Raw genomic sequence first — 56,867 nt, 5'->3', positions numbered from 1 at the left:
GGCCACCGAGCGCGTGATGAACGACCTCGCGATGGTGCTGCAACGCCACGCTGGTGAAACCGAGGTGCTGCTGCGCGTGCACCGGGGCGGTACTGCGAAGGTGTTCGAGGTGCCGATGCCCGTGAAGATCTCGGCCGACCTGTTCGGCGATCTCAAGTCGTTGCTCGGACCGACCTGTCTGGGATGAACGACATCGCGCAGCACACCGCCAGTCGGGGTCGATAGGATCGTTTCTCGCGTGCGAACCGACCACGACGCCTGCAGCGACGAAAGGACCTGTTCGATGAGCCACGACACCACGAGTCTCCCGCCCAGCGACGGGCCGCTCGCGGGCGTGCCCGCGGCACTCGGCGACTCCGAGCGTGTCGAGCACGTCGACGGAGCCGTGCTGTACGAGGACCAGGTGCAGCCCGAGACGGGCATCTTCGGGTTCACGTTGCGTGAGCTTCTGATTGTCGGCACCTGGTTTGTCGCCTTCGTCGTGTCGTTCTTTCCCGTCGGAATGGTCGGTGGCTCGATCTGGACCACGGGTATCGGGTGGATCCTGACGATCGGTGTGCCGACGGTCGCCGTCTTCCTGGTCGTGCTGCGCAGGCTCTCGCCCGACGGCATCCGCCGCGTGGGTTCGCTCGGGATTGACCAGTTCGCCTCGGTCGCCGCATCCGTGGCCGCGGTCTCGTGGGCCCAGTTGCTCTGGTCTCAGGTGGCCGTCACGATCGGCACGGGCGTGTACGCCGTCGGCTGGGTCGTGATTGTGGCGCAGCTGGCGCTGGCCGGGATGGTCGTCGTGACCGTGTTCGCTCCGCTGATTCCCGGACTGCGCGAGGACTTCGAGGGACGGATGGAGACGCTCGCCCACCGCAATGCGAACCCTGTTCGTCCAGTGGTCGCCCGCGCGCCGCGCGTGCGTTCCATGAACACCGCGGATGCTGCGGATGCCGGTGAACCCGCCGTCGAGAACGCCGCCGTCGAGGACGAAGCCATCGCGGAGCCTGAGGCCACGGCCGGCGAGGTCGATGCTGCCGACACTCCGGTTCGGGAAGCCGAATCACTCGATGCGACGCGATCCCTCCACATCGATGGCTCGGATCAGCTCGCGGTATCCGACGAGACGCCGACGACGGCATCCGACGGCACTGAGGTTCCCTTCGACGAGGTGCCTCAGGCGGACCACCAGAAGGACCACCACACCGATCCGGTCGGCGTGCTCGAGCAGATCTTCGCTGATGACGTCGAGACGACGAACGAGCGGCCGTTCACGGGCGCGGCCGGCGCCGGCACCACCGCCGGGCCTGCTCCCGGACCCGTGGGAGCCGAGCCGTTCTGGGTTCTCGCAGCAACGGAGCGGGACGTTCTCGATGAACGCGGTCACACGCTGTTCCGGGTGGGCCCGCACGCGTGGACGCTCGTCATCGAGGACCGCGGGGGCGCCTACGTCGTCCGCCATGAGGACGGGCGGATCGGCTACCTGCACGACATCACCGACATCACAAGAGGCTGAGCACATGCGCACCATCGATCTTCGCGGGCAGCAGCTCGCACCCGCCGACCTGCTCGCCGCTGTGCCGCGAGCGACTCAGGCGCGCAGCGAGGCGCTCGAGACCGCGGCGCGCATCGTCGAGGACGTCCGCGTGCGCGGCGAGGAAGCGCTGCGCGAGCAGGCCGAGCGCTTCGACCGTGTCACCGGACACGCCATCCGTGTGCCGGCCGAGCACCTCGCCGAGGCTGCTGAATCCGTCGACCCGGCCGTGCGGGAAGCCCTGACCAAGGCCATCTCGCGTGTGCGCAGGGCGTCGGCCGCACAGGTACCGGAGCCGCGGGTCACCGAGATCGGGCCGGGAGCACGCATCGCGCAGCGCTGGCAACCCATCAACCGGGCGGGCGTCTACATTCCCGGCGGCAAGGCGCCGCTGGCGTCCAGCGTGATCATGAACGTCGTCCCCGCGCAGGTTGCGGGTGTGCGCTCGATCGCGCTCGCCTCGCCGCCACAGGCCGGTCACGAGGGACGTGTACACCCGACGATCCTCGCCGCCGCCGCGCTGCTGGGCATCGACGAGGTCTACGCCGTCGGGGGAGCCGGAGCCATCGGCGCGCTCGCCCACGGCGTCGCCGACCTCGGTCTCGATCCCGTCGACGTCGTCACCGGCCCCGGCAATAACTACGTGGCCTCGGCCAAACGTGCCGTCGCCGGTGTCGTCGGCACCGATTCCGAGGCGGGCGCCACCGAAATCCTCATCGTCGCCGACGCCGCCGCCGACCCGCGCCTCATCGCCGCCGACCTCATCAGTCAGGCCGAGCACGATGAGCAGGCCTCGGCCGTGCTGGTCACCGACTCGTCCGAGCTCGCGCAGCGCGTCGCCGACGAGGTCACCCGGCAGGCAGCATCCACCACCCACGCCGCGCGCGTCGCGGAAGCACTGGCGGGCCCGCAGTCGGCGATCGTCCTCGTCGACGACCGCGCGATGGCCGAGGCCTTCAGCAACGCCTATGCGCCCGAACACCTCGAACTGCACCTGAGTGACGCCGCCGCAGTCGCCGAGCGCTTCACCAGCGCCGGTGCCGTCTTCGTCGGCGACCAGACCCCGGTCAGCCTCGGCGACTACCTCGCCGGCAGCAACCATGTGCTGCCAACCGGGGGACAGGCGCGCTACGCCCCGGGCCTGGGCGCGTACACGTTCCTGCGTCCGCAGCAGGTGATCGAGTACGACCACGCCGCGCTCTCCGAGGTACGTGCCGGTGTTGTCGCCTTGGCCGCGGCCGAACTGCTGCCCGGCCACGGCGACGCCGTCGAAGCGCGGTTCGCCGAGCCCGCCGGCGGCCACGAGGTACGCTGAGGGATCATGCACTGCCCGTTCTGCCGTCACCCGGACTCCCGTGTCATCGATTCGCGCACCAGCGACGACGGGCTCTCCATCCGCCGTCGGCGGCAGTGCCCGGAATGCGGGGGGCGTTTCTCGACGACCGAAACGGCGAGCCTGGTCGTCATGAAGCGCTCGGGGGTCATGGAGCCCTTCAGCCGCGACAAGGTCATCACGGGTGTGCGCAAAGCGTGCCAGGGACGCCCGGTCACCGAGGCCGACCTCGCCGTGCTCGCCCAGCGCGTCGAGGAGGCCGTGCGGCAGACGGGTGTGTCGCAGCTCGATCCCAATGAGATCGGTCTCGCGATCCTCGGGCCGCTACGCGAGCTCGATGAGGTCGCGTACCTGCGATTTGCCAGCGTGTACCAGCAGTTCGATTCGTTGGAGGACTTCGAATCGGCGATCGGCTCGCTCCGGGCCGACCGTGCCGCGGCAGAGCAGGAGTCGACCGGGCGGTAGCCTTGGCAGTGATGTATTCACTGTTCTTCCGCCACGTCCTCACGCGCTTCGACCCGGAGTTCGCTCACCATGCCGCCATGGCGGTCATCCGCGTGGTCGGCGCGCGCCCGTTCTCGTGGGCGGCCCGTGCGATCACCGCTCCGACGCCTGAGCAGCAGGTGCACGCACTCGGTCTGACCTTCCCGTCTGCGTTCGGTGTCGCCGCGGGCTTCGACAAGGACGCCGTGGGTGTGCGCGGCCTGGACGCGCTCGGGTTCGGTCACGTCGAGATCGGCACCGTGACGGCCATTCCGCAGGACGGCAACCCCAAGCCGCGGCTGTTCCGTCTGGTGCCCGACCGTGCCGTGATCAACCGGATGGGCTTCAACAACGAGGGAGCGGATGCTGCCGCACGGCGCCTTCGGAAGCTGCGCCGCCGCGCACCCCGTGCGGTCATCGGCGTCAACATCGGCAAGAGCCGCGTGGTCGAGGTCGAGGATGCTGTCGCCGATTACGTCGCCTCGGCATCGAAGCTGGCACCACTGGCGGACTATCTCGCCGTGAACGTGTCGTCGCCGAACACCCCCGGTCTGCGCGGTCTGCAGGCCGTCGAGACGCTGGCGCCGCTGCTGCGCGCCGTGCGGGAGGCCGCCGGGTCGACCCCGTTGCTGGTCAAGATCGCACCGGACCTGCCGGATGATGAGATCGAGGCCATCGCACGTCTGGCCGTCGATGAGGGTCTGGCGGGCATCATCGCGCACAACACCACGATCGCCCGTGACGGCCTGCGCACAGACGCTGCCGTCGTCGAGGCGGCGGGTGCGGGCGGGCTGTCTGGCGCACCGCTGAAGGAACGCTCACTTGAGGTGCTTGCGGTCGTCAAGGCCGCCGTTCCGGCTGATTTCTGCGTGATCGCCGTCGGGGGAGTGGAGACGGCCGAAGACGTGCAGCGCCGACTGGACGCCGGCGCGACCCTGGTGCAGGGCTATACGGCGTTTCTGTACCAGGGGCCGCTGTGGGCGCGGCAGATCAACCGCGGCCTCCGCGCGATCACGCCGGGCGCTGGCCGCGCTTGACCTGAGGCTTCGGCAGACGCATGAAGCGCATCTGCAGGGCGCGCATCGCCGCGTACCAGCCCAGGCCCTTCTCGCGACGGTCGGCGCCGAACTTGGCGTCGATCTTGCGCTTGACGCGGAAGTTCAGCAGCACCATGTCGCCGATCGCCAGCAGCATGTACGCCCAGAGAGCGACCATGGCGTAGATCTGCACGGCAGGGATCGGCACCAGGTTGAGGATGATCACGACAAGCATCGCGGCCATCAGCCACTCCGACACGTGCCAGCCGGAATCCACGTAGTCGCGCACCCAGCGGCGCTGTTCACCCTTGTCGCGCGCCGGAAGATAGCGGTCCTCGCCGTTCTCCATGCCAATGCGCGCGCGTTCGCGTCGCGCCTGCAGGTCGGCCTTCGCCGCCGCACGGGCCTCCTTGGTGTTCGCGACGAGCGGGCGCCGGTTGGCGGCTTCGCGCTCGGCGCGCGTCGGAGTGGCGCGCCCCTTGCCGACGGCGGGCGTCTCGGGGGCGTCGTCGTTTGCTGCGGGCATGGGCTTGGACACGTTCGACCTCAGTTCGGTATCGGGTTCGTCTTAAGATTACTCGCATGACCTCGTCCTCATCGCAGGCTCTGCCAGCATCCGAATCCGCTGTCCTCGACGCCGTCGCTCTCGGCGTCCCCGCCGCGCTGTCTGACCTCGGCGCTCTGGTGCGCATTCCCGGCGTCGCGTGGCCGGCATTCGATCAGACCCAGCTCGAGCGCAGCGCGGATGCTGTCGCGGAGCTCGCCCGAGGCACCGGCGTCTTCGACGACGTGCGGGTGCTGCGCGCACACGTCGACGACACCGAAGAGCTAGGCCAGCCCGCCGTGCTGGCCACCCGGGCCGCGCGAAACGGAAAGCCGACGATCCTGTTGTATGCCCACCACGACGTGCAGCCCCCGGGGGATGACGAGCTGTGGGAGACGCCGCCGTTCGAGCCGACGGTACGCGACGGTCGGCTGTACGGTCGCGGAGCCGCGGACGACAAAGCGGGCATCATGGCGCATATCGCCGCGCTGCGCGCGGTCAGCGAAACCCTGGGCGACGACTTCGATCTCGGGGTGAACCTGTTCATCGAGGGCGAGGAGGAATACGGCTCCCGTTCGTTTGCCCGGTTCCTGCGCGACAACGCCGATGCCCTGCGGGCGGATGCCATCGTCGTCGCCGACTCCGGCAACCTCGACTCGCACACGCCAGGCCTGACCGTCTCATTGCGGGGCAACGCCCGCTTCACCCTGACAGTGCGCACGCTCGAGCACGCCTCGCACTCGGGGATGTTCGGTGGAGCCGTACCCGACGCGATGATGGCGGCGGTCACGCTGCTGGCGACGCTCTGGGACGCCGACGGGGCGGTCGCGGTCTCCGGGATGGGCGCGCGGGATGCCACCACACCGCCGTACACGGAGCAGACGCTGCGCGAGGAGACCGGGCTGCTGCCCGACGCCACCCCTGTGGGGCGCGACGACATCTTCGGTCGCATCTGGAACAAGCCGTCCATCACGATCACCGGAATCGACGCGACCAGCGTCGCGCAAGCATCGAACACGCTCCTTCCCGAGGTGAGCGTCGTCATCAGCGCGCGCGTTGCGCCGGGACAGGACGCGGCCGAGGCGTACGCCGCGATCGAGTCGCACCTGCGTGCCCACGCGCCGTTCGGCGCAGAGCTGACGTTCTCGGACGTCGACCTGGGCGACGGATTCCTGGTCGATACCTCCGGCTGGGCGGTGGAGCTCACACGCGGCGCCATGGCAGACGGTTATGGGGCGGAACCGGTCGATCTCGGAATCGGAGGATCTATCCCGTTCATCGCCGACCTCGTGCGCGAGTTCCCGGCCGCCCAGATCCTCGTCACCGGTGTGGAAGACCCGCACTCCCGGGCGCACAGCCCGAACGAGTCCTTGCATCTGGAGACGTTCCGCAACGCCATCCGCACCGAGGCACTGATGCTGACGCGGATGAACGACCGCGACGCGGCATCCTGACGCGACCGGAGCGGGCGGGCTGGGCCCGCCCGCCCCACAGGCACCGGCGGTAGGATCGAGCATGTGCAGCAGGCCGTGCTGCCGATTGCAAGGAGTTGAGATGACCGACACCACCCTGACCTCGGAGAGCACCGCTGCGCACGGTGTCTCCCTCACGTCCGCGGCAGCTCAGAAGGTGAAGAGCCTTCTCGAGCAGGAAGGGCGCGACGACCTGCGACTGCGCGTCGCCGTCCAGCCCGGTGGATGCTCCGGACTGATCTACCAGCTCTATTTCGACGAGCGTTACCTCGAAGGCGACGAGACGGTCGACTTCGACGGCGTCGAGGTGATCATCGACAACATGAGCATTCCGTACCTGGACGGCGCGTCGATCGACTTCAAGGACACGATCTCGGAGCAGGGCTTCACGATCGACAATCCCCAGGCCGCAGGCAGTTGCGCGTGCGGTGACAGCTTCCACTGAGCCCGGCCAACCTGCGTGGTTGGCATGAATAGGGTGTGAGATTGCCCTAGACTTGAATTCGCTCCTGTCCGAGATCTGAAAGGTGCATCGTGCCCTCGAAACGCCGCCTTCGTTGGGCTGCTATCCCGCTGGGAGTAGCAGCAGCTGTGGTTCTGGCGGGATGTACTCCCACCGAACTGCATGGGTTCCTCCCGGGCTTCGTAGAAGACGGCACTGCCGCAACGAACCAGACCGAGCGCGTCGCGGGTCTGTGGGTCACCTCGTGGATCGTTCTGCTCATCGTCGGCCTCATCACGTGGGGTCTGATGGGGTGGGCGGTCGTCATGTACCGCCGTCGCAAGGGCCAGACCGGTCTGCCCGTGCAGCTGCGCTACAACATGCCGATCGAGATCCTCTACACGGTGATCCCGCTGATCCTCGTGCTGGCGATGTTCTTCTTCACCGCGCGCGACCAGACCGCGATCGAGACCCAGTGGTCCGATGACGAGGTCGACGTCGAGGTCACGGCGATCGCCAAGCAGTGGGCTTGGGACTTCCAGTACGACGGTGAGGCAGAGGACAACTCCGACGCCGTTTGGACCATGGGTACGCAGGCGCACCCGGACGAGGCGGGCGACTTCGACCGCGAGCAGCTCCCGACGCTGGTGCTGCCGGTCGACAAGAAGGTCAAGATCGACCTCCAGTCGCGCGATGTCGTGCACTCCTTCTGGATCATCGACTTCCTGTACAAGAAGGACATGTACATCGGGAAGGACAACTCCTGGTCGTTCATCCCGACCCGTGTCGGCGAGTTCGACGGCAAGTGCGCCGAGCTCTGCGGCGAGTACCACTCGATGATGCTCTTCAACGTGAAGGTCGTGGAGCAGGACGAGTACGACGCCTACCTCGAGACGCTGCGCGCCGAGGGCAACACCGGCGACATCACAGACTCCTACGATCGACTCAGCAATCTCCCGGGCACCGGCGCGAGCACGGACGCCGAGGAAGAGGAGTAAGCCATGACCACCACAGCTGAACCCAACACGGCGCAGGGCGCTCGTCCGAGCACCCTGCCGCCTCGGCAGGCCGCGCTTCTGTCCTCCACGCGTGTGGAGCAGAAGGGCAACGTCCTCGTCAAGTGGATCACGTCCACCGACCACAAGACGATCGGGTACATGTACCTGATCTCTTCGGTGCTGTTCTTCCTGCTGGGCGGTGTGATGGCGCTGATCATCCGCGCCGAGCTGTTCGCTCCCGGCATGCAGCTCGTGCCGACGAAGGAGCAGTACAACCAGCTGTTCACGATGCACGGCACGATCATGCTGCTGATGTTCGCGACGCCGCTGTTCGCAGGCTTCGCGAACGCCATTCTGCCGCTGCAGATCGGTGCACCCGATGTCGCGTTCCCGCGTCTGAACGCCTTCGCGTTCTGGCTCTTCAGCTTCGGCTCGATCATGGCGGTCGCCGGCTTCCTCACCCCGCAGGGTGCGGCGTCGTTCGGTTGGTTCGCATATCAGCCGCTGGCCAACGCCTCCTTCTCACCGGGTGTTGGTGGCAATCTCTGGATGCTCGGGCTCGGTATGTCCGGTTTCGGTACGATCCTCGGTGCGGTGAACTTCATCACCACGATCATCACGATGCGTGCCCCGGGTATGACCATGTGGCGCATGCCGATCTTCTCGTGGAACACGCTGGTGACGAGCCTGCTGATCCTGATGGCGTTCCCCGTCCTTGCAGCGGCGATGTTCGCGGCTGCTGCCGACCGCATCCTGGGCGCACACACCTATGACGTCGCGAACGGCGGTGTGCTTCTTTGGCAGCACCTGTTCTGGTTCTTTGGACACCCTGAGGTGTACATCATCGCGCTGCCGTTCTTCGGCATCGTCTCCGAGATCTTCCCGGTCTTCAGCCGCAAGCCGATCTTCGGTTACAAGACGCTCGTGTACGCGACCATCGCGATCGCCGCGCTGTCCGTGTCGGTGTGGGCGCACCACATGTACGTCACCGGTGGTGTACTGCTGCCGTTCTTCGCACTGATGACGATGCTCATCGCCGTGCCGACGGGTGTGAAGATCTTCAACTGGATCGGAACCATGTGGCGAGGGTCGCTGACCTTCGAGACCCCGATGGTGTTCTCGCTCGGGTTCCTGGTGTCGTTCGTCTTCGGTGGTCTCACCGGTGTCATCCTGGCCGCGCCCCCGCTGGACTTCCACCTCAGTGACTCGTACTTCGTCGTCGCGCACTTCCACTACGTCGTGTTCGGTACGGTCGTGTTCGCCATGTTCGCCGGCTTCTACTTCTGGTGGCCGAAGTGGACCGGACGCATGCTCAACGAGCGCCTCGGCTACATCCACTTCTGGATGCTGTTCATCGGCTTCCACATGACGTTCCTCATCCAGCACTGGCTGGGCGTCGACGGCATGCCGCGTCGTTACGCCGACTACTCGACGTACGACAACTGGGAGTGGGGCAACCAGGTCTCCACGATCGGTGCCATCATCCTCGGCGCCTCGATGCTGCCGTTCTTCCTGAACGTCTGGATCACGGCTCGCAAGGCGCCCAAGGTGACGGTCGATGACCCGTGGGGTTACGGCGCATCGCTCGAGTGGGCCACGTCGTGCCCGCCGCCGCGACACAACTTCACGTCGATCCCGCGCATCCGAAGCGAGCGCCCCGCGTTCGACCTGAACCACCCCGAGGCAGCCGAGCACCCCGTCGCGGCGCCGGCCGCCGCAGCAGGAGAGGCCAAGTAGCACATGCGTAGCAATATCGTCCTCTGGTGGATCATCACCGTGTTCTTCGTGATCGCGGCAGCGGTCTACACCGCGTGGAGCCTGTTGGACCCGTTCCACGGCTACATCGAGTGGGTCGGCACCGTCGCCCTGCTGTTCGTGGCCTTCATGGGCGCCATGATCGCGATCTACCTTCGCAAGACCTATCGTGCACAGGGCGGCGAGCTGCCCGAGGATGTGCTGACCTCGGACATCGACGACGGTGACCCCGAAGTCGGCGAGTTCGCACCGTGGTCCTGGTGGCCCCTGGTGCTCGCCGGTTCTGCGACCGTCTTCCTGACGGGGCTCGCGGTCGGTCACTTCCTGCTCCCGATCGGTGTTGCGCTCTTCCTCATCGCGATCGTCGGCTGGGTGTACGAGTTCTACCGCGGCAACTTCGCCCGCTGACACCACAGCGCGTCGAGATCTGACAGAAGGCCCCCTGGTTCGCCAGGGGGCCTTCTGCGTGCTCAGGTGCTCACTCGTCGCCGACTGGCTCGAACACGGTCAGTCCGTCCGTCATGTAGATCGCTACCGCGCGGGAGATGGTTCACAGTAGTAGCAGCAGCAGCTGCTTCTGGATCACGCGGTCGGTGGCACCAGAGACGACGTCGACGAGCATGGTCTGTCCCGCTCCGTCGGGCACGACACGCTTCGCGCTACGCCTGCGGACGGCACGAGATCCACGTACTCGGCGCGCACAACCTTCGTGCCGTCCCCGTGCAGCGTTCGGGTGTCGTCACGGAACTGGCACACCGTCGCGACGCCTTCGTGCTTCTGGAACCCGAAGTCGGCCACGAACGTACAGGAATCCGCACTGAGCGACCACTCCGTGGCGCCGGAAGTGCGGTCAAGCCTGGCGACGCTTGCTGTGGTCAGATCGCGTACGATCTCTTGGCTGACAGTCCAATCGACATCCGGCGAGGCCTCGAAGACCAAAGCGAGCAGGGGAGCGTCGTCCGCTGACGGGTCAGACCAGTACCATCCACCGCTGGGCGCCGTGCCCTCTCCGAAGACGTCGGCGTAAGCGCGTTCCCAGAGCAGATCGCCGTGTTCGCCGTACCGCAGCACGTCCTGGTCGGTGTACGACACACGGCTGCTGAAGGCGGTTCCGCCTTCGAAGAAGCCGGCATCCGCCTCCTTGTGCGCGCGGAACGCCTGATCTGCCACGGAGTACTCATGGACGCGATCGTGCTCCGTGTCGGTTTCGGGCTCAAGTGCGCCCGCGATGCAGGGGACCAGGGTAGACCCCTGCCAGCCGTCCTCGGTCGCCAGAGTCGCGACCTGATGCTCCTGGCCACGCAGATTGCGTCCCGGCAACGTGATGCGCTCCCACAGGAGTGTTCCGTCGCTGAGGTCCCAGGCATTGAGCGTCTGCGTACCGGCGTCAGTCGCGGGATAGGCGAGGACGACGTCTCCGGCGATCACAGGGGCGCTGAGCAGTGTGGCATCCATCCGCCACCGGACATCGTGACTGTGCGCCCAGTCGTCTAGAGGCACTGAGGCGAAAGCACTGACGAGGCTGAGCGCGGAGCACAATGCAATGACGGGCAGAAACGCAGAAGGTCCCGTCCAAAACTGGACGGGACCTTCTGCGTGGGGGAGGGGAGCGTTACTCGCCGTCCTCCGACTTCTTCTTGCGCGGCTTCTTGACCGGATCGGTCGCAATCACCGAGCTGGGGGTGTTCGGCGTCTCACCGATCGAGGTGTCGGCCGGAGCGATCTGGTCCTCGGAGACACCGGCACGTTCGTGTGCACCGGCGATCTCTTCGGCTTCGAGCTCTTCGTTGTGTGCCAGCGTGTGGTGCTGGTGCGCGTCGGCCTCTTCGATCTGTGCCTGCGTGAGCGGCATCAGACGGTCCTCGAAGAACCAGCGCGAAAGCGCCGAACGCAGGTTCTGCGTCCACGGGATGCGGCCCTTCTCGTTGGGGCGAACCACGAGCGGTTCGTACACCTCGTAGTCGATGAGCTTCCAGCGGTCGTACACGTCGACGGGCTGGTGCACCTCGACGTACTCGCCACCGGGGAGGCGGACGATACGACCCGACTCATAGCCGTGCAGGACGATCTCACGGTCCTTCTTCTGCAGCGCGATGCAGATGCGCTTGGTGATGAAGTACCCGAGCACCGGACCGACGAACAGCATCGCCTGGAGCGAGTGGATGACACCCTCCATGGTGAGCATGAAGTGCGTGGCGATGAGGTCGGACGAAGCCGCTGCCCACATGACCGCGTAGAAGATGACGCCGGCGGCGCCGATAGCAGTGCGGGTGGGGGCGTTGCGGGGACGGTCTGCGATGTGGTGCTCGCGCTTGTCGCCCGTGACCCACGCCTCGATGAAGGGGTAGATCGCGACGAGCACGATGAACAGACCGAGGACTGCGACCGGCACCAGGATTCCGAACGACCAGGTGCGGTCGAGGAACACGACGTCCATGTTCGGCGGGGCGAGGCGGAGGGCACCGTCGGCGAAGCCGATGTACCAGTCCGGCTGCGTACCTGCCGAGATCGGGGAGGGGTCGTAGGGGCCGTAATCCCAGAACGGGAGGATCTGGAAGAACGAAGCGATCAGCACGATCACACCGAAGACGATGAAGAAGAAGCCACCCATCTTCGACATGTAGACGGGCATCATCGGGTAGCCGACGACGTTGTCGTTCGTGCGGCCGGGGCCCGCAAACTGGGTGTGCTTGTTGATCACCATGAGCATCAGGTGGACGACGAGCAGACCGATCAGCAGCAGCGGCAGCAGCAGGATGTGCAGCGTGTAGAGGCGTCCGACGATGTCGTGACCCGGGAACTCACCACCGAAGAGCAGGAACGAGGTCCAGGTTCCGATGAGCGGGATGCCCTTGATCATGCCGTCGATGATCCGCAGACCGTTGCCCGAGAGCAGGTCGTCGGGCAGCGAGTAGCCGGTGAAGCCCTCGGCGAGAGCGAGGATGAACAGCACGAAGCCGATCACCCAGTTGAGCTCGCGGGGCTTGCGGAACGCACCCGTGAAGAACACGCGGAGCATGTGGATACCGATGCCGGCGATGAAGACCAGTGCTGCCCAGTGGTGGATCTGGCGCACCAGAAGGCCACCGCGGACGTCCCAGGAGATGTGCAGCGCGGATTCGAACGCCGCCGACATCTCCAGACCGCGCATCGGCACGTACGCACCGGTGTAGTGCGTGGGCACCATGGATGCCTGGAAGAAGAACGTCAGGAACGTTCCCGACAGGAACACGGCCACGAACGCCCACAGAGCGATCTCGCCGAGCATGAATGACCAGTGGTCGGGGAAGATCTTGCGACCGAGCTCCTTGACCATGCCCGAAAGGCTGGTGCGCTCGTCGATGTAGTTCGCCGTCGCGCCGACGAAGCGGCCACCGAGCGGCTTCTTCTGCTGCGTGGTGTCCTCTTTATTCAGAGTTGCGGTACTCAATGACGCTCCCAGAAGCTCGGGCCGACGGGTTCGGTGAAGTCGCGCTGAGCGATGAGGTAGCCCTCATCGTCGACGGCGATGGGCAGCTGCGGCAGCGGTCGAGCAGCAGGTCCGAAGATGACCTTGGCCTGATCGGTGACGTCGAACTGCGACTGGTGGCAGGGGCACAGCAGGTGGTGCGTCTGCTGCTCGTAGAGAGCGACGGGGCAACCGACGTGCGTGCAGACCTTGGAGTACGCGACGATGCCGTCGTACGACCAGTCCTTGCGCTCTTCGGTCTCGATGAGCTGCTCGGGGCGCAGACGCATCAGCAGGACGATCGCCTTCGCCTTCTCTTCGAGGTAGCCGCTGCTGTGGTCGAGCTGCTTGAGCGGCTCGGGGATGACGTGGAACGCCGAGCCGACGGTGACGTCAGCAGCGCGGATGGGGGTGCCCTCAGGATCGCGGGCAAGGCGCATACCGGACTCCCACATGGTGTGGCTGAGCAGGTAGACCGGGTCTCCGGCGTGCGGCTTCTCGGGGGTGTTGTGCGGCGCGAGTCCACGGAAGAGGGTGATGCCCGGGACGACAGATGCGACCACGGCGACGATCAGCGAGTTGCGGATCATCTTGCGGCGGCCGAAACCGGAGTCCTGGTCGGCCTCGGCGAACACCTGAACCGCAGCCTCACGCGTCGTGTCGCGACCGCGGGTCGGGTGGCGGTGCTCGATGTACTCCTTGTCGGACATCAGCGCCTTCGACCAGTGGATCGCGCCGATACCGATGGCCAGCAGCGCCAGCGCGATGCCGATGCCGATGTACATGTTGTTCTGCCGGATGTCGATCGGCATGCCGCTCTCGATCGGGAACAGCATGTACGCGGCGACAGCCCAGATGCTGCCGGCGAGCGACAGGTAGAAGAGCGTGTAGACCGTACGCTCCGCCGTCTTCTCGATCCGCGGGTCCTTGTCGGTCATCCGCTCACGGTGTGGTGGCAGCCCCGGGTTCTCCGCAGGATCGCTGACTGCGACGCCCAGCCCCGGTGAGGGCTGGTAGGCCCTGTCCAGAGCCTGCGTGTCGTCGTCGTTTGCCATGGTGCTCCTCGTACGTAGCTGTTCTATGAAAGTGCGTCAGTTGGACTTCGCCGTGATCCACACGGTGAGGGCGACGAGCGCGCCGATGCCGAAGATCCAGATGAACAGACCCTCGGAGACCGGACCCAGCGAGCCCAGCGTGAAGCCGCCGATCTGCACTGCTTCCTGCTGCCACACGAGGGCGGCGATGATGTCGCGCTTGTCCTCGGAGCTGAGGTTCATGTCTCCGAAGACCGGCATGTTCTGCGGGCCGGTGACCATCGCCGCGTAGACGTGCAGCGCACTGGTCGAGGTCAGGGCCGGGGCGTACTTGCCCTCGGTGAGTGCGCCACCGGCGGCGGCGACGTTGTGGCACATCGCGCAGTTGATGCGGAACAGCTCAGCACCGTGCGTGATGTCGACCTCGTCCTGGGCGTTGGCGGGGTTCGCCTCACCGCTGGTCACCCAGTCCTCGGGGTAGCCGGGGCCGGGGGCAACCGACTGCACGTAGGCGGCCATTGCGCGGATCTGCGCGTCAGTGAACTGCGCGGGCTTCTGCGGGGCCTGCGGTCCCTGCATCTGCAGGGGCATACGGCCCGTCGCGACCTGGAACTCAACGGAGAGCTCGCCGACGCCGACCAGGCTCGGCCCCTCGGGCGTACCCTCCAGGTCCATGCCGTGGCAGGTGGCGCAGTTGGCCGTGAACAGCTTCTCGCCGTCCTCGACGGTGAGCTCGGTTGCGACGCTGCTGTGCGCGTCGGCCGGGGCGGCCATCGCTGCGGACGCGCCTGCGTAAGCGCCTCCGGTCAGCAACAGGCCGGCGCCGATGAGCGCGGCTGCTGCGAGGGGGCTACGACGACCGCGGGAGCGGTGCTTCTTCTCTCGTGCCATTTCGAAAAATCGCTCCGCTCTTATTTCAGGAAGTAGATGACGAAGAACAGGGCCACCCAGACGACGTCGACGAAGTGCCAGTAGTACGACACGACGATCGAGGAGGTCGCCTCCTTGTGGCCGAAGTTCTTGACGGCGTAGGCGCGTCCGATGACGAGGACGAAGGCAACGAGGCCACCCGTGACGTGGAGAGCGTGGAAGCCGGTGGTGAGGTAGAAGGCCGCGGCGTAGGAGTCAGCCGAGATCGGCAGGCCGTGGGCGACGAGCTGGGCGTACTCCCAGACCTGGCCGCTCACGAAGATCGCGCCGAGAGCGAAGGTGAGCCAGAACCACTCGACCATTCCCCAGCCGAAGAGGCGGCGGCGGCCAGCCGCGTTGAGCTGTCCCTTGCCGATGCGGTACGGCTGCAGGTCCTCGGCCGCGAACACGCCCATCTGGCAGGTGAACGACGACGCGACGAGGATCGCGGTGTTCACTGCTGCGAAGGTCACGTTCAACAGACCGGTCTGCTCCGCCCACAGATCGGGGGAGGTGCTACGGAGGGTGAAGTAGATCGCGAAAAGTCCCGCGAAGAACATCACCTCGCTGCCGAGCCACACGATGGTGCCGACAGCGACCGGATTGGGGCGCTTGATGGTTCTTGCCGCCGGGGCATACGTCGCTGAGGTGGTCACCCGTCCATTATGGCCGATTCTTCGTCGTGATTCTTGCACCACACTTGCCGGAGTCGCTGGCGGGACACTTAGGGGAACCTAAGAACAACCTGCGAATCTTCCTCGGAACCCTGGGAATCTCCCAGGTGGCGCGCTAGTCCCCGGCGCGGGAAGGTTCGCACATCGTTGTCATCTCGAATCGGCATCTTTCCGCACCCCGTAGGATCGCTGGCATGGTTGATTCCCTCACCTGGCCTGATCTGCTCACTGCGCTCCTGGAACGGCGGGATCTGAGTGTATGGGAGTCGACCTGGGCGATGCGCCAGGTGATGCGCGGCGACGTGTCCGACGCGCAGCTCGCGGGCTTCCTGATCGCCCTTCGCGCGAAGGGCGAGACGATCGACGAGGTCGTCGGGTTCCGCGACGCGATCCTCGAGGCAGCTGTGCCGCTGCCGGTGTCGTCAGACGTCCTCGACATCGTCGGTACCGGAGGCGACCGGTTCGGAACAGTCAACGTCTCCACGACCGCGGCGATCATCATCGGCGCTATGGGGATTCCCGTGGTCAAGCACGGCAATCGCGCTGCCAGCTCGTCGTCGGGTTCATCCGATGTGCTGTCGGCACTCGGTCTGGACATCTCGCTCGACCCGCAGCGCGTCGCTCGGGTGCTCGACAGCACCGGGATCACCTTCGCGTGGGCCGCCGCGTTCCACCCGGGGTTCAAGCATGCGGCGAGTGCGCGATCCGAGCTCGCGGTTCCCACGGTGTTCAACATGCTCGGCCCGCTCTGCAATCCCGCCCGAGCCGAGGCCAACGCGGTCGGCGTCGCGCAATTGGATCGGGTTCCGCTCATCACGGGCGTCTTCCGCACACGCGGCGCCACGGCACTGGTGTTCCGTGGTGATGACGGGCTCGATGAATTGACCACGACGGGTCACAGCCGTATCTGGGAGGTCGCTCGCGGCGACACGCACGAGCATGATCTCGACCCTCGCGATCTCGGCATCCCGCTGGCCGATATCGCCGATCTGCTTGGCGGCACGCCCGAGCACAACGCGCAGGTGCTGCGGCGCACGCTGGCCGGTGAACCGGGCGCGGTGCGTGACATCGTGCTGCTGAACGCGGCGGCCGGTGTCGTCGCGTACGAGCTCTCCCACGACTCGACGCTCACCCAGGTTCCGATCGTCGAGCGTCTGCGTGATGCGTATGCCAGGGTGGCGGACGCTGTTGACGACGGACGCGCGGCTGCGAAGCTGGAAGACTGGGTGCGCGCGACGAACGAGCCGATCGCCTCCTGATGTAGTGCGCCATGGACGCCGTCGACGCGCTGATCGAGATCGCCGCTCTGCTGGAACGGGAGCGCGCGTCGCGGTACCGCGCGAAAGCCTTTCGGCAGGCGGCGGCCGTTCTCGCTGCGTTGCCCGAGCAGACGCGGTGGGATGCGGATGCGTTACGTGCGCAGAGGGGGATCGGCGCGTCGACCTTCGAGGTGATTCAGCAGGCGCAGCGGGGCGGCGTCCCCGACTACCTGATCCAGTTGCGTGCTTCCGTGAGCCCCGAACGTGAATCCGAGCTGCGCGGACGGCTACGCGGTGATCTGCATAGTCACACCGAGTGGTCTGACGGGACGACGCCGATCGAGTCGATGGTCTCCGCGGCCGCAGCGCTGGGACATCGCTATCTGGCGATCACGGACCATTCACCTCGGCTGCGGGTCGCTCGTGGCCTGTCGGCGGAGCGCCTTCGCGAGCAGATTCCGCTGGTGCGGGAGCAGTCGACGCCCGACCTCACGGTGCTCGCGGGCATCGAGGTCGACATTCTTGACGACGGCTCGCTCGATCAGAACCCGTCGCTGCTCGCCGAGCTGGACATCGTCGTGGCCTCCGCGCACTCGAAGCTGCGGATGCCCGCGGACGCGATGACGCGTCGGCTGGTGGCGGCGGTGGGTGATTCGGTGGTGAACGTGCTGGGGCACTGCACCGGGCGTCTTGTTCAGGGGGAGCGGGGCACGCGTCCGCCGTCGTCCTTCGATGCCAGAGCGGTTTTCGCTGCGTGTGCCGAGAACGGTGTGGCTGTCGAGATCAATTCGCGTCCCGAGCGCCAGGACCCGCCGGATGAGCTGATCGGTGTGGCGATGGCGGAGGGATGCCTGTTCGCGATCGATTCGGACGCGCACGCGCCGGGCCAGCTCTCGCTGCTGGACCATGGGGCGCAAAGAGCCGAGGCGGCAGGCGTGCCTGCAGAGCGGATCGTGACGACCTGGGGTGTCGAGCGCCTGCGCGCCTGGGCGCGCGGCTGACGGTGGGGCGGGCGGCCCCGATCAGGCGGTGGCGATCGCAGCCAGAGCGCGTTCCATCGACCCGCCGAGGTTCCACTGCTCGGCGAAGGCGCGGGCAGCATCCGCCCTCGCATCATCCAACGCGCGCAACGGGACATCGGGGGCAGCGATGTCGAGGTCGGTGGCGACGCGCACGACGTCCGCGGCGACGTCGAGATACGCGGCCGCCGCCGCGAAGCGAGCGGATGCCGCCGCGCTGAGCTTGCCATCGGCAACAGCGGCGCGGATGCCGGCCAGGTCGGAGTGCGCCTGCAGCAGTGACGCCGCGGTCTTCTCTCCGACGCCCTTCACGCCCGGGAGCCCGTCGGAGGCATCGCCGCGCAGAGTGGCGAAGTCCGCGTACTGACTCGGAAGCACGCCGTACTTGGCGACGACGGTCGCATCGGTCACGACCTCGAGATTGCTCATGCCGCGAGCTGTGTAGATCACGCGCACGTCTCGTGCGTCGTCGACGAGCTGGAACAGGTCGCGATCGCCGGTGACGATGTCGACGGGCATGGTCGCGCGGCTCGTGAGCGTACCGATCACGTCGTCCGCCTCGTGCTCTGCTGCGCCGATGATCGGAATTCCCAGTGCGCTGAGCGCCTCGCGGATGAGGGGGATCTGCTGCTCGAGGGGATCGGGAACCTCTTCGACATCCGTGCCGGACGATACGGCCTCGACCACGCGGTGCGCCTTATAGCTCGGGATCAGGTCGACGCGCCATTGCGGGCGCCAGTCGTCATCCCAGCAGGCGATGACCTGTGCGGGGTGGTAGAGCGTGACGAGTTTGGCGACGATGTCGAGCAATCCTCGCGTCGCGTTCACGGAGGTGCCGTCCGGAGCCTTGACCTTGTCGGGGACTCCGAAGAACGCCCGGAAGTACAGCGAGGCCGTGTCGAGAAGCATCAGTCGCTGGGTCACCGCTCCAGCCTAGAACAGGGGGAGCGCGGCGCGCCCGGCTTCTGATAATCTGAAGTGTCACTCGTGGGGTGCGCCTGCGTGCCCGCGTGACATCGCAATCCACATCCAACCGCATCGTGAGCATATCGGCTTGCCGGCTCCCGACGCCCGATCTTCCATTCACAAGGACAACCCACTACATGACTAGCGCAACGACCGCCCCGGCCACCAAGCAGGTCGCGATCAACGACATCGGATCTGCCGAGGACTTCCTGGCCGCGGTCGAGAAGACCATCAAGTCTTTCAACGACGGCGACATCATCGAGGGCACGATCGTCAAGATCGACCGCGATGAGGTTCTGCTCGACGTCGGCTTCAAGACCGAGGGTGTCATCCCCTCCCGCGAGCTCTCCATCAAGCACGACGTCGACCCCAACGAGGTCGTCGCCGTCGGCGACCAGGTCGAGGCCCTCGTTCTCCAGAAAGAGGACAAGGAAGGCCGTCTGATCCTCTCCAAGAAGCGTGCGCAGTACGAGCGCGCCTGGGGCGACGTCGAGAAGATCAAGGAGAACGACGGCGTCGTCACCGGCACCGTCATCGAGGTCGTCAAGGGCGGCCTCATCGTCGACATCGGCCTCCGTGGCTTCCTCCCGGCATCGCTCATCGAGCTGCGCCGCGTCCGCGACCTCACGCCGTACCTGGGTCAGGAGATCGAGGCCAAGATCCTCGAGCTCGACAAGAACCGCAACAACGTGGTGCTGAGCCGCCGCGCTCTGCTGGAGCAGACGCAGTCGGAGTCGCGCACGACGTTCCTCAACAACCTGCACAAGGGTCAGGTTCGCAAGGGTGTCGTCTCGTCGATCGTCAACTTCGGTGCGTTCGTCGACCTCGGCGGCGTCGACGGTCTGGTGCACGTCTCGGAGCTGTCCTGGAAGCACATCGAGCACGCTTCCGAGGTTGTCGAGGTCGGCCAGGAGGTCACCGTCGAGATCCTCGAGGTCGACCTGGACCGCGAGCGCGTCTCGCTGTCGCTGAAGGCGACGCAGGAGGACCCGTGGCAGGTCTTCGCCCGCACGCACGCGATCGGTCAGATCGCACCGGGCAAGGTCACCAAGCTGGTTCCGTTCGGTGCGTTCGTCCGCGTCGCAGACGGCATCGAGGGCCTCGTGCACATCTCGGAGCTCTCCAGCAAGCACGTCGAGCTGGCTGAGCAGGTCGTGTCGGTCGGCGAAGAGGTCTTCGTCAAGGTCATCGACATCGACCTCGAGCGTCGCCGCATCTCGCTGTCGCTCAAGCAGGCGAACGAATCGGTCGACCCGCACGGCACCGAGTTCGACCCGGCTCTGTACGGCATGCTCGCCGAGTACGACGAGAACGGCGAGTACAAGTACCCGGAGGGCTTCGACGCCGAGACCGGTGCATGGAAGGACGGCTTCGACGCCCAGCGCGAGGCATGGGAGCAGGAGTACGCTGCAGCCCAGGCTCGCTGGGAGGCGCACAAGGCCGCCGTCCTCAAGGCTGCCGAAGAAGAGGCCGCTGCAGGCGACGACTTCGGTGCTGCGCAGTCGTTCACGAGCGACTCCGGCGCCGGCACCCTCGCCGACGACGAGGCTCTCGCCGCTCTGCGCGAGAAGCTCTCGGGTGGCAACAGCTGAGCATCCGCTCCGTGAGCAACGGGCCGTCACCTCGCCTTCGGGCGGGTGGCGGCCCGTTCCGCGTTCCGGGACGCGCGTCCCGCCACCGGCGTGGGACACTGGGCGGATGCCACTCATCGCCCTGACCGGAGGCATCGCCTCAGGCAAGTCGACCATCGCCCGCCGTTTGGCCGAGCACGGTGCCGTCATCGTCGACGCAGACCAGATCGTGCGCGACGTGCAGACACCCGGTTCCCCGGTGCTTGCCGCCATCGTCGCGGAGTTCGGGTCGGGGGTCATCGCGCACGATGGCGCGCTGGATCGCGCGGCGCTGGGCGAGCGCGTCTTCGGCGATGACGAGGCGCTGGCTCGGTTGAACAGCATCGTGCACCCCGCGGTGCGTGAAGAGTCCGCGCGTCGCTTCGCCGCCGCTCTTGCTGCCGATCCGGAGTCTGTCGTGGTCTACGACGTGCCTCTGCTGGTCGAGGCCCGTGTCGATGACCCGTGGGACCTGATCGTGCTGGCGGACGCGCCCGCCGAGCTGCGGATCCGGCGTCTGATCGAGTTGCGCGGAATGGCTGAGGAAGCGGCCCGCGCTCGTGTCGCAGCACAGGTGCCGGATGCCGCCAGGCGCGCGATCGCGGACGTCATGGTTAATACCTCGTTGGATGAGGGGCACACTATCGCGCAGACTGATGCTCTGTGGGAAAGACTGCGCGGACGAGAATAGTCGCTCGTCGCCCTCGCCAGATAAGTTTGAACCCTTAACTTATCTGGTAGCATATGAGGGCTGGGGAGCGCGGATTACGTGGTGCCCCGCGCGTCCGCCCGCGTCGGAGCCTCATCGTTGATGGGAACCTCTTGCGCGCCTGCCAAGGAGTACCCATGAGTGAGAATCCTGCGCTCTCGCGCCGCACTATCGTAAAGGGTGCCGCATGGTCGGTGCCCGTCATCGCCGCAGCCGTTGCCGTGCCGATGTCCGCAGCCTCTGGAGTGGTGCCGCGGGCGATCGGCCCGCTTGTCGAGTCGTCTGACAACATCAAGGATGGCAGCGCTGCGATGTCCGCGGTCTGGATGGAGACCAAAGACTGCGCGACAGAGCCGAACGGTCAGTACTACCCCTGGAATCTGAAAGCGAATTTCACGGCGACGTTGACATACAACGGCGCCAACCCTGACTTCACACTTGCGGGCTCGACGGTGCTGGGGGGCGTCTGGAGCATCTCATCCGCCACGAAGAATCAGCTCACCTTGGTGAGCACACAGAACATCACGTGCCAGGTGGGTATTCAGGGGTTCAACGTCGACTACAACCTGCCCCCGGAGGTGAAGCCCGAGCTGAGGTCGCTGACGCTCAACGTCACGGGTTCGGGTGATGACGGAAAGCTTCAGATCACTGGCCTGATCTCTGTGCGCCCGGACAACTACCGCCAACCCGTAGTCGGCCCGATTACTCACAACGCGTAACGGCGCGGTCTGCTCGCACCGCAACGTCGGAGGGGCGGCCTACGCTGGGTATTATGCAACCCACGCGTAGTGTCCGCCCCTTCGAGGTCGTCAGCGAGTACATGCCGGCCGGCGATCAGCCGCAGGCCATCGCTGACCTCGCCGCGCGCATCAATGCCGGCGAGACCGACGTGGTCCTGCTCGGCGCGACGGGAACGGGAAAGTCGGCGACGACCGCCTGGCTCATCGAACAGGTGCAGCGGCCGACGCTGGTGATGGCGCACAACAAGACGCTCGCCGCGCAGTTGGCCAACGAGTTCCGAGAACTCATGCCGCACAACGCCATCGAGTACTTCGTCAGCTACTACGACTACTACCAGCCCGAGGCCTACGTGCCGCAGACCGACACCTTCATCGAAAAGGACTCGTCGATCAACGCGGAGGTCGAGCGGCTGCGGCACTCGACGACGAACTCACTGCTCAGCCGCCGAGACGTCGTGGTCGTGTCGACGGTGTCGTGCATCTATGGCCTCGGTGCGCCCGAGGAGTATCTGCGAGCCATGGTGGCGCTGCAAGTAGGGGAGCGCTACGACCGTGACGCGCTGATCCGTCAGTTCATCTCGATGCAGTACAACCGCAACGACGTCGACTTCTCGCGAGGCAACTTCCGGGTACGCGGCGACACGATCGAGATCATCCCGGTGTACGAAGAGCACGCGATCCGCATCGAGTTGTTCGGAGACGAGATCGAGGCGCTCTACTCGTTGCATCCGCTCACCGGCGATGTCATCGCCAAGCTCGACGCCGTGCCGATCTTCCCCGCTTCGCACTACGTAGCCGGTACGGATGTCGTTCAGCGTGCCATCGGCACGATCGAGGCCGAACTCGAGCAGCGGCTGGCCGAGCTCGAGCGGCAGGGCAAGTTGCTCGAAGCCCAGCGACTGCGCATGCGCACCACCTTCGACATTGAGATGCTGCAGCAGCTGGGATTCTGCAGCGGGATCGAGAACTACTCCCGGCATCTCGATGGACGGGAGGCGGGGGAGCCCCCGCACACGCTGCTCGACTTCTTCCCCGATGACTTCCTGCTCGTCATCGACGAGTCGCACGTGACCGTGCCGCAGATCGGAGCGATGTACGAGGGAGACGCCTCGCGCAAGCGCACGCTCGTCGAGCACGGGTTCCGGTTGCCCAGTGCCATGGACAACCGCCCATTGCGCTTCGACGAGTTCAAGAACCGGGTCGGGCAGACCGTGTACCTGTCGGCTACGCCGGGCAAGTACGAGATGGGGATCGCCGACGGTGTGGTCGAGCAGATCATCCGACCCACCGGACTGGTCGATCCCGAGATCATCGTCAAGCCCTCCAAGGGGCAGATCGATGATCTTCTCGAAGAGATCCGGACGCGTGTCGAGCGGGATGAACGCGTACTCGTCACCACGCTGACGAAGAAGATGGCCGAGGAACTGACGGACTTCCTCGGTGAGCACGGTGTCCGCGTGCGCTACCTGCACTCGGACGTCGACACGTTGCGCAGAGTCGAACTGCTCACCGAGCTGCGGGCCGGCGTCTACGATGTGCTCGTCGGGATCAACCTGTTGCGCGAGGGCCTCGACCTGCCCGAGGTGTCGTTGGTGGCGATCCTGGACGCCGACAAAGAGGGCTTCCTGCGGTCGGGCACGTCACTCATCCAGACCATCGGGCGCGCGGCGCGCAACGTGTCGGGTCAGGTGCACATGTACGCCGACAACATGACCGACTCGATGCGCAACGCCATCGACGAGACCGAGCGCCGTCGCGAGAAGCAGATCGCCTACAACAAGGCCAACGGAATCGACCCGCAGCCGCTGCGCAAGCGCATCGCCGACATCACCGAAGTGCTCGCGCGTGAGGCCGCCGATACGGCGGACATGCGCGCGGGGCGGGGCAAGGGCAACAAGAGCGGCAAGGGCAAGTCGCCCACACCGAACCTGCGCCGCGAGGGGATCGCGGCCGAGGGCGCGATGCAGCTCGAGGAGACGATCGCCGATCTCTCGGAACAGATGCTCGCCGCTGCCGCAGAACTCAAGTTCGAGCTCGCAGCACGGCTCCGCGACGAAGTGCAGGACCTCAAGAAGGAGCTACGGGCCATGGAGCGCGCGGGCCACGCGTAGTCGTCCCCGTCAGGGGCAGTGCATCAGAGGCTTGGGCCCGCTGCGGTCGATCTCGTGCTTGTTCATCGGGTTGCCGCACAGCGGGCATCCGCGCTCTGCGCGTTCCTCTGCACTGGGCGGCGGGGTCGCCTCATACGGGCCGACCGACGCGGGGCCCGCGAAGCGGATCAGGTTCGTGTTGAACCATGCGTAAAGACCGCCCGCCTCGCGGATGCGGGTGCGCAACGGGACGTGGGTGGGATCCTCAGCCATGTTCCTTAGTGTACTAATGATTAGGGTTCCTCGTATCATCGGAGAATGACCAGCGATGATGAACTGCTGCGGCTGGAGAACCAGCTGTGCTTCGCGATGGTGACGGCGGCGCGCAACGTCGTGGCGATCTACCGTCCGATTCTTGAGCCGCTCGGGCTTACGCACCCGCAGTACCTCGTGATGCTCGCGCTGTGGGAGAGCTCGCCGCGCTCGCTCAACGAGCTCGCCCATGCGCTGGCACTGGAGCCCGCCAGCGCGTCGCCGCTCGTCAAGCGCTTGGAGAAGGACGGGCTCGTGCAGCGAACGCGCAGTGCGGCGGACGAGCGTCGCCTCGACATCGGCCTGACCGAGGAGGGGCGCGCTCTGCGCGAGCGTGCGGTGGAGGTTCCGCGCGCCGTCATGGCGCAGGTCGGCGCCGATATCCCGACGGTCACCGCTCTGCGGGACGCGCTGCGCCCGTTCGCCGGTCCGGCCCCGACCAGCCGCTGATCCGCACCCGAGCGCCGCCATGTCGGTGGCCGCTCCTAGACTTGTCTGGTGCCCATCGTTCCAGTCGTCCCATCCACGAAGCTCAGCGTCCGCGGTGCCCGCGTGCACAACCTCAAGGACGTCGATCTCGACATCCCGCGCGACGCACTCGTCGTCTTCACCGGGCTGTCCGGCTCCGGCAAGTCGAGCCTTGCGTTCGACACGATCTTCGCCGAGGGACAGCGCCGCTACGTCGAGTCGCTGAGCGCGTACGCGCGTCAGTTCCTCGGTCAGGTGGATCGCCCGGACGTCGACTTCATCGAGGGGCTCAGCCCGGCAGTGTCGATCGACCAGAAGTCGACGAACCGCAACCCGCGTTCGACGGTCGGCACGATCACCGAGATTCACGACTACATGCGCCTGCTGTGGGCGCGCATCGGCATCCCGCACTGCCCCGAGTGCGGGGAGCGCATCCAGCGGCAGACGGTGCAGCAGATCGCCGATCAGCTCATGGCTCTGCCCGAGCGCACGCGATACCAGATCGTCGCGCCCGTCGTCACGCAGAAGAAGGGGGAGTTCGTCGACCTCTTCAAAGAGCTCGGTGCCAAGGGGTACTCCCGCGCGATCGTGGACGGCGAACTGATCCAGCTCGCCGAGCCGCCCAAACTCAAGAAGAGCTACAAGCACGACATCGCTGTGGTCGTGGACCGGCTGGTGGCATCCGTCGACATCCTGGGGCGGGTCACCGACTCGGTCGAGACGGCGCTCGGTCTGGCCGGCGGTATCGTGCGGATCAACTTCGTCGATGAGGAGGGCGATGCCGCGTGGCAGTCCTTCTCTGAGAAGCTGGCCTGTCCGAACGCGCACCCGATCACCCTGACCGAGATCGAGCCGCGCACGTTCTCGTTCAACGCGCCGTTCGGTGCCTGCCCGGCCTGCACCGGACTCGGCACCCGAATGTCGGTCGACGTCGACCTGATGCTCGGTGACGAGGAGCTGTCGATCCGTGAGGGCGTGATCCTGCCGTGGACGACGCAGGGCAAGGGGCTGTTCCAGTACTACGAGCGTCTGCTCGACGGACTCGCTGCCGACCTCGATTTCTCGCTCGACACCCCGTGGAACCAACTGCACTCCGAGGTGCGTGAAGCCGTGCTGCGCGGCGACAACTACAAGGTGAGCGTCAAGTGGAAGAACCGCTACGGCCGTGAGATGCGGTACACCTCGGGATTCGAAGGCGTCGTGCCGTACATCGAACGGCAGTACATGCAGGCGGAGTCCGACACGCAGCGCGCACGGTGGGGGGAATACCTGCGCGAGGTGCCGTGCCCGGTCTGTGACGGGGCGCGTCTGAAGCCCGAGGTGCTCGCAGTCAAGGTGCACGGGCACTCGATCGCCGAGGTGTCGTCGCTGAGCCTGGCCGATGCCAGCACGTTCATGCACACCCTGGAGCTCACCGACCGTGAGGCACGGATCGCCGCGCAGGTGCTGCGTGAGATCCGACTCCGACTGGACTTCCTGCTGCAGGTGGGTCTCGCGTATCTCAACCTCGGGCGCTCTGCCGGCTCGCTGTCGGGTGGCGAAGCGCAGCGCATCCGCCTTGCCACTCAGATCGGCTCCGGACTCACCGGCGTGCTCTACGTGCTCGATGAGCCCTCGATCGGCCTGCATCAGCGTGACAATCGTCGGCTGATCGAGACGCTCCTCAAACTGCGTGATCTGGGCAACACCCTGATCGTCGTCGAGCACGACGAAGAGACGATCGAAGCCGCCGACTGGGTCGTCGACATCGGACCAGGGGCCGGCGTCAACGGGGGAGCGGTCGTCCACTCCGGCCCGTACTCGTCGCTGCTCGAAGAGGGCGAGTCGATGACGGGTGACTACCTCGCAGGTCGTCGCGAGATCGCCGTGCCCTCGAAGCGTCGCAAGATCGACAAGAAGCGGATGCTGAGTGTCGTCGGCGCGAGGGCGAACAACCTCAAGAACGTCACCGCCGACTTCCCGCTCGGCGTGCTCACGGCGGTGACCGGTGTGAGCGGGTCGGGCAAGTCCTCGCTGGTCAACGACATCCTCTACCAGGTGCTTGCCGGGCGGCTGAACGGTGCACGCACCGTACCGGGCAAGCACACCCGGGTCACGGGCCTCGACAACCTCGACAAGGTCGTGCACGTCGATCAAGCACCGATCGGACGCACTCCGCGATCGAACCCGGCGACATACACCGGCGTGTTCGACCGCATCCGCACGCTGTTCAGCGAGACCCCCGAGGCCAAGGTGCGCGGATACCTGCCCGGCAGGTTCAGCTTCAACGTCAAGGGCGGGCGCTGCGATGCCTGCTCGGGTGACGGCACGATCAAGATCGAGATGAACTTCCTGCCCGACGTGTACGTCGACTGCGAGGTGTGTCACGGCAAGCGCTACAACCGCGACACGTTGGCCGTTCACTACAAGGGCAAGAACATCGCCGAGGTGCTCGAGATGCCGATCGCTGAGGCGGCCGAGTTCTTCGAGCCGATCCAGGCGATCCACCGCTACATGAAGACGCTTGTCGATGTCGGTCTCGGGTACGTGCGGCTCGGGCAGGCGGCAACGACCCTGTCCGGCGGCGAGGCGCAGCGCGTCAAGCTCGCCACCGAGCTTCAGCGACGCAGCAACGGCCGCAGCATCTACGTGCTCGACGAGCCGACCACCGGTCTGCACTTCGAAGACGTGCGCAAGTTGCTCGAGGTGTTGGGTGGACTGGTCGACAAGGGCAATACCGTGATCGTGATCGAGCACAATCTCGATGTCATCAAGTCGGCTGACTGGGTGATCGACCTCGGGCCGGAGGGCGGCTCGGGTGGCGGCCAGATCATCGCCACCGGAACCCCTGAACAGGTCGCGCGGGTCGACGAGAGCCACACCGGCCAGTTCCTCGCCGAGATCCTCACCCCGGGGGCGAGTGGATCCGGCGTGCGCAAGGCGGGCTGATGGCCGACGTCCTGCCCTACAAGCCGCGGGCGGGCGAGATCCCGACCGATCCCGGGGTCTACCGATTCCGCGATGCGGAGGGGCGTGTGCTCTACGTCGGCAAGGCGAAGAACCTGCGCCAGCGCCTGTCGAACTACTTCGCGCCGCTGCACACGTTGCATGAGCGCACTCGGCGGATGGTGACGACGGCCGCATCGGTCGAGTGGACGGTCGTCGCGACCGACGTCGACTCGCTGCAGCTGGAGTACATGTGGATCAAAGAGTTCGATCCGCCGTTCAACGTGCGGTACCGGGATGACAAGTCGTACCCGTTCATGGCGGTGACGCTCGCCGATGAGGCGCCGCGCGTGATGGTCACGCGCAACCGACGCATCCCCGGGGCTCGCTACTTCGGCCCCTACCCGAAGGTGTGGGCGGTGCACGAGACCATCGATCTGATGGTCAAGGTGTTCCCGATCCGTACATGCAGCGATGCGAGCTACCGGCGCGCCATGCAGACCGGCCGCCCGTGCTTTCCCGGGCAGATCGGCAAGTGCGGCGGCCCCTGCTCGATGACGGTGACGATCGACGAGCACCGCGCCATGGTCGACGACTTCGTCGCCTTCATGGCGGGTGGCGACGAGCGCTTCACGCGCGATCTGACCAAGCGGATGCTGGCGGCCTCGGCCGCGATGGACTACGAGGCGGCCGCGAAGTACCGTGACAAGCTCTCGGCCATCGAGGCTGTACTCAGCAAGAGCGCGCTGGTGCTGCCCAGCGATGAGGACGCTGATCTGCTCGGCATCGCCGAGGACGAGCTCTCGGCGGCCGTGCATCACTTCGTCATCCGTGGCGGACGCGTGCGCGGCGTGCATTCGCTCACGGTCGACAAGGAACTCGACATCGGCGGAGGCGAACTGGTCGACCAGGTGCTGCAACGGGTCTACGGCGAGTCGAGCGACATCCCGCGTCGTGTTCTCGTCCCGGAGCTGCCCGACGATGCCGCTGAGCTTGAGCAGTGGCTGCGTCAGCGGCGCGGTCGTCGGGTGGAGTTGGCAGTTGCCCGGCGAGGACAGCGAGCCGATCTCATGCGTACCGCAACGCTCAACGCCCAGCAGGCGCTGTTGCGCCACAAGACGCGCCGCACCAGCGATTACGTCGCGCGCACGCAGGCGCTCACCGACTTGCAGGAAGCCCTCGGCATGGACGAGGCGCCGCTGCGCATCGAGTGCTTCGACATCTCGCATCTGGGCGGAACCAATGTCGTCGCCTCGATGGTGGTCTTCGAGGACGGGTTGCCGCGCAAGGACCAGTACCGGTCTTTCAACATCGCTGAAACCACCGACGACACGGATTCGATGTACCAGGTGCTCATGCGACGTCTGGCCCGCGTCGAGAACGGTGCTCCCGCCGACGACGCAGGCATAGACGATCCGCCGGCCGCCGGGGAACGCCCTAAGCCGCGCTTCGCCTACCGGCCGCAGCTGCTCGTCGTGGATGGCGGCAAGCCACAGGTGCAGGCCGCGGCGCGCGCACTGCGCGACAGCGGGCGCGCCGAGATCGCGGTGTGCGGCATCGCCAAGCGTCTGGAGGAGATCTGGATCCCCGACGATGACTTCCCCGTCATCCTGCCGCGCACGAGCGAGGCACTGTACCTGATCCAACGGTTGCGTGACGAGGCGCATCGATTCGCGATCACGCACCAGCGGCGTCGGCGCCGGCGCGACATCCAATCGGTGCTGAGCGAGGTCCCCGGTCTCGGTGCGGCGCGGATCAAGGCGCTGCTCACTCATTTCGGATCGGTCGCGAAGCTAAAGGGTGCCGCACCCGAGCAGATCCAGGAGGTGTCGGGGATCGGGCCTTCGCTCGCGGCAGCCATCCACGCGCACCTCGGCGGCGAAGCCGGCGCCGGAGTGGATAGGCTGGAATCCAGCGATAAGGAAACCGGAGCATGATGGCCGAACCAGCCGACCAGGCCCAGCAGGAGGGCGAGTTCCTCATCGTCACCGGCATGTCCGGTGCGGGGCGCACGACCGCAGCCAACGCACTCGAGGATCTCGGCTGGTACGTCGTGGACAACCTCCCGCCGCAGATCCTGCGGCCCTTGCTCGAGCTCACAGACATGGGCGCGGGGAACCTGCCCAAGATCGCCGCTGTCGTGGACGTGCGCGGGCCTGGGCTCTTCGATGATTTCCCCGACGTCGCTCGTGCGCTGCAGGGGCGCGGCAGCGTGAAGGTGCTGTATCTGGATGCGTCCGACGACGTCCTGGTGCGCCGATTCGAGTCGGTGCGCCGTCCGCACCCGTTGCAGAGCGACGGCACGCTGCTCGATGGCATCCGCGCCGAGCGTGCACGACTCGCGCCCATCCGTGAGTCGGCCGACCTGCTGATCGACACCTCGGCGCTCAACATCCACCAGCTCGCCACCCAGGTCTCGGAGATGTTCTCGGAGGAGGGCGCTGCGCGCCACCGCGTCACTCTGCTGAGCTTCGGGTTCAAGTACGGACTGCCCACCGACGTCGACCATGTCGCCGACATGCGTTTTCTGCCCAATCCCTTCTGGCAGGAGGAATTGCGCGCGTTCACGGGCAAGGACGCCGACGTGCGCGACTACGTGCTGTCCCGGCCAGGCGCCGCGGAGTTCCTCGACGCCTATACGCAGACGCTCCGGCCGGTGCTCGAGGGGTACCAGCGTGAGAACAAGAGCCATTCGACGATCGCGATCGGCTGCACGGGCGGAAAGCACCGGTCCGTGGCGATGGCCGAGGAACTCGCACGTCGGCTCGCGGATACGCCTGGCGTCGCCGTGAACGTGCGACACCGCGATCTTGGTCGGGAGTAGCGAGTCTCCGGCTGAAGGTCGCACAGTGTTCGGACGCGCGGCCTTGTAAGCTTGTCCTTTGCGTCGGCGATCCGACGCATTGGATCGTTAAGGAGTCCCGTGGCCCTCACCACCGACGTCAAGGCTGAGCTTGTCAGCATCCGCAATGCACCCCCGACGGTGCGGGTCGCGGAGGTGACAACCATTCTGCGCTTCGCCGGTGGGCTGCACTCGATCGCAGGTCGCGTCGCTGTCGAGGCGGAAGTGGATGCTGAGACGTTGGCCAAGCGCGTCACCCGCGACCTCGCCGAGATCTACGGTGTGCGTCCGGAGGTTGCCCAGGTCAAGGCGAGCTCCTCGGGTGGTGACGGTGCGCGCTGGGCCGTGCGTGTGATCGGCGCGGGGGAGACGCTGGCGCGCCAGACCGGTCTGCTCGACGCGCGACGCCGCCCGGTGCGCGGCCTTCCCAATCGCCTCACCACGGGATCCCCGGAAGAGCTCGGGGGCATCCTGCGCGGCGCCTTCCTCGCCGCGGGAACGCTCAGCGAGCCGGGCCGTTCGGCGATGCTGGAATTCTCGTGCCCCTCGGGTGAGGCCGCCATGGCTCTGGTCGGTGCCGCACATCGGCTGGGCATCGCCGCCAAGGCCCGCGAGGTGCGCGGCCTTCCGCGCGTCGTCGTGCGCGAGGGGGAGTCCATCCAGAAGATCCTCACCGTCATGGGTGCGCGCCGCACCGCCGTCTCCTGGGAAGAGATGCGTCAGCGCCGCGAGGTGCGCGCCGGTGTGAACCGCCTGGTCAACTTCGATGACGCCAACCTGCGCCGCTCGGCGCAGGCTGCCGTCGCCGCATGCGCACGCGTCGAGCGTGCGCTGCAGATCCTCGGCGACGAGGTTCCCGATCATCTGCGCATGGCGGGCAACCTGCGCCTGGCGCACCGGGATGCGAGCCTCGACGAGCTCGGCCACCACGCCGAACCGCCCCTCACGAAGGACGCGGTCGCCGGTCGGATCCGACGCCTGCTCGCAATGGCCGACAAGCGCGCCCAGCAGGAGGGCATCCCCGGTACCGAGGCCGCGGTTCCCGTCGGCATCGACGACTGACTCCCGCTCGGGCAACGGGAAGGAACCGGCCTGGGGCGCTGTTGCCGTCAGTAGGATGAGAGACGTCCGCCCCTGCGGCGCACTTCGGCATCGCAGGTAATCGGTAAGCGCCGCGGCGCGGCGCGGATTGGATGAAATCGACATGGCGATCTACACGCTTCCCGACCTCCCCTACGACTTCGCGGCCCTCGAACCGCACATCAGCGGCAAGATCATGGAGCTGCACCACGACAAGCACCACGCGGCCTACGTCGCAGGTGCGAACGCGGCGCTCGAAGGCCTCGCCGAGGCACGCGAGAGCGGCAACCTCGCGAACGTCAACAAGCTCGAGAAGGACCTGGCCTTCAACCTCGGTGGCCACGTCAACCACTCGATCTTCTGGACCAACCTCTCGCCCGAGGGCGGCGGGCAGCCCGAGGGTGAGCTGAAGGCAGCCATCGACGAGTTCTTCGGCTCGTTCGAGAAGTTCCAGGCGCACTTCGCAGCGGCAGCAGCCGGCATCCAGGGGTCGGGCTGGGCCGTGCTCAGCTGGGACCCGATCGGTGCCCGCCTGATCATCCAGCAGCTGTTCGACCAGCAGGCCAACACCGCTCAGGGTACGGTCCCGCTGTTCCAGCTCGACATGTGGGAGCACGCCTTCTACCTGGACTACCTGAACGTCAAGGCCGACTACATCAAGGCCGCGTGGAACATCGCGAACTGGCAGAACGTTGCGCAGCGCTTTGAAACAGCGCGTGAGAAGACCTCCGGACTGCTGGTACTGTCGTAAAACATGGGCGTCCTGATGGGCGAAAAGCCCATCAGGACGCCGTTGTCCGCGTTATCGGCGAGATTCTCGCATTTCCTTGATTAAGAACCAGGAGACTTTCGTGTCTGTCAAGATCGGTATCAACGGCTTCGGTCGTATTGGAAGAAACTTCCTCCGCGCAGCGCTCGCACAGAACGCGGACATCGAGATCGTCGCGGTCAACGACCTCACCGACAACGCCGCGCTCGCGCACCTGCTGAAGTACGACTCGGTCGGCGGCCCCCTGGGCGTCGAGGTCTCGCACGAGGGTGACGTCATCACCGTCGGTGGCAAGGCCATCAAGGTCTTCGAAGAGCGCGACCCCGCCAACCTCCCCTGGGGCGAGCTCGGCGTCGACATCGTCATCGAGTCGACCGGTCGCTTCACCAAGGCAGCCGACGCGGGCAAGCACATTGCCGGCGGTGCGAAGAAGGTCATCATCTCGGCACCGGGTACCGATGTCGACGGCACCTTCGTCGTGGGTGTGAACGAGGACTCGTACGACCCGGCCGCGCACAACATCATTTCGAACGCTTCGTGCACCACGAACTGCCTCGCCCCGCTGGCGAAGGTCTTCAACGACAAGTTCGGCATCCAGCGCGGCTTCATGATGACCGCCCACGCGTACACCGCCGACCAGAACCTGCAGGACGGCCCGCACAGCGACCTGCGTCGCGCCCGCGCCGCCGCCGTCAACATCGTTCCGGCATCGACCGGCGCAGCCAAGGCCATCGGCCTGGTTCTGCCCGAGCTCAACGGCAAGCTGAGCGGCTCGTCCTACCGCGTGCCGGTGCCCACCGGCTCGATCGTCGACCTCACGATCGTCTCCGATCGTGACGACCTCACCGTCGAAGAGATCAACGCCGCGTACCGTGAGGCCGCCGCCGACGGACGCCTCGAGGGCATCCTGCAGTACACCGAGGACCCCATCGTCTCCAGCGACATCCAGCTCAATCCGCACTCGTCGATCTTCGACGCCGAGCTGACCAACGTCAGCGGCAACCTCGTCAAGGTCTCGAGCTGGTACGACAACGAGTGGGGCTACTCGAACCGTCTGGTCGACCTCACCGAGTACGTCGCAGAGCGTCTCTGAATCCGATGACTCTGCGCACCCTCGACTCGCTGGGCCCGCTGGAGGGCCGACGCGTCATCGTCCGCTGTGATCTCAACGTTCCCCTGCGGGACGGAGAGATCACCGATGACGGTCGCGTCCGCGCCTCCCTCCCGACGCTGAAGACGCTCATCGAAGCGGGAGCACGTGTGATCGTGTGCTCGCACCTCGGGCGTCCCGCCGGAGCACCCGACCCGCAGTACAGCCTGGCCCCCGTCGCAGAGCGACTGGGCGAGCTGCTCGACGCGTCGGTCGCGTTCGCCACCGACACCGTCGGACCTGCGGCACAGCAGGCAGTCGCGGAGCTGCAGAACGGTTCGGTCGTCGTGCTGGAGAACCTGCGGTTCAACGCGGGGGAGACGGCCAAGGACGACGAGACGCGTCGCGGCTTCGCGACGGAGCTCGCATCGCTGGGCGATGCGATGGTCTCGGACGGCTTCGGCGTCGTGCACCGCAAGCAGGCCAGCGTCTACGACCTGGCCGAGTTGCTGCCCTCGGCGGCGGGGCTGTTGATCGCGGCTGAGCTCGATGTGCTCGACCGCCTCACCGAGACCCCCGAGCGGCCCTACACGGTCGTGCTGGGCGGATCGAAGGTCAGCGACAAGCTCGGGGTCATCTCGCACCTGCTCCCGCGGGTGGATCGACTGCTGATCGGCGGGGGGATGCTGTTCACCTTCCTCGCCGCTCAGGGGCATGCCGTGGCATCGAGCCTGCTCGAGAGCGACCAGCTCGACACGGTGCGCGCATACATCGCCGAGGCCGCGGAACGCGGCGTCGAACTCGTGCTGCCGACCGACGTCGTCGTGGCGTCGGGGTTCGCGGCTGATGCCGCTCACGAGATCGTCGCTGCGGATGCCATCGAGCAGAGCTCGTTCGGTGCCGCGGGTATCGGCCTCGACATCGGCCCCGAGACAGCGGCGGCGTTCGCCGCTGCTGTCCGGGCGTCGAAGACCGTTTTCTGGAACGGTCCGATGGGCGTGTTCGAGTTCCCGGCCTTCGCCGCGGGCACGAAGGCGGTCGCGGAAGCGCTCACCGAGGTCGACGGTCTCGGTGTCGTCGGCGGTGGTGATTCGGCGGCTGCCGTGCGCCAGCTCGGCTTCGCAGATTCACAGTTCGGACACATCTCGACGGGCGGAGGCGCCAGCCTCGAGTTCCTCGAGGGCAAGAAGCTCCCAGGCCTGGAGGTACTCGGATGGCAAGCACGATGACGCAGAACCGCAAGCGCACCCCGCTGATCGCGGGCAATTGGAAGATGAACCTCGACCACCTTCAGGCGGTCGCGACGGTGCAGAAGCTGCACTGGACGCTGAAGGATGCCGGACACGAGGGTGACACGGTCGAGGTAGCCATCTTCCCGCCGTTCACCGATATCCGCAGCGTGCAGACGCTGATCGACGCCGACAAGATCCCGTTCGGTCTGGGTGCGCAGGACCTCTCAGCCCATGACTCCGGCGCGTACACCGGTGAGATCTCCGGCGCGTTCCTGTCGAAGCTCAATGTCGGCTACGTGATCATCGGTCACTCCGAGCGCCGCGAGTACCACGATGAGAGCGACGAGATCGTCGCCGCCAAGGTGAAGGCCGCGATCAAGCACGGCTTGGTTCCGGTGATCTGCGTCGGCGAGACCGCCGAGGATCTGGAACGGTTCGGCGCCAGTGCTGTGCCCGCCGGGCAGCTCGAGAAGGCTCTCGAGGGCATCCCCGCGTCGAGCGACATCGTCGTGGCGTACGAGCCGGTCTGGGCGATTGGATCGGGCCAGGCTGCGACTCCCGCGCAGGCTCAAGAGGTCTGCGCCGCGCTGCGTGGCGTGATCGGCCGCGTGCTCGACGAGGACGCGGCGGCACGCACCCGCGTGCTGTATGGCGGTTCCGTCAAGTCGGGCAACATCGCGAGCTTCCTGCGCGAGCCCGACGTCGATGGTGCCCTGGTGGGCGGCGCGAGCCTCGTCGTGGACGAGTTCGCGGCGATCGTGCGGTTCGAGAAGCACGTCGGCGTGTGACGTGGCCGGGGCGCGCAAGCGCCTCGTCCTATAATTGACGGCTAGGTGGGTCGACCGGCCCCCGTGAAAGGCTTCTTCGTGCAGGTACTCGAGTTCGTACTGCAAGTGCTGATGGGCATCACCAGCGTTCTGCTGACGCTCCTCATCCTTCTTCACAAGGGTCGCGGTGGCGGCTTGTCCGACATGTTCGGTGGAGGTATGTCGGCGGCCGTGGGGTCGTCTGGTCTCGCCGAGCGCAACCTGAACCGCTTCACCGTTGTGTTGGCGCTGGTGTGGTTCGTCTCGATCGTCGCCCTCGGGCTCATCACGAAACTGCAGGTGATCTGATGTCCACCGGAGGAAACGCGATTCGCGGTACGCGGGTCGGCTCGGGCCCGATGGGCGAGCAGGATCACGGTTACCACGCCGACCGCATCGCCGTGTCGTACTGGGACGGATTGGGCAACGAGACCGTCCGGTACTTCGCCGCCGGTCTGCCCGACGAGGAGATCCCAGACACGATCGACCACCCGCAGAGCGGCCTGCCCGCGGGGCGGGACAAGAGCAACCCGCCGGCCCTGTCGAAGACCGAGCCGTTCAAGACGCACCTCGCCTACGTGAAGGAGCGTCGCACCGACGAGGAAGCTGAACAGCTTCTCGAAGATGCGCTCACGCAGCTGAGGGAGCGTCGCGGCGGCCGTTGAGCCGCGGCCCCCGCAGTCCCAGAACAACGAGTAAGGGCCCCCACCGCGAGGTGGGGGCCCTTACTCGTTGTTCTGGAGATGATCCGTGAGGATCACTCTGATCGAAATGGAGGGGATGACGGGAATCGAACCCGCGTCATTAGTTTGGAAGACTAAGGCTTTACCATTAAGCTACATCCCCGCTGTCGGGGGCTTGATGCCTCCGGTGGGCCCCGCTGTGCGGTGCGCCTCGTCAAGCATAGCGGACAGTTGGAGTGCTCCCGTCCGTTAGACTCATTGAGGCCGATCCCGCGCGCGGGTCAAGCCGGGGCGTAGCTCAGCTTGGTAGAGCGCCCGCTTTGGGAGCGGGAGGTCGCAGGTTCAAATCCTGTCGCCCCGACCACGGCCCAGACTTCACGACCGCGCCGTTCGTGCGGAAACCACAAGGAGATACCCCAGCATGGCCAACAGCACCGTCGAGAAGCTTTCCCCGACCCGGGTCAAGCTCACCATCACGGTCACCCCCGAGGACCTCAAGCCCAGCATCGCGCACGCGTACGAGCACATCGCTCAGGACGTGCAGATCCCCGGCTTCCGCAAGGGCAAGGTTCCCGCGCCGATCATCGATCAGCGCGTCGGTCGCGGTGCGGTCATCGAGCACGCCGTCAACGAGGCACTGGACGGCTTCTTCCGTGAAGCCGCCGCCGAGCACGGCGTGCGCATGGTCGGACGCCCCGCCGCTGACATCACGCAGTGGCCGAACGAGAAGGACTTCTCGGGCGACCTGCTGGTCGACATCGAGGTCGATGTTCGTCCCGAGGTCGAGCTGCCCAGCCTCGAGGACATCACGATCACGGTCGACGCCGTCGAGGCCGACGCCGCCGGCGTCGACGCTGAGCTCGACGAGCTGCGTGCCCGCTTCGGCACCCTGATCCCCGTCGACCGTCCGGCCGCCAAGGGCGACTTCGTCGACCTTGACCTGGTCGCGAACATCGACGGCACCGAGATCGATCGCGCCGACGGCGTGTCGTACGAGATCGGCTCGGGCCAGCTGCTCGAGGGCATCGACGAGGCGCTCGAGTCGCTCACTGCCGGTGAAGAGACCACTTTCCGCTCGACGCTGGTCGGTGGCGACCACGCGGGTGAAGAGGCCGAGGTCGCCGTGACGCTCAAGGCGGTCAAGGAGCGCGAGCTGCCCGAGGCAGACGACGACTTCGCGCAGATGGCTTCGGAGTTCGACACGATCGCCGAGCTGCGCGACAGCCTCGCCGAGCGCGTCGCTGAGCAGGGCGTCTTCACCCAGGGTGCCGCTGCGCGCGACCAGCTGATCGAGACGCTGCTCGAGCAGATCGAGATCCCCGTTCCGGCCCAGCTGATCGAGGACGAGGTGCACAACCACCTCGAGTCCGAGAACCGCCTGGAAGACGACGAGCACCGCGCCGAGGTCACCGAGGCCAGCGAGAAGCAGTTCCGCACCCAGGTGCTGCTCGACACGATCGCCGAGAGCGCCAACGTGCAGGTCTCGCAGGAAGAGCTCAGCCAGTACCTGATCCAGTCGGCCGCTCAGTACGGCATGGCTCCGCAGGAGTTCGTCGAGGCGCTGCAGGGCGCTGGCCAGCTGCAGTCGCTGGTCGGCGAGGTCGCGCGCAACAAGGCGCTGGCCGTAACCCTCGGCAAGGTCAAGATCGTCGACAGCAACGGCACCGCCGTCGACCTGTCGGCGTTCATCGGTGACGCCGAGGACGAGGCCGCTGACGAGGCCCCGGCCGAGGAAGCCCCCGTTGAGGAGGCTCCGGCTGAGGAGAAGCCCAAGAAGAAGGCTCCGGCCAAGAAGAAGGCCGCTGCGAAGGACGACGCCGACAAGGCCGAGTAACCAGAGCGCGGATAGGGGCGGATGCTGCGGCATCCGCCCCTTCTGCGTCTGCGGAGGATGACATGACAGACCTGGATACCCGATTCGATGCGGTCTGGGACGATGAGTCCCTGTCGGAGGACGAGCGCATCGTCGCTATCGACGCGCTAGCGGCCCTTTGCGGCGACGGTGCGCGCGCAGCATTCGAGCGCGCCGGCGCGCTCGACTCGGCGGGACGCGAGGGGGAAGCCGAACCGCTGTACCGACGTGCCCTGGAACTGGGGCTTGCCGAGGAGCTGCGCGTGCAGGCGGTGATTCAGCTCGCGAGTACTCTGCGGAATCTGGGTCGCGTCGCCGAGAGTCTCGACCTGCTGCGCGCCGAGCGTCGGCGTGGGGGAGAGCTCAGTGACGCTGTGGCCGCGTTCTACGCCCTGTCACTGGCATCCGCCGGCGATCCGCTCTCGGCGACGTCGGTCGCGCTGCAAGCACTCGCGCCGCACTTGCCGCGCTATCGCCGTTCGGTGACCGCCTACGCGCAGGAGCTGCGCCCGCCCCGGTGATATGCCGACGGCGAACACGGGGGAGCAGGCTGCCGCGCGCCGGTAGATTCGAATCACCGAAACACGGAAACAGGAGCTGACATGGCTGAACCTCTGATGGCGACGAGCGTCTTCGACAGGCTGCTGAAGGATCGCATCATCTGGCTGGGCTCTGAGGTGCGCGATGAGAACGCGAACGAGATCTGCGCCAAGATCCTCCTTCTCGCCGCCGAAGATCCCGAGAAGGACATCTACCTCTACATCAACTCGCCCGGTGGTTCGATCACCGCGGGAATGGCGATCTACGACACGATGCAGTTCGTGCCGAACGACATTGTCACCGTCGGCATCGGCATGGCCGCCTCGATGGGACAGCTCCTGCTGACCAGCGGCACCAAGGGCAAGCGCTACATCACCCCGAACGCCCGCGTGCTGCTGCACCAGCCGCACGGCGGCTTCGGCGGAACGGCCAGCGACATCCAGACTCAGGCGCAGCTGATCCTCTCGATGAAGCGTCGCCTCGCCGAGATCACGGCATCGCAGACCGGCAAGACGGTCGAGCAGATCAACGAGGACGGCGACCGCGACCGCTGGTTCACCGCCGATGAGGCCCTCGAGTACGGATTCGTCGACCACATCCGCGAGCACGCCAGCGACGTGCACGGCGGCGGCGGCACCGGCGCGGACAAGTAAGGCAGGAAGACACCTATGTACACCCCCACTTTCCGCGCCGCCGGCAACCTCCCCTCCAGCCGCTACGTGCTGCCGCAGTTCGAAGAGCGCACGGCCTACGGCTTCAAGCGTCAGGACCCCTACAACAAGCTGTTCGAAGACCGCGTGATCTTCCTCGGCGTGCAGGTCGACGACGCATCGGCCGATGACGTCATGGCGCAGCTGCTGGTTCTGGAGAGCCAGGACGCCGAGCGCGACATCACGATGTACATCAACTCGCCCGGTGGCTCGTTCACGGCGATGACCGCGATCTACGACACGATGCAGTACGTGGCGCCGCACATCCAGACCGTCGTCCTCGGCCAGGCGGCATCGGCGGCCTCCGTGCTGCTCGCAGCGGGTGCTCCCGGCAAGCGTCTGGCCCTGCCCAACGCGCGCGTCCTGATGCACCAGCCCGCCATGGGTGAGGCCGGCCACGGTCAGGCATCCGACATCGAGATCCAGGCGGCCGAGATCCTGCGGATGCGCACGTGGCTCGAAGAGACCATGGCCAAGCACACCGGCAAGGCGACCGAGCAGGTCAACAAGGACATCGACCGCGACAAGATCCTCTCCGCTCAGGAGGCGCTCGAGTACGGCATCGTCGACCAGGTGCTGACCTCGCGCAAGCGCGGCTGACGCGACCTGACACTGAAGCCCCCTCCGATCATCGATCGGAGGGGGCTTCGGCGTTCCGCGCGTCGCGCGCAACGAATGCGCAGTGCAACCGCATGTGACTGCTCATCTGAGCACTCCGATGCGCGTTCGTCGGCAAGCTCCTATGCTGGAGGCGAGAGGAGGATGCCCGTGGATGACGAACTGCTGATGGTCCGGGTTGCGGAACTGTCGTACGACGAGAACAAGACTCAGGACGAGATCGGCGCTCTGCTGGGCATCTCGCGCTGGAAGGTCGGGCGTCTGCTTGTGCAGGCGCGTGAGCAGGGCATCGTGCGCATCGAGATCGTGCACCCGCGGGCGCGCCGACTCGGTGTGGAACGCGCGCTCGTCGCGCGTTTCGGGCTGAAGGATGCCGTCGTCGTCCCCGCCGTCGACAACCCGGACGCCCTGCTCTCCCACGTCGCGGCAGCGGCCGCGGAACTGATCATGGCTCTGCGTCCGGTACCTCGCGAGATCGCCGTCAGCTGGGGGCGCACCCTCACCGCCGTCGCCGACGCCCTTCCGCAGGGGTGGGCGACGGGCGTCACCGTCGTCCAGGCGAACGGCGGCGTGAGCTTGAACCGTCGCTCTGGCGGCGCGGCATCCGTCGCCGTCACGATGGCCCAGCGCGGCGCCGGACAGGCAGTGCTGCTGCCCAGCCCCGCGATCCTCGAGCGCGTCGAGACGAAGCTGGCGATCGAAGCGGACCGAACGATCGCGGCGATCCTCGACCGTGCTGCCCGGGCGAACACCGTGCTGTTCACAGCCGGCCCGTGCGACGCGGGATCCGCGCACGTCGAGAACGGGTACCTCGCGGCGCAGGACATCGCTGAGCTCTCGCGCCGTGGCGCGGTGGGCGACGTGCTCGGGCGGTACATCGACGCCGACGGGAACATCGTCGACCCTCAACTCGATGCCAGGACTGTCGGCATCGGCCTCGACAGCCTGCGCGCCGCAGAACGCGCGATCTTCGTGACCGCGGGCGCCTCGAAGCACGACATCGCGCGTACAGTCGTCAGCAACGGACTGTGCTCCGTTCTGGTGACCGAAGAATCCACTGCCCTTGAACTCTTGGAGGAGATGTGACGACCACGGAACTGGCCCGCCGAACGGCGGTCGACGTGCTCGGCGGTGAACCCGACGACCAGACCCTGCGGCGCTTCCTGCACGGCCTGCCCGGCGTCGACGCCGTCGGCCTGGAACAGCGCGCAGCCGCACTCGGCACGCGTTCGATCAAGACGACGTCGAAGGCCTGGGCACTCGACAAGATCATCTCGTTGATCGACCTGACCACACTCGAAGGGGCCGACACGGCCGGCAAGGTGCGCTCGCTGGTCGCGAAGGCGAAGAACCCGGATGCCGCCGACCCGAGTACTCCGCTGGTGGCAGCCGTCTGCGTCTACGGCGACATGGTCGGCCATGCGGTCGACGCGCTCGGCGACCTGCACGGAGACCCTGACGACGGTCGCATCGCGGTGGCCGCGGTGGCCACGGCCTTCCCGTCGGGCCGCGCGTCGCTGGAGATCAAACTCGCCGACACGGCGGATGCTGTCGCTGCCGGAGCCGATGAGATCGACATGGTGATCGACCGCGGCGCCTTCCTGGAAGGCCGCTACGGACTGGTCTTCGACCAGATCGCCCGGGTCAAGGAGGCCTGCCGCCGCGAGGACGGCAGCTATGCCTCGCTGAAGGTCATCATGGAGACCGGCGAGCTGAACACCTACGACAACATCAAGCGCGCCTCATGGCTGTCGATTCTCGCCGGAGGCGACTTCATCAAGACCTCCACGGGCAAGGTGCAGCCGGCTGCGACGCTGCCGACCACGTTGCTCATGCTCGAGACGGTGCGCGATTGGCACCGCGCCACCGGCGAGAAGATCGGTGTGAAGCCGGCCGGTGGCATCCGCTCGTCGAAGGACGCGATCAAGTATCTCGTCACCGTCGCCGAGACCACCGGCGAGGAGTGGCTGCAACCACACCTGTTCCGGTTCGGCGCGTCGAGCCTGCTCAACGACGTGCTGCTGCAGCGCCAGAAGATGATCTCCGGCCACTACTCCGGCCCCGACTACGTCACGATCGACTGAGAAGGAGAGCGCATATGTCATTCCTGGAATACGCTCCCGCACCCGAGTCCAAGGCAGTCCTGAACCTGCGTGAGAGCTACGGGCTGTTCATCGACGGTGAGTTCGTCGACGGCACCGGGCCGAGCTTCCACACGATCTCTCCCGCCGATGAGTCCCGCATCGCCGAGGTCGCATCGGCATCCGACGAGGACATCGATCGCGCTGTCGCGGCTGCCCGCCGTGCGCACGACAAGGTGTGGTCGAAGATGAGCGGGCGCGACCGCGGCAAGTACCTGTTCCGCATCGCACGTCTCGTGCAGGAGCGCGCACGCGAGCTCGCCGTGGCAGAGAGCCTCGACAACGGCAAGCCGATCAAGGAGAGCCGCGACGTGGATGTGCCGCTGGTGGCATCCTGGTTCTTCTACTACGCAGGCTGGGCCGACAAACTCGACTACGCGGGCCTCGGAGCCGACCCCAAGGCGCTGGGCGTGGCGGGGCAGATCATTCCGTGGAACTTCCCGCTGCTGATGCTCGCGTGGAAGATCGCTCCGGCACTGGCCGCGGGCAACACCGTGGTGCTCAAGCCGGCCGAGACGACGCCGCTGACGGCGTTGATCTTCGCCGAGATCGTGCAGCAGGCCGACCTGCCCGCCGGCGTCGTCAACATCGTCACCGGGGCCGGGGCGACCGGCGCGACGCTGGTGCGCCACGCCGACGTCGACAAGATCGCCTTCACGGGGTCGACCGGCGTGGGCCGCAACATCGCGAGGGCCGTCGCCGGAACCGACAAGCGGGTCACGCTGGAGCTGGGCGGCAAGGCGGCCAACATCGTCTTCGATGACGCACCGATCGACCAGGCAGTCGAGGGGATCGTCAACGGCATCTTCTTCAACCAGGGCCATGTCTGCTGCGCTGGGAGCCGGCTGCTGGTGCAGGAGTCGATTCACGACGAGGTCGTGGACCGCCTGAAGCACCGACTGTCGACTCTGCGCCTGGGGGACCCGCTCGACAAGAACACCGATATCGGTGCGATCAACTCCGCGGCCCAGCTCGAGCGCATCCGCGAACTCAGCGCGGTCGGCGAGAGCGAGGGCGCCGAGCGCTGGACCGCCGACTGTGCGATTCCCGACAAGGGTTTCTGGTTCGCGCCGACCATCTTCACCGGTGTCGAGGCGTCGCATCGCATCGCGCGCGACGAGATCTTCGGCCCGGTGCTGTCGGTGCTGACCTTCCGCACCCCGGCCGAGGCGATCGCGAAGGCGAACAACACCCCGTACGGCCTGTCGGCGGGCATCTGGAGCGATAAGGGGTCGCGCATCCTCGCCGTGGCCGACAAGCTGCGTGCCGGTGTCGTGTGGGCGAACACCTTCAACAGGTTCGACCCGGCCAGCCCGTTCGGCGGGTACAAGGAGTCGGGATACGGGCGCGAGGGCGGCCGACACGGCCTGACCGCATACCTCAAGGGAGCATCGGCATGAGCAAGCGATTGACCGTTCCGAAGACGTACAAGCTGGCCATCGGCGGCGCGTTCCCGCGCAGCGAATCGGGACGCACCTACGAGGTGCGCTCGGCGAAGGGGGAGTTCCTCGCCAACGCCGCGAAGGCGTCGCGGAAGGATGCCAGGGATGCCGTCGTCGCGGCACGCGGCGCCGTCAAGGGCTGGTCGGGGGCGACCGCGTACAACCGCGGTCAGGTGCTGTACCGGGTTGCCGAGATCCTGGAGGGCCGTCGCGCCCAGTTCGTCGACGAGATCGTCGCTCAGGAGGGCGTGACCGCGGCCGCCGCCGGAACGCAGGTGGATGCCGCCATCGACCTGTGGGTCTGGTACGCGGGGTGGTGCGACAAGTACGCGCAGGTCACCGGAAACGCCAACCCCGTCGCGGGGCCGTACTTCAACATCTCCGTGCCCGAGCCGACGGGTGTCGTCGCGATCGTCGCGCCACAGGACTCGGCGCTGCTCGGGCTCGTCTCGGTCGTCGCGCCGGCTCTGGTGGCGGGCAACGCGGTGGTCGTCGTCGCGAGCGAGCAGTACCCGCTGTCGGCGATCAGCCTGGCAGAGGTGCTCGCGACCAGCGATGTGCCCGGCGGCGTCGTGAACGTGCTCACCGGTTCGGCCGCGGAGGTCGCGCCCTGGCTCGCCTCGCACGCCGACGTCAACGCCCTGGACCTCACCGGAGCGGGGGGCCTCGACTGGGTCGACCTCGAGATCGCGGCGGCCGACACACTCAAGCGCGTGCTGCGCCCGGCATCCGCCGAACCGAGCCTCGATCGCATCACAGCATTCACCGAGACGAAGACGGTCTGGCACACCAAGAGCATGATCTGAATCGCTGACGTCCGTCGTCACCCAGTAACGCCCCGTTCGGCTTCGGTCGGGCGGGGCGTTCGTCTCTCGTGCGGGCACGCACTAGCATGCCGACATGCAGAGCCTCCCTCGCCGTGTATCGGTTTCTGTCATCGCGCTGGTGGGCACGCTCGCCGTCGGCTGCACCGCGGCAGAGCCCGAGACAGCTCCGACGACGGAGCCTCCCCGCACCGCGCCCGCCACGAGCGCCTCGGCAGCGCCGACGCCGTCCGCGGTTCCCGCACCGACGCCGACGACCGACCTCGGAGGGTGCGAGTCCAGAACCAAGCTCGGCTTCTTGACCGGTGGTGATGAGGCGGGGCGCTGGGTGTACTGGACGGGACCGCAACTTCAAGACAGGGGAGCGACGAGCGGAGCGCGCGGCAGCGTGGCGACGGATGACGGAGGTCGCCTTCTCTCGTACGCGGTCGCAGACGGAGACGGCGCCTATGAGATCAGCGACCGTTTCTGCATCGACATCATCTCGTTCGCGACATACAGCGACCACGACTGGCTGAGGCTTGATCCCGGCGATGTACTGCGGCTCGCGATCGAGCCAGCAGACCTGTTCGAGGTTGGCTAGGGTACCGGCCGGCGTGCTTTTGTTAGCTCGCGCGCCAATCCGCCCGGGTGTCGGCGGGTGCGGTTAGGCTCAGAGAACGATCTTTCGATCCCGAGGAGGACGCATGGCCCGCATCGGTGAAAGCGCTGATCTGTTCAAGTGCTCGTTCTGCGGAAAGAGTCAGAAGCAGGTGCAGCAGCTCATCGCAGGCCCTGGTGTGTACATCTGCGATGAGTGCGTCGAGCTGTGCAACGAGATCATCGAGGAGCGCATGGCCGAGGCCGGTGCCGGTCCCGTGGCCGACTTCGAGCTTCCCAAGCCGCGCGAGATCTTCGCCTTCCTCGAGGAGTACGTGGTCGGGCAAGAGCCCGCGAAGCGGTCACTCGCCGTCGCCGTGTACAACCACTACAAGCGCGTGCGCGCTCGCGGTGCCCTTCAGCCGGCCGAGCAGAAGGCCGAAGAGGTCGAGGTCGCTAAGAGCAACATCCTCATGCTCGGGCCCACCGGGTGCGGCAAGACCTATCTCGCGCAGACGCTCGCAAAGCGGCTGAACGTTCCGTTCGCCGTCGCGGATGCCACGGCGCTGACCGAGGCGGGGTACGTCGGCGAGGATGTCGAGAACATCCTGCTCAAACTGCTGCAGGCCGCCGACTACGACACCAAGCGCGCCGAGACCGGGATCATCTACATCGATGAGATCGACAAGATCGCCCGCAAGGCAGAGAATCCCTCCATCACGCGCGACGTGTCGGGCGAAGGTGTCCAGCAGGCGTTGCTGAAGATCCTCGAGGGCACCGTCGCCTCCGTCCCGCCGCAGGGTGGTCGCAAGCATCCGCACCAGGAGTTCCTGCAGATCGACACGACGAACGTGCTGTTCATCGTCGCGGGAGCGTTTGCCGGGCTGGAGGACATCATCTCGGCCCGTGTCGGCAAGCACGGCGTCGGCTTCGGCGCACCTCTGCACGACAAGGGCAAGGACCTCGACCTGTTCGGCGAGGTACTGCCCGAGGACCTGCACAAGTTCGGTCTGATCCCCGAGTTCATCGGTCGGCTCCCGGTCGTGACCTCTGTGTCGCCGCTCGACCAGGACGCGCTCATCGACATCCTCACCGGGCCCCGCAACGCACTGGTCAAGCAGTATCAGCGCATGTTCGAGCTGGACGACGTGCAACTCGAGTTCGAAGAAGACGCGTTGCGCTCGATCGCCGACCTCGCCGTGGAACGCAAGACCGGCGCCCGAGGACTCCGCGCGATTCTCGAGGACGTGCTCGGACCGATCATGTTCGAGATCCCCTCCGCCGAGGACGTCTCCAAGGTCATCGTCACCAAGGACGCCGTCGAAGAGGGCGCAGCCCCGACGGTGATCCTGCGCCGCAAGCGCAAGAGCGCGTGAGCGCGGCTATCCGGGGAACCATCGTCACGCTCGGCGGCGGTGGATTCTCGATGTCCGATGACGGCACGTCGGCCATTGACGACCTCCTGCTGGACCTCACCGGACGTGAACGACCCAAGGTCTGTTTCGTGCCCACGGCCAGCGGTGATTCCCTCGACTACAGCAGTCATTTCGAGGCCGCCTTCGCGGGACGTGCCGAGACCTCGGTGCTGTCGCTGTTCGGCAACCGGGTCTACGACTACAGCGACCCCGAGATGCTTCGCGATCAGGACGTGATCTACGTCGGCGGCGGTTCGACGGCCAACCTGCTGGCGATCTGGCGTCTGCACGGTGTGCCCGAGGTGCTTCGCGCGGCGGCCGCCGACGGCACGATCCTCGCCGGCATCAGCGCGGGTATGAACTGCTGGTTCGACGCCTCGTCGACCGACTCGTTCGGACCGCTCGCTCCTTTGCGTGATGGGCTCGGATTCCTGCCCGGGAGCGCCTGTCCGCACTACCTAGGTGAGCCGGGGCGCCGCGAGAAGTACCTCGACTGGGTGGGCTCGGGAACGCTGCCCGAGGGGATCGCGGCCGACGATTTCTCGGCCCTCATCTGGCGCGACGGCGAGCTCGTCGAGGCGGTCAGCGAACAGCCCGGGCGTCCCGTTTTCCAGGTGGAGCGCCGGGACGGCGTCGGCGTCGAGCGCGAGATTCCCGTGCGGCAGCTGACGGCGCGCTGAGCGCCGATCACGGGCATCCGCCGTCGGAGAACGCGCCGCGTGCGCGTGCGCGGGACGCCGACGCGGCGCGTCCTCGGAGATCTGCACAACTTCGGAGCCGGAAGTCAAGCGGTGGATGCATCATGCGGTTAGGAGGAACTCGTTGAACGCTTGGGCGGGTGTTCTCAGCTCAAGGGTGGGGCGGGGTCTGGCGTTGAGTTTGTCGGCGACGTGGCGCAGGTCCTCGGCGGTCCAGGCGGATAGGTCGCTGCCCTTGGCGAACCAGTGCCGCAGGAGCCGGTTGGTGTTCTCGTTCGTGCCGCGCTGCCAGGGTGAGTGTGGGTCGCAGAAGTAGACGGGGGCTTGCAGATCGAGTTGAATGTCGACGTAGTCAGCCAGTTCGGTTCCTCGGTCCCAGGTGATCGATCGGCGCAGGTGGTCGGGGAGCTTGCTCATCTCGCGGATCATCGCCCCGGCGACTTCGGTTGCCGTGTGGCAGTTGGGCAGGTGCAGCAGGATCGTGAACCGGGTGGTCCGCTCCACCAGTGTCCCGATCGCTGACCGGTTCCCTGCGCCGAGGATCAGGTCCCCCTCCCAATGCCCAGGGACCGCACGGTCCTCGACCTCAGCAGGGCGTTGGCTGATCTTCAACGCGTCTTTGAACGGGCTCGGTGAACGCCTGCTCGCCCCTTCCCGGGACTTGCGGGCCGTGCGCCCGGTGGACAGCTGACGGGCCAGATCCTGGCGTAACTGGCCGCGCCCTTGGACATACAGGGCCTGATAGATCGTCTCGTGGCTCACCCGCCAAGTCTTGTCGTCCGGATGGTCGATTTCGAGGACCGTCGCGATCAGCTTCGGACTCCACCCATCGTCCATCCAGTCGGTGATCTGCGCGGCGAGGGATGGGTTCGTGTTGAGTTTGAACTCCTTCGGCCGTCGCCGGCCACGCTGCGCGGACAGCTCCGCGACCGCCGCGCAATACTGACCATCCACACCCCGGTGCCGAGCGAGTTCACGAGAGATCACCGACTGATCCCGGCCAACCCGCCAACCGATCTCGCGCTGAGACAGGCCCGCTCGCACGCCGGACTGGATCTCGATTCGCTCTTCCAACGTCAACCCCCGACCTGGCACCGAGTCCGGGCGTAGAGGGTCGGAAACAGGCTTCTGGCGACGAAACACTGGCATACCGACACTGTCCCGCCACCACATCCCGATCGTTTTGTCTGACACGCCAACGACCTGCGCAGCGCGCCCGAAAGAGAGCCCCTGACACACCGCCAGCAGCGCCGCATCCCTGACCGCAACCGAATACGTCATCAACGACCTCCGCATCAACCGATGCATCGACCATATGAATCCGCCCTCCGAGAGTGCGCAGATCTCCGAAGTTGTGCAGCGAGAAGTTGTGCAGCGAGAAGCTAAGCAGCGATCTGGGGCCGTGCGGCCACCTGACCCCTCTGATCAGACGGGCTCAGCCCTCCAGCCCGCGTCGCTTCAGCAGCGGGCCGATCTCGGCATCCCTCCCGCGGAACTCGCGGTAGGCCTCCAACGGGTCCTTCGAACCGCCCACACCCAGCAGCAGGCGACGGAACCGATCACCGTTCTCGCGCGTCAGGCCGCCGTGCTCGCGGAACCACGCCACCGTGTCGGCATCGAGCACCTCGCTCCAGATGTACGAGTAGTACCCGGCGCTGTACCCGCCGGAGAATACATGGGCGAAGTAGGTCGACGAGTACCGCGTCGGCACCACCGGGTTGAGCAGGCCGATGTCGGCGAGTGCCGCACGCTCGAACTCCGCGACCTCGGGGAGCTCGTCGCTCGTGCCCATGCGGTGCCAGGCCTGGTCCAGCCACGCCGCCGCGAGGTACTCGCTGGTGGCGTGTCCCTGGTCGAAGGTCGTCGACGCCTGCAGGCGCTCGACCACCGCAGAGTCCAGCGGCTCATCGGTCTCGTGGTGCCGGGCGTAGTTGCTGAGCACCTCGTCCCACAGGATCCACATCTCGTTGACCTGGCTGGGGAATTCGACGAAGTCGCGGAACACGTTCGTCCCCGAGAAGTGGGGGTACGTCACGCGCGCGAACAGGCCATGCAGGGCGTGCCCGAACTCGTGGAAGAGCGTGGTCACCTCATCCAGCGTGAGCAGGGTGGGTTGTTCGTCGCCCGGCTGGGACACGTTGAGGTTGTTCGCGACGACCGGTAGCTGGCCGCGCAGCGCGGACTCGCTCACGATCGGATTCATCCATGCGCCGCCGCGCTTGGAATCGCGCGTGTAGAGGTCCAGCACATAGAGCCCGACCGCGGAACCATCGGCGTCGTGCATCTCGAAGATGCGGGCATCGGGATGGTACGCACGCAGATCGTCGCGCTCGGTGAATCGGATGCCATAAAGCTGCGTCGCGGCGAAGAACACACCGTCGACGAGCACCCGTTCGGCCTCGAAGTACGGGCGCAGGGCGGCAACGTCGATATCGAACCGCTGTGCGCGCACCTTCTCGGTGTAGAAGGCCCAGTCGTGTGCCTCCAGAGCGAACGGCTCGCGTTCGACCGTGTCGATGATGCGCTGCAGCGCCTCGCGCTCGCGTTCGGCGTTGCGTGCCGCCGGTACGGCGAGTTCGCGCAGCATCCGCTCCACAGCATCCGGTGACCCCGCGGTCTCATCGGCCGTGACGTACGCGGCGTGGGACTCGTAGCCCAGCAGGGTCGCGCGCTCGGCGCGCAACCCGACGATCTCGGCGAGCACCGAGCGGTTGTCGTGCGCGTTTCCGCGCGCACCCCGCGCGAGAGATGCGGTGAGGATGCGGCGGCGGCTCTCGCGCACGGTGAGGGCGGCGAGATACGGATGCCCGGTGAACAGCGGCAGCGTCACCAGGAAGCTGCCCTCCAGGCCCCGATCGGCGGCGGCGCGCGCGGTGGCGCTGAGTTCGCCATCCGAGAGGCCGTCGAGGTCGGCCGCGTTATCGAAGACGACGGCGAGGTCGTTCGTGTCGTTGAGCAGGTTCTTCTCGAACGTGGTGCTCAGCGAGGACAGGCGCTGATTCAGCGCGGTGAGCCGGGCCTTCGCAGCGGCGTCGAGCGCGGCGCCGGCATGCGTCATCTCTCTAAAGTGGCGCTGCACGAGATAACGCTGCTCGGCGGTGAGGTCTGGCCGGGTGTCGAGTGCGTCGTGCACCCGGCAGACGCGCCAATACAGCTGTTCGTCGAGCAGGATCGCATCGTGATGTGCGGCCATCAGCGGGGCGAGCTCTTCGTCGATGGCCTGGATCTCGGGCGTGGCATCCGCCGAACTGACGGTGTAGAAGGCGTGGGCCACGCGGTCGAGCAGTTCACCGCTGCGCTCCAGCGGCTCGATCGTGTTCTCGAAGGTGGGCATCGATCGCACCACCGTGAGCGACCGGATCTCGCCGAGCTGTTCGTCGAAGCCCTGGCGGAACGCCGGCATGTAGTGCTCGGGCCGGATCGCGGCGTAGTCGGGAAGCCCGTACGGCAGCGACGAAGGAGACAGGAGCGGGTTGGTGTCCACGGTCATCCGTCGAGTCTAGGTCGGGATGATGCTCCTGCCCCCTTCCGCCACTACCCGCGCCGTGTTGTCGCCGTGCGGCGCGTCGCGGGGCGCTGGCGGCGGCGCGTGGCGCCTGGCCAGTAGCGGCGCAGCAGACGGCTCCAGTCGTTGTGATGCAGGTGCGGGTAGAGCAGCGCCGCCCCGATGCAGTACTTGCTCACGGAGTGCGGGCGGATGCCGTGCTGCAGCAGCAGCCGGTCGAGGTCTCCGGCGCCGTCGGGGGACTTCGTCTCGACCAGAACGTCCTGCGGGCCGGTGACCTTCTGCTCATCGTTCTCGCAGTCGAGATCGGTGTCGAGGGTGACCCGCTGCTCACCGAGGCTCAGTGTTGTGCGGTGGTAGTACGTCTGCAGCACGGGCTTCAGATCACTGCCGTCCGAGCCAATCAATGACGACACGTACTCGCGATCCGAATCATCCAGTGCATCCGAGCGATCGACATCGTGCGGGCGGCGCTCCTTCAGCGTGCGACCGCGCAGTCCCTTCGACTTCACCTCGAGCATGCACGTGCCCGACTCGGTGTATGTGCGGGTGCGCACCTTGTAACGGTGGCGGCGCCGCTGCACGTGCTGGCGGAAGAACGTGAACTCGGGGGAGTCGAAGTACACGGTGCGGTACAGGAAGGTGCGCGCGCCGCCGATCTCCAAAACTCGCAGCCCCTGCATCTCGCGCAGCAGCGTTCCCAGCAGCTCGCGTGGCACGAAGTACTTGCGGTCGACCCGATCCAGCAGCGCGGCCGCGCCGGAGAGCTCCTCCAGCGAGACCGGCTCGAGGTCGGCGATCACCTCGTCGAGGGCGTTCATGCGGGCATCCGATCAGCGGCGGTCTCGGCGACCAGGCGCTGGTCGGCCGTCGGGCGACCGGTGGGGCGAGCGGGGTCGCGGCGGTAGCGCACGTCGACGACGGTGGTCTCGCGCACCAGGTCGAGCTCCAGCAGCTCCACGCGGACGGTCGAGGCTCCCAGCAGAGCTGCGACGGCGGCCCTCAGCTCGGTCTCATCGGCGTAGGCGCGGTCGAGGGTCAGCGTCTGACGGCGGTGGTTGCGCGCCAGCAGGGGGCTGTCGACGACGGCCATCACGATCAGCATCAGTGCCGACAGCAGGGGCATGAGCCACGCGGGTTCGGGCCGCAGACCGGCCAGAAGGCCGAGCGCCAGGGCGGTGAAGTAGTACGCGATCTCCTGCTGGGTGATCTGGTCCGAGCGCAGGCGGATGATCGACAGGATGCCGAACAAGCCCAGCCCGAGGCCGATGCCCGCCTCGACCGAGCTCAGCGCGATGGTCACGGCCATCACACCGGTGTTCAGGGCGACGTACGACAGCATCAGGTCGCGCCGGCGGTGGCGCCGGAAGTACAGCGCGTAGGCGAGCACGGTGATGGCTGCGACGTTGGTGGCGATGGCGATCGTGGTGATCATGGTGAACTCCTCGTGAACGTTGATGAATTCACGATGACGACTCGGGATGAGTTCAGGATGAGGCGTGTATGAGGACTCTCTCATTCACTCAGGCGCGCCATCACCTGCTGCAGTCCGTCGACCACGACGCGTACACTACGCCGCCGGAGCGTCTCGGGGCGTGCCAGTACATCGATGAGGCGATGGTTGCCGACGCCCCGCAACGGCAGTCGCACGATGTCGCGGTCGTCGACGCTGCGTGAGGTGAAACGCGGCAGCATGCCGATCGCGTCACCCGCGGCGACCACGGCGGCGACGGCGCCGTAGTCATTGATGCGGTGCTGCACCTGCGGGGATCGATTTGCGACGGCCGCGATCGCGCCGAGCACATCGTCGGGGGAGTATCCGACCCGGCTGGTGACCCAGCGTTCTCCGGCGATGTCGGCGGCGGTGACCGCCGCACGCCCCGCCAGCGGGTGGGTGACGGCGACGGCGATGTCGAGCGGCTCGCGCACGAGGGTGAGACTGCGGATGCCCTGTGTCGGCCAGGGCGGTGAATGCTCCATGCGGTGCGCGAGCACGAGGTCGTATCGGGCGGTGAGCGCGGGGAACTCGTTCTGCGCGACGTCCTCGTCGGTCAGCTGCACCGCCGGTGTGGCCTCGGCAGATGACAGTTCGCGCAACAGGGCGCCGAACAGTGCCTGCCCAACGCTGTGGAAGCCGCTGATGGTGACGGTTCCCGTGCTGTCCTGCTCGTACTCGTCGAGTGCGCTGCGTGCGGCGGCCATGGCATCGATGGCCTCAGCGCCGGCGGCGGCGAGCACCTCACCGGCTGCGGTGAGCGCCAGGGTGCGTCCCTGCTTGCGTGTCAGCGGCGTGCGGAAGCCCCGTTGCAGAGCGGTCAGCTGCTGTGACACGGCCGAGGGGGTCACGCGCAGTGCTTCGGCAACGGCGGTGACGCTGCCCAGGGTGCCGAGCTCACGAAGGATCTGCAGCTGATGGAGTTCCATGCCCAAAGTTTAGTTCTCGCTTAATCCACAGTGCAGTGTTTGGTGATTGCTCTACAACGTCGGGTGGAGTGAAATCGAAGTATGAAGGCACTTTTCAAGAGCGGTCCGCATGAAGGACTGGAGATGGTCGATCGGCCGGATCCGGTGGCGGGTACCGGCGAGGTCGTGATCCGCGTGCTGCGCACCGGCATCTGCGGCACCGACCTGCACATCCGACGGTGGGACGATTGGGCGGCATCCGCCATCGAGGCACCGCTGATCCCCGGACACGAGTTCTACGGCGAGGTCGTCGAGGTCGGTCCGCTCGTGCACGACATCGCCGTCGGCGACCGCGTCTCGGGCGAGGGACACATCGTCTGCGGCACCTGCCGCAACTGCCGTGCCGGACGTCGCCAGATGTGCATCCGCACCATCGGTCTGGGCCTGCAGCGCGACGGCGCATTCGCCGAGTACCTCTCGTTGCCGGCGACGAACGTCTGGGTGCACCACGATGACGTCACCCCCGAGCTCGGCGCGATCTTCGACCCGCTCGGCAACGCCGTGCACACCGCCCTGACCTATCGTGTCGTCGGCGAGGACGTGCTGGTCACCGGCTGCGGGCCGATCGGACTGATGTCGATCGCCGTGGCGCGCCACGCCGGTGCCCGCTACATCGTCGCGACCGATGTCAGCGCACCGCGCCTGGAGATGGCCAAGGTCATGGGGGCCGATGAGGTCATCGACGTCTCTCAGCAGGACATCCGCGAAGCCCAGCGCTCGCTGGGCATGCGCGAGGGCTTCGACATCGGCTTTGAGATGAGTGGTGCACCCACCGCGCTGCCCGCGATGATCGACAACATGAAGCACGGGGGCCAGATCGCCATGCTGGGGCTCCCCAGCAGCGGATTCGACATCGACTGGGGCAAGCTCGTCACCCATATGCTCACCATCAAGGGCATCTACGGTCGCGAGATGTTCGAGACCTGGAACGCGATGGGCGCCATGCTGCACACCAGCGCGACGCTGCGCGATTCGATCAGCCGTGTGATCGCGGACTGTATTCCCGCGCGCGACTGGGAGCGGGGCTTCGCCGCCGCCGAGGCCGCCGGCACGGGCAAGATCATCCTCGACTGGACTGAGCTGTAGGAGCCGACATGTATACCACCTTCAAGAACCACCTCGCCGATGAGCTCGCGGGTATCGAAGCAGCCGGGCTGACCAAGCGCGAGCGCGGCATCGCGGGTCCGCAGCAGGCAGAGATCACGACCGGCGGCGCGCAGGTGCTCAACTTCTGCGCGAACAACTACCTCGGTCTCGCCGACGACCCGCGCATCCTCGCGGCCGCGAAGGGCTCGCTCGACACCTGGGGCTACGGCCTCGCCAGCGTGCGCTTCATCTGCGGTACCCAGGACCAGCACCTCGAGCTCGAACGTCGCCTCGCCGGCTTCCTCGGTACCGACGACGCGATCCTGTACTCGTCGTGCTTCGACGCCAACGGCGGTGTGTTCGAGACGCTGTTCACGGCCGAGGACGCCATCATCTCGGACGAACTCAACCACGCGTCGATCATCGACGGCATCCGCCTGTCGAAGGCACGCCGTCTGCGCTACCGCAACCGCGACATGGCCGATCTCGAAGAGCAGCTGAAGGCGGCTTCGGATGCCCGCTTCCGCGTCATCGTCACCGATGGCGTGTTCTCGATGGACGGCTACATCGCCCCCTTGCAGGAGATCTGCGACCTCGCCGAGCGGTACGACGCGCTCGTCTTCGTCGACGACTCGCACGCCGTCGGGTTCGTCGGTGAGCACGGCCGTGGCACGCCCGAGCTGTGCGGCGTCGAAGGGCGGGTCGACATCTACACCGGTACCTTCGGCAAGGCGCTCGGCGGGGCCTCGGGTGGATACGTCGCCGCGCACCGCGAGATCGTCGCCCTGCTGCGCCAGCGCTCGCGCCCGTACCTGTTCTCGAACACGCTGGCGCCGTCGATCGTCGCCGGAACGCTGACGGCGCTCGACCTCGTCGAGGGGTCGGCCGATCTTCGCGCCCGTCTGCGCGAGAACGCCGCGCTGTTCCGCGCCCGCATGACCGAAGAGGGCTTCGAGCTGCTGCCGGGCGAGCACCCGATCGTCCCCGTGATGTTCGGTGACGCCGCGCTGACGGCTCGCATCGCCGACGAGATGCAGAAGCAGGGCGTGTATGTCACGGCGTTCAGCTTCCCGGTCGTTCCGCGGGGGCTGGCGCGCATCCGCGTGCAGCTCTCGGCGGCGCACACGCCCGAGCAGGTCGAGCGCTGTGTGGCGGCGTTCGTCGCGGCACGCGCCGCCGTGAGCTGACGCTGTCGCTGCCATGAGGTGAGGCACTCGCCGACACCCCGTGTTATCGCCGAGACCCCGTGCTGCAGACGTCTGCAGCACGGGGTCTCGGCGTGAAGTGGGGGTGTCGGTTCAGTCTTCGAACGGGCGTGCGATGACCTCGCCCGTCGCGCTGAGCAGAACCTCCCACCCGGCGTCGAGCTCGGCGATCGGCCGGCCCTCCAGCCAGGTGAGGGTCCAGTGCCCGGTCAGGCCCCGCGCCTCGACCTCGGTGATCGCAGGGTGCAGTTCGGCCGGCACGGATGCCGGCGGCTTCGCCCCGGTCGCCCAGCGCGTGCCGAGTTGCATCACGCCTCCACCGGGGCGAGCTCGATGGCCGTGACCGTCAGCTCGTCGGCATCCGCGAAGCTCAGCTCGGCGATGCGCCCGACCGCACGCAGATCATCGGCCACGGCGCGCAGCGCCTCGACCTTCGCCGCCGGGGCGGCGATCGTGGCGCTGGCCACCGGAGTCTTCTGCGAGGCCTTGGCCTCGGTCTTCGCGCGGCGGATGCCGATCAGCGCCTCGCTGGCGGCGTCGAGCACCGCGGTGTCACCGTCGATGCCCAGCGGGGACGGCCATGCGGCGGTGTGGATCGAACCCTCTTCGAACCACGACCACGCCTCCTCGGTCGCGAACGACACGATCGGCGCCAGCAGGCGCAGCAGCGTCGACAGTGCCAGGCGCAGCGCCAGGGCGGCGGATGCCTGACCGACGTCCGTCTGGTCGTAGGCGCGTTCCTTCACCAGCTCCAGGTAGTCGTCGCAGAAGGTCCAGAAGAACGCCTCGGTGACCTCCAGCGCCTTGGCCTGGTCGTAGTTCTCGTAGGCCTTGGTCGCGTCGCGCACGACGGCGTCCAGTGCGGTGAGCATCGACGCATCGAGTGCGTGCGTGACCTCAGCGCCCTCGGGGACCGGGAACGACAGCACGAACTTCGCCGCGTTGAGGATCTTGATCGCCAGGCGGCGACCGATCTTCACCTGCGTGGGATTCTGCGGGTCGAACGCCGCGTCCATTCCGAGACGGCTCGACGCCGACCAGTAGCGCACCGCGTCGGAGCCGTGCTTGTCGAGGATGTCGGCCGGGGTGACGACGTTGCCCTTCGACTTGGACATCTTCTTGCGGTCGGGGTCGACGATGAAGCCCGAGATCGCCGCGTTGCGCCACGGCGACCGGTGGTCTTCAAGCGTCGAGCGCAGCATCGTCGAGAACAGCCAGGTGCGGATGATGTCCTGGCCCTGCGGACGCAGGTCGAACGGCGCCACGAGGTTCCAGAGGTCCTCATCGCGCTGCCAGCCACCGGCCAGCTGCGGCGTGAGCGAGGACGTCGCCCAGGTGTCGAAGATGTCCTTCTCAGCATCGAAACCGCCCGCGACACCGCGCTGCTGCTCGGTGTACCCGTCGGGCACATCGGTGGTCGGATCGATCGGCAGCTGAGCAGTCGTCGGAACGAGCACGCGGTCGTAGTCGCGCTCGCCGTTCTCGTCGAGGGCGTACCAGACCGGAATCGGAACACCGAAGAATCGCTGACGCGAGACGAG

At 66.7% G+C, this 56,867-nt stretch carries 54 protein-coding genes, 2 tRNA genes and 1 pseudogene (2 of these 57 cut by a window edge); 41 read left to right on the top strand and 16 right to left on the bottom strand.

Annotated features, from left to right (window positions below):
* The 5 genes from dnaE to PTQ19_RS09350 all read left to right on the top strand — a co-directional run.
* A protein-coding gene (gene dnaE / locus PTQ19_RS09370; RefSeq protein ID WP_274367117.1) for a DNA polymerase III subunit alpha crosses the window boundary here: on the top strand, positions 1–187 show its end. It extends 3,332 nt beyond the left edge of the window; 187 of the gene's 3,519 nt are visible here — the last part of the coding sequence; the start codon falls outside the window, past its left edge; the stop codon is at positions 185–187.
* A 96-nt stretch (positions 188–283) separates the two neighbouring features.
* Positions 284–1,501 (top strand): hypothetical protein, encoded by a 1,218-nt coding sequence (locus tag PTQ19_RS09365; protein ID WP_274367116.1) that lies wholly within the window; start codon positions 284–286, stop codon positions 1,499–1,501.
* A 4-nt stretch (positions 1,502–1,505) separates the two neighbouring features.
* The gene (hisD, locus tag PTQ19_RS09360; protein WP_274367115.1) at positions 1,506–2,834 is read left to right on the top strand and encodes a histidinol dehydrogenase; all 1,329 of its coding nucleotides are present in this window, start codon (positions 1,506–1,508) and stop codon (positions 2,832–2,834) included.
* 6 nt (positions 2,835–2,840) lie between these two features.
* Positions 2,841–3,317 (top strand): transcriptional regulator NrdR, encoded by a 477-nt coding sequence (nrdR, locus tag PTQ19_RS09355; RefSeq protein ID WP_179410545.1) that lies wholly within the window; start codon positions 2,841–2,843, stop codon positions 3,315–3,317.
* 11 nt (positions 3,318–3,328) lie between these two features.
* A complete protein-coding gene (locus tag PTQ19_RS09350; RefSeq protein ID WP_274367114.1) occupies positions 3,329–4,372 on the top strand; it encodes a quinone-dependent dihydroorotate dehydrogenase in 1,044 nt (347 codons plus the stop codon).
* Here PTQ19_RS09350 and PTQ19_RS09345 read toward each other — a convergent pair.
* Entirely contained in the window at positions 4,347–4,898 is a 552-nt protein-coding gene (locus tag PTQ19_RS09345; RefSeq protein WP_179410546.1) for a DUF3043 domain-containing protein, read from the bottom strand. The genes PTQ19_RS09350 and PTQ19_RS09345 overlap by 26 nt on opposite strands.
* 56 nt (positions 4,899–4,954) lie before the next feature.
* Here PTQ19_RS09345 and PTQ19_RS09340 point away from each other — a divergent pair, with 56 nt between their 5' ends.
* From PTQ19_RS09340 to PTQ19_RS09320, 5 genes are all read left to right on the top strand, one after another.
* Positions 4,955–6,370, top strand: a complete 1,416-nt coding sequence (locus tag PTQ19_RS09340; RefSeq protein ID WP_274367113.1) for a dipeptidase — start codon at positions 4,955–4,957, stop codon at positions 6,368–6,370.
* Between the two features lie 100 nt (positions 6,371–6,470).
* Complete coding sequence (gene erpA, locus PTQ19_RS09335; protein ID WP_179410548.1) at positions 6,471–6,833, top strand: iron-sulfur cluster insertion protein ErpA; 363 nt, start codon at positions 6,471–6,473, stop codon at positions 6,831–6,833.
* 89 nt (positions 6,834–6,922) lie between these two features.
* On the top strand, positions 6,923–7,828 hold the full coding sequence (gene coxB / locus PTQ19_RS09330; RefSeq protein ID WP_179410549.1) for a cytochrome c oxidase subunit II: 906 nt from the start codon (positions 6,923–6,925) through the stop codon (positions 7,826–7,828).
* Between the two features lie 3 nt (positions 7,829–7,831).
* Positions 7,832–9,565 (top strand): cytochrome c oxidase subunit I, encoded by a 1,734-nt coding sequence (ctaD, locus tag PTQ19_RS09325; protein ID WP_274367112.1) that lies wholly within the window; start codon positions 7,832–7,834, stop codon positions 9,563–9,565.
* 3 nt (positions 9,566–9,568) lie between these two features.
* The gene (locus PTQ19_RS09320; protein ID WP_179410551.1) at positions 9,569–9,991 is read left to right on the top strand and encodes a cytochrome c oxidase subunit 4; all 423 of its coding nucleotides are present in this window, start codon (positions 9,569–9,571) and stop codon (positions 9,989–9,991) included.
* A gap of 174 nt (positions 9,992–10,165) precedes the next feature.
* Here the strand turns inward: PTQ19_RS09320 and PTQ19_RS09315 are convergent, their stop codons facing one another.
* The 5 genes from PTQ19_RS09315 to PTQ19_RS09295 all read right to left on the bottom strand — a co-directional run bounded on the left by PTQ19_RS09315 (position 10,166) and on the right by PTQ19_RS09295 (position 15,534).
* Positions 10,166–11,038 carry a hypothetical protein gene (locus tag PTQ19_RS09315; protein ID WP_274367111.1) on the bottom strand — a complete coding sequence of 291 codons (873 nt, stop codon included), beginning with the start codon at positions 11,036–11,038 and terminating at the stop codon, positions 10,166–10,168.
* 157 nt (positions 11,039–11,195) lie between these two features.
* Entirely contained in the window at positions 11,196–13,013 is a 1,818-nt protein-coding gene (locus tag PTQ19_RS09310; RefSeq protein WP_206549600.1) for a cytochrome b, read from the bottom strand.
* Entirely contained in the window at positions 13,010–14,086 is a 1,077-nt protein-coding gene (locus PTQ19_RS09305; RefSeq protein WP_179410554.1) for a ubiquinol-cytochrome c reductase iron-sulfur subunit, read from the bottom strand. The genes PTQ19_RS09310 and PTQ19_RS09305 overlap by 4 nt, the downstream gene beginning before the upstream one ends.
* A gap of 36 nt (positions 14,087–14,122) precedes the next feature.
* Complete coding sequence (locus PTQ19_RS09300; RefSeq protein WP_179410555.1) at positions 14,123–14,956, bottom strand: c-type cytochrome; 834 nt, start codon at positions 14,954–14,956, stop codon at positions 14,123–14,125.
* Between the two features lie 20 nt (positions 14,957–14,976).
* Positions 14,977–15,534 carry a cytochrome c oxidase subunit 3 gene (locus PTQ19_RS09295; protein WP_218848361.1) on the bottom strand — a complete coding sequence of 186 codons (558 nt, stop codon included), beginning with the start codon at positions 15,532–15,534 and terminating at the stop codon, positions 14,977–14,979.
* Between the two features lie 308 nt (positions 15,535–15,842).
* Between PTQ19_RS09295 and trpD the strand changes: the two genes are divergently transcribed.
* On the top strand, positions 15,843–16,907 hold the full coding sequence (gene trpD / locus PTQ19_RS09290; RefSeq protein ID WP_274367110.1) for an anthranilate phosphoribosyltransferase: 1,065 nt from the start codon (positions 15,843–15,845) through the stop codon (positions 16,905–16,907).
* Positions 16,908–16,918: 11 nt separating this feature from the next.
* Positions 16,919–17,908, top strand: a complete 990-nt coding sequence (locus PTQ19_RS09285) for a PHP domain-containing protein (RefSeq protein WP_206549602.1) — start codon at positions 16,919–16,921, stop codon at positions 17,906–17,908.
* A gap of 21 nt (positions 17,909–17,929) precedes the next feature.
* Here the strand turns inward: PTQ19_RS09285 and PTQ19_RS09280 are convergent, their stop codons facing one another.
* The gene (locus tag PTQ19_RS09280) at positions 17,930–18,850 is read right to left on the bottom strand and encodes a 5'-3' exonuclease (RefSeq protein WP_274367109.1); all 921 of its coding nucleotides are present in this window, start codon (positions 18,848–18,850) and stop codon (positions 17,930–17,932) included.
* 179 nt (positions 18,851–19,029) lie between these two features.
* Between PTQ19_RS09280 and rpsA the strand changes: the two genes are divergently transcribed.
* From rpsA to uvrB, 4 genes are all read left to right on the top strand, one after another.
* Positions 19,030–20,484 (top strand): 30S ribosomal protein S1, encoded by a 1,455-nt coding sequence (gene rpsA, locus PTQ19_RS09275; protein WP_179410560.1) that lies wholly within the window; start codon positions 19,030–19,032, stop codon positions 20,482–20,484.
* 106 nt (positions 20,485–20,590) lie between these two features.
* A complete protein-coding gene (gene coaE / locus PTQ19_RS09270; RefSeq protein WP_274367108.1) occupies positions 20,591–21,193 on the top strand; it encodes a dephospho-CoA kinase in 603 nt (200 codons plus the stop codon).
* 155 nt (positions 21,194–21,348) lie between these two features.
* Entirely contained in the window at positions 21,349–21,930 is a 582-nt protein-coding gene (locus PTQ19_RS09265; RefSeq protein WP_274367107.1) for a hypothetical protein, read from the top strand.
* 53 nt (positions 21,931–21,983) lie between these two features.
* Entirely contained in the window at positions 21,984–24,062 is a 2,079-nt protein-coding gene (gene uvrB / locus PTQ19_RS09260; RefSeq protein ID WP_274367106.1) for an excinuclease ABC subunit UvrB, read from the top strand.
* 9 nt (positions 24,063–24,071) lie between these two features.
* Here the strand turns inward: uvrB and PTQ19_RS09255 are convergent, their stop codons facing one another.
* Positions 24,072–24,314: a hypothetical protein gene (locus PTQ19_RS09255; protein ID WP_179410563.1), complete on the bottom strand. Its 243-nt coding sequence runs from the start codon at positions 24,312–24,314 to the stop codon at positions 24,072–24,074.
* A gap of 45 nt (positions 24,315–24,359) precedes the next feature.
* Between PTQ19_RS09255 and PTQ19_RS09250 the strand changes: the two genes are divergently transcribed.
* The 11 genes from PTQ19_RS09250 (at position 24,360) to PTQ19_RS09200 (ending at position 36,230) form a co-directional block, all read left to right on the top strand.
* Positions 24,360–24,803 carry a MarR family winged helix-turn-helix transcriptional regulator gene (locus PTQ19_RS09250; RefSeq protein WP_179410564.1) on the top strand — a complete coding sequence of 148 codons (444 nt, stop codon included), beginning with the start codon at positions 24,360–24,362 and terminating at the stop codon, positions 24,801–24,803.
* 48 nt (positions 24,804–24,851) lie between these two features.
* Positions 24,852–27,749, top strand: coding sequence for an excinuclease ABC subunit UvrA (uvrA, locus tag PTQ19_RS09245; RefSeq protein WP_274367105.1), 2,898 nt, complete (start codon positions 24,852–24,854; stop codon positions 27,747–27,749).
* On the top strand, positions 27,749–29,683 hold the full coding sequence (gene uvrC, locus PTQ19_RS09240) for an excinuclease ABC subunit UvrC (protein ID WP_179410566.1): 1,935 nt from the start codon (positions 27,749–27,751) through the stop codon (positions 29,681–29,683). Before uvrA ends, uvrC begins: the two co-directional genes overlap by 1 nt.
* On the top strand, positions 29,683–30,570 hold the full coding sequence (gene rapZ / locus PTQ19_RS09235; protein ID WP_206821632.1) for an RNase adapter RapZ: 888 nt from the start codon (positions 29,683–29,685) through the stop codon (positions 30,568–30,570). Before uvrC ends, rapZ begins: the two co-directional genes overlap by 1 nt.
* Before the next feature lie 99 nt (positions 30,571–30,669).
* Positions 30,670–31,650 (top strand): DNA-binding protein WhiA, encoded by a 981-nt coding sequence (gene whiA, locus PTQ19_RS09230; RefSeq protein WP_179410567.1) that lies wholly within the window; start codon positions 30,670–30,672, stop codon positions 31,648–31,650.
* A gap of 142 nt (positions 31,651–31,792) precedes the next feature.
* Positions 31,793–32,419, top strand: a complete 627-nt coding sequence (locus tag PTQ19_RS09225; protein ID WP_179410568.1) for a superoxide dismutase — start codon at positions 31,793–31,795, stop codon at positions 32,417–32,419.
* 100 nt (positions 32,420–32,519) lie between these two features.
* Positions 32,520–33,530 carry a type I glyceraldehyde-3-phosphate dehydrogenase gene (gene gap / locus PTQ19_RS09220; protein WP_179410569.1) on the top strand — a complete coding sequence of 337 codons (1,011 nt, stop codon included), beginning with the start codon at positions 32,520–32,522 and terminating at the stop codon, positions 33,528–33,530.
* A gap of 5 nt (positions 33,531–33,535) precedes the next feature.
* The gene (locus PTQ19_RS09215; RefSeq protein WP_274367104.1) at positions 33,536–34,756 is read left to right on the top strand and encodes a phosphoglycerate kinase; all 1,221 of its coding nucleotides are present in this window, start codon (positions 33,536–33,538) and stop codon (positions 34,754–34,756) included.
* Positions 34,741–35,547: a triose-phosphate isomerase gene (gene tpiA, locus PTQ19_RS09210; RefSeq protein ID WP_274367103.1), complete on the top strand. Its 807-nt coding sequence runs from the start codon at positions 34,741–34,743 to the stop codon at positions 35,545–35,547. Before PTQ19_RS09215 ends, tpiA begins: the two co-directional genes overlap by 16 nt.
* Positions 35,548–35,625: 78 nt before the next feature.
* Positions 35,626–35,874, top strand: a complete 249-nt coding sequence (gene secG, locus PTQ19_RS09205) for a preprotein translocase subunit SecG (RefSeq protein WP_179411819.1) — start codon at positions 35,626–35,628, stop codon at positions 35,872–35,874.
* Positions 35,874–36,230 carry an RNA polymerase-binding protein RbpA gene (locus PTQ19_RS09200; RefSeq protein WP_179410571.1) on the top strand — a complete coding sequence of 119 codons (357 nt, stop codon included), beginning with the start codon at positions 35,874–35,876 and terminating at the stop codon, positions 36,228–36,230. The genes secG and PTQ19_RS09200 overlap by 1 nt, the downstream gene beginning before the upstream one ends.
* Positions 36,231–36,337: 107 nt before the next feature.
* Here PTQ19_RS09200 and PTQ19_RS09195 read toward each other — a convergent pair.
* A tRNA-Gly gene (locus tag PTQ19_RS09195) sits at positions 36,338–36,411 on the bottom strand.
* A gap of 124 nt (positions 36,412–36,535) precedes the next feature.
* Between PTQ19_RS09195 and PTQ19_RS09190 the strand changes: the two genes are divergently transcribed.
* From PTQ19_RS09190 to PTQ19_RS09135, 12 genes and pseudogenes are all read left to right on the top strand, one after another.
* A tRNA-Pro gene (locus tag PTQ19_RS09190) sits at positions 36,536–36,612 on the top strand.
* Positions 36,613–36,669: 57 nt separating this feature from the next.
* A complete protein-coding gene (gene tig / locus PTQ19_RS09185; protein ID WP_274367102.1) occupies positions 36,670–38,082 on the top strand; it encodes a trigger factor in 1,413 nt (470 codons plus the stop codon).
* 62 nt (positions 38,083–38,144) lie between these two features.
* Entirely contained in the window at positions 38,145–38,621 is a 477-nt protein-coding gene (locus tag PTQ19_RS09180) for a tetratricopeptide repeat protein (protein ID WP_274367101.1), read from the top strand.
* Positions 38,622–38,690: 69 nt separating this feature from the next.
* Positions 38,691–39,293: pseudogene (locus PTQ19_RS09175) on the top strand (ATP-dependent Clp protease proteolytic subunit); the annotation flags it as partial.
* A gap of 15 nt (positions 39,294–39,308) precedes the next feature.
* Positions 39,309–39,950, top strand: coding sequence for an ATP-dependent Clp protease proteolytic subunit (locus tag PTQ19_RS09170; protein ID WP_179410575.1), 642 nt, complete (start codon positions 39,309–39,311; stop codon positions 39,948–39,950).
* Positions 39,951–40,112: 162 nt separating this feature from the next.
* Positions 40,113–41,054, top strand: coding sequence for a sugar-binding transcriptional regulator (locus PTQ19_RS09165; protein WP_206549611.1), 942 nt, complete (start codon positions 40,113–40,115; stop codon positions 41,052–41,054).
* A complete protein-coding gene (deoC, locus tag PTQ19_RS09160; RefSeq protein WP_274367100.1) occupies positions 41,051–42,052 on the top strand; it encodes a deoxyribose-phosphate aldolase in 1,002 nt (333 codons plus the stop codon). The genes PTQ19_RS09165 and deoC overlap by 4 nt, the downstream gene beginning before the upstream one ends.
* A 14-nt stretch (positions 42,053–42,066) precedes the next feature.
* Entirely contained in the window at positions 42,067–43,509 is a 1,443-nt protein-coding gene (locus PTQ19_RS09155; RefSeq protein WP_274367099.1) for an aldehyde dehydrogenase family protein, read from the top strand.
* Entirely contained in the window at positions 43,506–44,357 is an 852-nt protein-coding gene (locus PTQ19_RS09150) for an aldehyde dehydrogenase family protein (protein ID WP_274367098.1), read from the top strand. Before PTQ19_RS09155 ends, PTQ19_RS09150 begins: the two co-directional genes overlap by 4 nt.
* A gap of 94 nt (positions 44,358–44,451) precedes the next feature.
* Positions 44,452–44,958 carry a hypothetical protein gene (locus PTQ19_RS09145; protein WP_274367097.1) on the top strand — a complete coding sequence of 169 codons (507 nt, stop codon included), beginning with the start codon at positions 44,452–44,454 and terminating at the stop codon, positions 44,956–44,958.
* Positions 44,959–45,061: 103 nt separating this feature from the next.
* Positions 45,062–46,330: an ATP-dependent Clp protease ATP-binding subunit ClpX gene (gene clpX, locus PTQ19_RS09140; RefSeq protein ID WP_179410580.1), complete on the top strand. Its 1,269-nt coding sequence runs from the start codon at positions 45,062–45,064 to the stop codon at positions 46,328–46,330.
* Positions 46,327–47,049, top strand: a complete 723-nt coding sequence (locus PTQ19_RS09135; protein ID WP_274367096.1) for a peptidase E — start codon at positions 46,327–46,329, stop codon at positions 47,047–47,049. The genes clpX and PTQ19_RS09135 overlap by 4 nt, the downstream gene beginning before the upstream one ends.
* A gap of 120 nt (positions 47,050–47,169) precedes the next feature.
* Here the strand turns inward: PTQ19_RS09135 and PTQ19_RS09130 are convergent, their stop codons facing one another.
* The 5 genes from PTQ19_RS09130 to PTQ19_RS09110 all read right to left on the bottom strand — a co-directional run bounded on the left by PTQ19_RS09130 (position 47,170) and on the right by PTQ19_RS09110 (position 52,996).
* Positions 47,170–48,348: an IS30 family transposase gene (locus tag PTQ19_RS09130; protein ID WP_425313203.1), complete on the bottom strand. Its 1,179-nt coding sequence runs from the start codon at positions 48,346–48,348 to the stop codon at positions 47,170–47,172.
* Between the two features lie 154 nt (positions 48,349–48,502).
* Positions 48,503–50,557, bottom strand: a complete 2,055-nt coding sequence (locus PTQ19_RS09125; protein WP_274367095.1) for a M3 family metallopeptidase — start codon at positions 50,555–50,557, stop codon at positions 48,503–48,505.
* Between the two features lie 44 nt (positions 50,558–50,601).
* Positions 50,602–51,393 (bottom strand): polyphosphate polymerase domain-containing protein, encoded by a 792-nt coding sequence (locus PTQ19_RS09120; RefSeq protein ID WP_206824025.1) that lies wholly within the window; start codon positions 51,391–51,393, stop codon positions 50,602–50,604.
* The gene (locus tag PTQ19_RS09115; protein WP_179410583.1) at positions 51,390–52,007 is read right to left on the bottom strand and encodes a DUF4956 domain-containing protein; all 618 of its coding nucleotides are present in this window, start codon (positions 52,005–52,007) and stop codon (positions 51,390–51,392) included. The genes PTQ19_RS09120 and PTQ19_RS09115 overlap by 4 nt, the downstream gene beginning before the upstream one ends.
* An 80-nt stretch (positions 52,008–52,087) precedes the next feature.
* Entirely contained in the window at positions 52,088–52,996 is a 909-nt protein-coding gene (locus tag PTQ19_RS09110; protein WP_179410584.1) for a LysR family transcriptional regulator, read from the bottom strand.
* An 81-nt stretch (positions 52,997–53,077) separates the two neighbouring features.
* Between PTQ19_RS09110 and tdh the strand changes: the two genes are divergently transcribed.
* Together tdh and PTQ19_RS09100 are read left to right on the top strand one after the other, a co-directional pair.
* A complete protein-coding gene (gene tdh, locus PTQ19_RS09105) occupies positions 53,078–54,121 on the top strand; it encodes an L-threonine 3-dehydrogenase (RefSeq protein WP_274367094.1) in 1,044 nt (347 codons plus the stop codon).
* Between the two features lie 8 nt (positions 54,122–54,129).
* Positions 54,130–55,308 (top strand): glycine C-acetyltransferase, encoded by a 1,179-nt coding sequence (locus tag PTQ19_RS09100; RefSeq protein WP_206549618.1) that lies wholly within the window; start codon positions 54,130–54,132, stop codon positions 55,306–55,308.
* Between the two features lie 111 nt (positions 55,309–55,419).
* Here the strand turns inward: PTQ19_RS09100 and PTQ19_RS09095 are convergent, their stop codons facing one another.
* Together PTQ19_RS09095 and valS are read right to left on the bottom strand one after the other, a co-directional pair.
* A complete protein-coding gene (locus PTQ19_RS09095) occupies positions 55,420–55,635 on the bottom strand; it encodes a hypothetical protein (protein ID WP_222446928.1) in 216 nt (71 codons plus the stop codon).
* Positions 55,635–56,867 carry the final stretch of a valine--tRNA ligase gene (gene valS, locus PTQ19_RS09090; protein WP_274367093.1) on the bottom strand. The gene runs 1,356 nt beyond the window's last position, so 1,233 of the gene's 2,589 nt are visible here — the last part of the coding sequence; its start codon lies beyond the right edge, outside the window; its stop codon occupies positions 55,635–55,637. The genes PTQ19_RS09095 and valS overlap by 1 nt, the downstream gene beginning before the upstream one ends.

This window comes from Microbacterium esteraromaticum (assembly GCF_028747645.1).
GTDB classification, from domain to species: Bacteria; Actinomycetota; Actinomycetes; order Actinomycetales; family Microbacteriaceae; genus Microbacterium; species Microbacterium esteraromaticum_C.
The sequence above is the reverse complement of the archived record's forward strand: the minus strand, read 5'-3'. Positions and strand labels throughout refer to the sequence as shown.

Coding starts and splice junctions, on each gene's coding strand:
- PTQ19_RS09350 (WP_274367114.1), top strand. CDS start 3,329: ATGTATTCACTGTTCTTCCGCCACGTCCTCACGCGCTTCGACCCGGAG.
- PTQ19_RS09285 (WP_206549602.1), top strand. CDS start 16,919: ATGGACGCCGTCGACGCGCTGATCGAGATCGCCGCTCTGCTGGAACGG.
- PTQ19_RS09120 (WP_206824025.1), bottom strand. CDS start 51,393: ATGAACGCCCTCGACGAGGTGATCGCCGACCTCGAGCCGGTCTCGCTG.
- tpiA (WP_274367103.1), top strand. CDS start 34,741: ATGGCAAGCACGATGACGCAGAACCGCAAGCGCACCCCGCTGATCGCG.
- PTQ19_RS09305 (WP_179410554.1), bottom strand. CDS start 14,086: ATGGCAAACGACGACGACACGCAGGCTCTGGACAGGGCCTACCAGCCC.
- PTQ19_RS09265 (WP_274367107.1), top strand. CDS start 21,349: ATGAGTGAGAATCCTGCGCTCTCGCGCCGCACTATCGTAAAGGGTGCC.
- PTQ19_RS09250 (WP_179410564.1), top strand. CDS start 24,360: ATGACCAGCGATGATGAACTGCTGCGGCTGGAGAACCAGCTGTGCTTC.
- coaE (WP_274367108.1), top strand. CDS start 20,591: ATGCCACTCATCGCCCTGACCGGAGGCATCGCCTCAGGCAAGTCGACC.
- hisD (WP_274367115.1), top strand. CDS start 1,506: ATGCGCACCATCGATCTTCGCGGGCAGCAGCTCGCACCCGCCGACCTG.
- PTQ19_RS09295 (WP_218848361.1), bottom strand. CDS start 15,534: ATGTTCTTCGCGGGACTTTTCGCGATCTACTTCACCCTCCGTAGCACC.
- trpD (WP_274367110.1), top strand. CDS start 15,843: ATGGTTGATTCCCTCACCTGGCCTGATCTGCTCACTGCGCTCCTGGAA.
- PTQ19_RS09100 (WP_206549618.1), top strand. CDS start 54,130: ATGTATACCACCTTCAAGAACCACCTCGCCGATGAGCTCGCGGGTATC.
- PTQ19_RS09255 (WP_179410563.1), bottom strand. CDS start 24,314: ATGGCTGAGGATCCCACCCACGTCCCGTTGCGCACCCGCATCCGCGAG.
- PTQ19_RS09320 (WP_179410551.1), top strand. CDS start 9,569: ATGCGTAGCAATATCGTCCTCTGGTGGATCATCACCGTGTTCTTCGTG.
- rpsA (WP_179410560.1), top strand. CDS start 19,030: ATGACTAGCGCAACGACCGCCCCGGCCACCAAGCAGGTCGCGATCAAC.
- PTQ19_RS09365 (WP_274367116.1), top strand. CDS start 284: ATGAGCCACGACACCACGAGTCTCCCGCCCAGCGACGGGCCGCTCGCG.
- PTQ19_RS09130 (WP_425313203.1), bottom strand. CDS start 48,348: ATGACGTATTCGGTTGCGGTCAGGGATGCGGCGCTGCTGGCGGTGTGT.
- PTQ19_RS09125 (WP_274367095.1), bottom strand. CDS start 50,557: ATGACCGTGGACACCAACCCGCTCCTGTCTCCTTCGTCGCTGCCGTAC.
- PTQ19_RS09115 (WP_179410583.1), bottom strand. CDS start 52,007: ATGATCACCACGATCGCCATCGCCACCAACGTCGCAGCCATCACCGTG.
- PTQ19_RS09200 (WP_179410571.1), top strand. CDS start 35,874: ATGTCCACCGGAGGAAACGCGATTCGCGGTACGCGGGTCGGCTCGGGC.
- PTQ19_RS09165 (WP_206549611.1), top strand. CDS start 40,113: ATGCCCGTGGATGACGAACTGCTGATGGTCCGGGTTGCGGAACTGTCG.
- PTQ19_RS09315 (WP_274367111.1), bottom strand. CDS start 11,038: ATGGATGCCACACTGCTCAGCGCCCCTGTGATCGCCGGAGACGTCGTC.
- erpA (WP_179410548.1), top strand. CDS start 6,471: ATGACCGACACCACCCTGACCTCGGAGAGCACCGCTGCGCACGGTGTC.
- PTQ19_RS09170 (WP_179410575.1), top strand. CDS start 39,309: ATGTACACCCCCACTTTCCGCGCCGCCGGCAACCTCCCCTCCAGCCGC.
- ctaD (WP_274367112.1), top strand. CDS start 7,832: ATGACCACCACAGCTGAACCCAACACGGCGCAGGGCGCTCGTCCGAGC.
- tig (WP_274367102.1), top strand. CDS start 36,670: ATGGCCAACAGCACCGTCGAGAAGCTTTCCCCGACCCGGGTCAAGCTC.
- PTQ19_RS09095 (WP_222446928.1), bottom strand. CDS start 55,635: ATGCAACTCGGCACGCGCTGGGCGACCGGGGCGAAGCCGCCGGCATCC.
- PTQ19_RS09225 (WP_179410568.1), top strand. CDS start 31,793: ATGGCGATCTACACGCTTCCCGACCTCCCCTACGACTTCGCGGCCCTC.
- clpX (WP_179410580.1), top strand. CDS start 45,062: ATGGCCCGCATCGGTGAAAGCGCTGATCTGTTCAAGTGCTCGTTCTGC.
- tdh (WP_274367094.1), top strand. CDS start 53,078: ATGAAGGCACTTTTCAAGAGCGGTCCGCATGAAGGACTGGAGATGGTC.
- PTQ19_RS09150 (WP_274367098.1), top strand. CDS start 43,506: ATGAGCAAGCGATTGACCGTTCCGAAGACGTACAAGCTGGCCATCGGC.
- rapZ (WP_206821632.1), top strand. CDS start 29,683: ATGGCCGAACCAGCCGACCAGGCCCAGCAGGAGGGCGAGTTCCTCATC.
- PTQ19_RS09215 (WP_274367104.1), top strand. CDS start 33,536: ATGACTCTGCGCACCCTCGACTCGCTGGGCCCGCTGGAGGGCCGACGC.
- uvrC (WP_179410566.1), top strand. CDS start 27,749: ATGGCCGACGTCCTGCCCTACAAGCCGCGGGCGGGCGAGATCCCGACC.
- uvrB (WP_274367106.1), top strand. CDS start 21,984: ATGCAACCCACGCGTAGTGTCCGCCCCTTCGAGGTCGTCAGCGAGTAC.
- PTQ19_RS09145 (WP_274367097.1), top strand. CDS start 44,452: ATGCAGAGCCTCCCTCGCCGTGTATCGGTTTCTGTCATCGCGCTGGTG.
- PTQ19_RS09300 (WP_179410555.1), bottom strand. CDS start 14,956: ATGGCACGAGAGAAGAAGCACCGCTCCCGCGGTCGTCGTAGCCCCCTC.
- PTQ19_RS09155 (WP_274367099.1), top strand. CDS start 42,067: ATGTCATTCCTGGAATACGCTCCCGCACCCGAGTCCAAGGCAGTCCTG.
- PTQ19_RS09180 (WP_274367101.1), top strand. CDS start 38,145: ATGACAGACCTGGATACCCGATTCGATGCGGTCTGGGACGATGAGTCC.
- PTQ19_RS09345 (WP_179410546.1), bottom strand. CDS start 4,898: ATGCCCGCAGCAAACGACGACGCCCCCGAGACGCCCGCCGTCGGCAAG.
- nrdR (WP_179410545.1), top strand. CDS start 2,841: ATGCACTGCCCGTTCTGCCGTCACCCGGACTCCCGTGTCATCGATTCG.
- PTQ19_RS09110 (WP_179410584.1), bottom strand. CDS start 52,996: ATGGAACTCCATCAGCTGCAGATCCTTCGTGAGCTCGGCACCCTGGGC.
- PTQ19_RS09340 (WP_274367113.1), top strand. CDS start 4,955: ATGACCTCGTCCTCATCGCAGGCTCTGCCAGCATCCGAATCCGCTGTC.